Origin of the sequence: Orenia marismortui DSM 5156, assembly GCF_000379025.1 — a bacterium.
Lineage (GTDB): Bacteria > Bacillota > Halanaerobiia > Halobacteroidales > Halobacteroidaceae > Orenia > Orenia marismortui.
In genome coordinates, this window is the sequence record NZ_KB900617.1 from 533,903 (window position 1) to 586,215 (window position 52,313).

General features: G+C 31.6%; 47 protein-coding genes, 11 tRNA genes, 3 riboswitches and 1 other annotated feature (2 of these 62 running past the window's edge). All 58 genes read right to left on the reverse strand.

Annotation, left to right across the window (positions count from 1 at the left end; all coding sequences use genetic code 11):
• Nucleotides 1-390: the start of a cobyric acid synthase gene (locus OREMA_RS0102310; RefSeq protein WP_018247677.1), read on the reverse strand. The gene continues 1,137 nt to the left of window position 1, outside the view; only the first 390 of its 1,527 coding nucleotides appear in the window; the start codon lies at nt 388-390; its stop codon lies beyond the left edge, outside the window.
• Between the two features lie 313 nt (nt 391-703).
• A complete protein-coding gene (gene cobU, locus OREMA_RS0102315) occupies nt 704-1,297 on the reverse strand; it encodes a bifunctional adenosylcobinamide kinase/adenosylcobinamide-phosphate guanylyltransferase (protein WP_018247678.1) in 594 nt (197 codons plus the stop codon).
• Between the two features lie 87 nt (nt 1,298-1,384).
• Nucleotides 1,385-1,789, reverse strand: coding sequence for an ExbD/TolR family protein (locus OREMA_RS0102325; protein ID WP_018247680.1), 405 nt, complete (start codon nt 1,787-1,789; stop codon nt 1,385-1,387).
• Entirely contained in the window at nt 1,779-2,396 is a 618-nt protein-coding gene (locus OREMA_RS0102330) for a MotA/TolQ/ExbB proton channel family protein (protein ID WP_018247681.1), read from the reverse strand. The genes OREMA_RS0102325 and OREMA_RS0102330 overlap by 11 nt, the downstream gene beginning before the upstream one ends.
• 11 nt (nt 2,397-2,407) lie before the next feature.
• Nucleotides 2,408-3,388: an energy transducer TonB gene (locus OREMA_RS0102335; RefSeq protein ID WP_018247682.1), complete on the reverse strand. Its 981-nt coding sequence runs from the start codon at nt 3,386-3,388 to the stop codon at nt 2,408-2,410.
• 77 nt (nt 3,389-3,465) lie between these two features.
• Entirely contained in the window at nt 3,466-5,280 is a 1,815-nt protein-coding gene (locus OREMA_RS0102340) for a TonB-dependent receptor plug domain-containing protein (RefSeq protein WP_018247683.1), read from the reverse strand.
• A gap of 40 nt (nt 5,281-5,320) precedes the next feature.
• Nucleotides 5,321-6,049 carry an AIR synthase related protein gene (locus OREMA_RS0102345; RefSeq protein ID WP_018247684.1) on the reverse strand — a complete coding sequence of 243 codons (729 nt, stop codon included), beginning with the start codon at nt 6,047-6,049 and terminating at the stop codon, nt 5,321-5,323.
• Nucleotides 6,050-6,054: 5 nt separating this feature from the next.
• Nucleotides 6,055-6,531 carry an ECF transporter S component gene (locus tag OREMA_RS0102350; protein WP_018247685.1) on the reverse strand — a complete coding sequence of 159 codons (477 nt, stop codon included), beginning with the start codon at nt 6,529-6,531 and terminating at the stop codon, nt 6,055-6,057.
• Nucleotides 6,532-6,558: 27 nt separating this feature from the next.
• Complete coding sequence (locus OREMA_RS0102355; RefSeq protein ID WP_018247686.1) at nt 6,559-7,815, reverse strand: heme ABC transporter ATP-binding protein; 1,257 nt, start codon at nt 7,813-7,815, stop codon at nt 6,559-6,561.
• A gap of 97 nt (nt 7,816-7,912) precedes the next feature.
• Complete coding sequence (locus OREMA_RS0102360) at nt 7,913-8,956, reverse strand: FecCD family ABC transporter permease (protein WP_018247687.1); 1,044 nt, start codon at nt 8,954-8,956, stop codon at nt 7,913-7,915.
• 16 nt (nt 8,957-8,972) lie between these two features.
• Nucleotides 8,973-9,878, reverse strand: a complete 906-nt coding sequence (locus OREMA_RS0102365; RefSeq protein WP_018247688.1) for an ABC transporter substrate-binding protein — start codon at nt 9,876-9,878, stop codon at nt 8,973-8,975.
• A 117-nt stretch (nt 9,879-9,995) separates the two neighbouring features.
• Nucleotides 9,996-10,165: riboswitch (cobalamin riboswitch) on the reverse strand.
• Between the two features lie 18 nt (nt 10,166-10,183).
• On the reverse strand, nt 10,184-11,080 hold the full coding sequence (locus OREMA_RS0102370; protein WP_040657268.1) for a mechanosensitive ion channel family protein: 897 nt from the start codon (nt 11,078-11,080) through the stop codon (nt 10,184-10,186).
• 367 nt (nt 11,081-11,447) lie between these two features.
• Nucleotides 11,448-11,639, reverse strand: a riboswitch (cobalamin riboswitch).
• Nucleotides 11,640-11,965: 326 nt separating this feature from the next.
• The gene (locus tag OREMA_RS0102375; RefSeq protein WP_018247690.1) at nt 11,966-12,292 is read right to left on the reverse strand and encodes a hypothetical protein; all 327 of its coding nucleotides are present in this window, start codon (nt 12,290-12,292) and stop codon (nt 11,966-11,968) included.
• A gap of 33 nt (nt 12,293-12,325) precedes the next feature.
• A complete protein-coding gene (gene sigE, locus OREMA_RS0102380; protein ID WP_018247691.1) occupies nt 12,326-13,063 on the reverse strand; it encodes an RNA polymerase sporulation sigma factor SigE in 738 nt (245 codons plus the stop codon).
• Between the two features lie 23 nt (nt 13,064-13,086).
• Complete coding sequence (spoIIGA, locus tag OREMA_RS0102385; protein WP_018247692.1) at nt 13,087-13,986, reverse strand: sigma-E processing peptidase SpoIIGA; 900 nt, start codon at nt 13,984-13,986, stop codon at nt 13,087-13,089.
• A gap of 159 nt (nt 13,987-14,145) precedes the next feature.
• Nucleotides 14,146-15,261, reverse strand: a complete 1,116-nt coding sequence (gene ftsZ, locus OREMA_RS0102390; RefSeq protein WP_018247693.1) for a cell division protein FtsZ — start codon at nt 15,259-15,261, stop codon at nt 14,146-14,148.
• Between the two features lie 25 nt (nt 15,262-15,286).
• Nucleotides 15,287-16,576: a cell division protein FtsA gene (ftsA, locus tag OREMA_RS0102395; RefSeq protein ID WP_018247694.1), complete on the reverse strand. Its 1,290-nt coding sequence runs from the start codon at nt 16,574-16,576 to the stop codon at nt 15,287-15,289.
• Between the two features lie 129 nt (nt 16,577-16,705).
• Entirely contained in the window at nt 16,706-17,413 is a 708-nt protein-coding gene (locus OREMA_RS0102400; protein ID WP_018247695.1) for a cell division protein FtsQ/DivIB, read from the reverse strand.
• 131 nt (nt 17,414-17,544) lie between these two features.
• Complete coding sequence (locus OREMA_RS0102405) at nt 17,545-18,480, reverse strand: D-alanine--D-alanine ligase (RefSeq protein WP_018247696.1); 936 nt, start codon at nt 18,478-18,480, stop codon at nt 17,545-17,547.
• Nucleotides 18,481-18,497: 17 nt separating this feature from the next.
• Nucleotides 18,498-19,748 carry a UDP-N-acetylglucosamine 1-carboxyvinyltransferase gene (murA, locus tag OREMA_RS0102410; protein WP_018247697.1) on the reverse strand — a complete coding sequence of 417 codons (1,251 nt, stop codon included), beginning with the start codon at nt 19,746-19,748 and terminating at the stop codon, nt 18,498-18,500.
• Nucleotides 19,749-19,766: 18 nt separating this feature from the next.
• Entirely contained in the window at nt 19,767-20,672 is a 906-nt protein-coding gene (murB, locus tag OREMA_RS0102415) for a UDP-N-acetylmuramate dehydrogenase (RefSeq protein ID WP_018247698.1), read from the reverse strand.
• Between the two features lie 249 nt (nt 20,673-20,921).
• Nucleotides 20,922-22,028 (reverse strand): undecaprenyldiphospho-muramoylpentapeptide beta-N-acetylglucosaminyltransferase, encoded by a 1,107-nt coding sequence (murG, locus tag OREMA_RS0102420; RefSeq protein WP_018247699.1) that lies wholly within the window; start codon nt 22,026-22,028, stop codon nt 20,922-20,924.
• Nucleotides 22,029-22,041: 13 nt separating this feature from the next.
• Nucleotides 22,042-23,139: a stage V sporulation protein E gene (gene spoVE / locus OREMA_RS0102425; RefSeq protein ID WP_018247700.1), complete on the reverse strand. Its 1,098-nt coding sequence runs from the start codon at nt 23,137-23,139 to the stop codon at nt 22,042-22,044.
• A gap of 44 nt (nt 23,140-23,183) precedes the next feature.
• Nucleotides 23,184-24,548 (reverse strand): UDP-N-acetylmuramoyl-L-alanine--D-glutamate ligase, encoded by a 1,365-nt coding sequence (gene murD, locus OREMA_RS0102430; protein WP_018247701.1) that lies wholly within the window; start codon nt 24,546-24,548, stop codon nt 23,184-23,186.
• Between the two features lie 16 nt (nt 24,549-24,564).
• Nucleotides 24,565-25,530 (reverse strand): phospho-N-acetylmuramoyl-pentapeptide-transferase, encoded by a 966-nt coding sequence (gene mraY / locus OREMA_RS0102435; protein WP_018247702.1) that lies wholly within the window; start codon nt 25,528-25,530, stop codon nt 24,565-24,567.
• A 12-nt stretch (nt 25,531-25,542) separates the two neighbouring features.
• Nucleotides 25,543-26,919 (reverse strand): UDP-N-acetylmuramoyl-tripeptide--D-alanyl-D-alanine ligase, encoded by a 1,377-nt coding sequence (locus OREMA_RS0102440; RefSeq protein ID WP_018247703.1) that lies wholly within the window; start codon nt 26,917-26,919, stop codon nt 25,543-25,545.
• Nucleotides 26,919-28,388, reverse strand: coding sequence for a UDP-N-acetylmuramoyl-L-alanyl-D-glutamate--2,6-diaminopimelate ligase (locus tag OREMA_RS0102445; RefSeq protein ID WP_018247704.1), 1,470 nt, complete (start codon nt 28,386-28,388; stop codon nt 26,919-26,921). Before OREMA_RS0102445 ends, OREMA_RS0102440 begins: the two co-directional genes overlap by 1 nt.
• Before the next feature lie 83 nt (nt 28,389-28,471).
• Nucleotides 28,472-30,547, reverse strand: coding sequence for a stage V sporulation protein D (locus OREMA_RS0102450; protein WP_018247705.1), 2,076 nt, complete (start codon nt 30,545-30,547; stop codon nt 28,472-28,474).
• Between the two features lie 34 nt (nt 30,548-30,581).
• The gene (ftsL, locus tag OREMA_RS0102455) at nt 30,582-31,085 is read right to left on the reverse strand and encodes a cell division protein FtsL (RefSeq protein ID WP_018247706.1); all 504 of its coding nucleotides are present in this window, start codon (nt 31,083-31,085) and stop codon (nt 30,582-30,584) included.
• Nucleotides 31,086-31,102: 17 nt separating this feature from the next.
• A complete protein-coding gene (gene rsmH / locus OREMA_RS0102460; protein ID WP_018247707.1) occupies nt 31,103-32,050 on the reverse strand; it encodes a 16S rRNA (cytosine(1402)-N(4))-methyltransferase RsmH in 948 nt (315 codons plus the stop codon).
• 723 nt (nt 32,051-32,773) lie between these two features.
• A complete protein-coding gene (locus OREMA_RS0102470) occupies nt 32,774-33,373 on the reverse strand; it encodes a lysine exporter LysO family protein (RefSeq protein ID WP_018247709.1) in 600 nt (199 codons plus the stop codon).
• Between the two features lie 2 nt (nt 33,374-33,375).
• Entirely contained in the window at nt 33,376-33,651 is a 276-nt protein-coding gene (locus OREMA_RS0102475; protein WP_018247710.1) for a LysO family transporter, read from the reverse strand.
• Between the two features lie 298 nt (nt 33,652-33,949).
• Complete coding sequence (locus OREMA_RS0102480; protein ID WP_018247711.1) at nt 33,950-35,512, reverse strand: LysM peptidoglycan-binding domain-containing protein; 1,563 nt, start codon at nt 35,510-35,512, stop codon at nt 33,950-33,952.
• Nucleotides 35,481-36,068: a hypothetical protein gene (locus OREMA_RS0102485; protein ID WP_018247712.1), complete on the reverse strand. Its 588-nt coding sequence runs from the start codon at nt 36,066-36,068 to the stop codon at nt 35,481-35,483. Before OREMA_RS0102485 ends, OREMA_RS0102480 begins: the two co-directional genes overlap by 32 nt.
• On the reverse strand, nt 36,068-36,622 hold the full coding sequence (locus OREMA_RS0102490; RefSeq protein ID WP_018247713.1) for a type IV pilus inner membrane component PilO: 555 nt from the start codon (nt 36,620-36,622) through the stop codon (nt 36,068-36,070). The genes OREMA_RS0102485 and OREMA_RS0102490 overlap by 1 nt, the downstream gene beginning before the upstream one ends.
• A complete protein-coding gene (locus OREMA_RS0102495; protein ID WP_018247714.1) occupies nt 36,609-37,217 on the reverse strand; it encodes a PilN domain-containing protein in 609 nt (202 codons plus the stop codon). The genes OREMA_RS0102490 and OREMA_RS0102495 overlap by 14 nt, the downstream gene beginning before the upstream one ends.
• Nucleotides 37,214-38,263 carry a type IV pilus assembly protein PilM gene (pilM, locus tag OREMA_RS0102500; RefSeq protein ID WP_018247715.1) on the reverse strand — a complete coding sequence of 350 codons (1,050 nt, stop codon included), beginning with the start codon at nt 38,261-38,263 and terminating at the stop codon, nt 37,214-37,216. The genes OREMA_RS0102495 and pilM overlap by 4 nt, the downstream gene beginning before the upstream one ends.
• Nucleotides 38,264-38,507: 244 nt before the next feature.
• Nucleotides 38,508-40,415 (reverse strand): PilW family protein, encoded by a 1,908-nt coding sequence (locus OREMA_RS0102505; RefSeq protein ID WP_018247716.1) that lies wholly within the window; start codon nt 40,413-40,415, stop codon nt 38,508-38,510.
• 15 nt (nt 40,416-40,430) lie between these two features.
• Complete coding sequence (locus tag OREMA_RS0102510; RefSeq protein ID WP_018247717.1) at nt 40,431-42,206, reverse strand: type II secretion system protein; 1,776 nt, start codon at nt 42,204-42,206, stop codon at nt 40,431-40,433.
• A gap of 3 nt (nt 42,207-42,209) precedes the next feature.
• Complete coding sequence (locus OREMA_RS0102515; protein ID WP_018247718.1) at nt 42,210-43,736, reverse strand: hypothetical protein; 1,527 nt, start codon at nt 43,734-43,736, stop codon at nt 42,210-42,212.
• 42 nt (nt 43,737-43,778) lie between these two features.
• The gene (locus OREMA_RS0102520; RefSeq protein WP_018247719.1) at nt 43,779-44,525 is read right to left on the reverse strand and encodes a prepilin peptidase; all 747 of its coding nucleotides are present in this window, start codon (nt 44,523-44,525) and stop codon (nt 43,779-43,781) included.
• 111 nt (nt 44,526-44,636) lie between these two features.
• A complete protein-coding gene (locus OREMA_RS19295; protein WP_018247720.1) occupies nt 44,637-45,011 on the reverse strand; it encodes a type IV pilin protein in 375 nt (124 codons plus the stop codon).
• Between the two features lie 120 nt (nt 45,012-45,131).
• Complete coding sequence (locus tag OREMA_RS0102530) at nt 45,132-46,355, reverse strand: type II secretion system F family protein (RefSeq protein WP_018247721.1); 1,224 nt, start codon at nt 46,353-46,355, stop codon at nt 45,132-45,134.
• Nucleotides 46,356-46,371: 16 nt separating this feature from the next.
• Complete coding sequence (locus OREMA_RS0102535) at nt 46,372-47,430, reverse strand: type IV pilus twitching motility protein PilT (protein WP_018247722.1); 1,059 nt, start codon at nt 47,428-47,430, stop codon at nt 46,372-46,374.
• A 14-nt stretch (nt 47,431-47,444) separates the two neighbouring features.
• Nucleotides 47,445-49,163 (reverse strand): type II secretion system ATPase GspE, encoded by a 1,719-nt coding sequence (gene gspE, locus OREMA_RS0102540; RefSeq protein ID WP_018247723.1) that lies wholly within the window; start codon nt 49,161-49,163, stop codon nt 47,445-47,447.
• 296 nt (nt 49,164-49,459) lie between these two features.
• Nucleotides 49,460-49,546, reverse strand: a riboswitch (cyclic di-GMP riboswitch).
• A gap of 125 nt (nt 49,547-49,671) precedes the next feature.
• Complete coding sequence (locus tag OREMA_RS19300; protein WP_276324721.1) at nt 49,672-50,361, reverse strand: UPF0236 family transposase-like protein; 690 nt, start codon at nt 50,359-50,361, stop codon at nt 49,672-49,674.
• Nucleotides 50,310-51,062, reverse strand: coding sequence for a UPF0236 family transposase-like protein (locus OREMA_RS19305; protein WP_276324722.1), 753 nt, complete (start codon nt 51,060-51,062; stop codon nt 50,310-50,312). The genes OREMA_RS19300 and OREMA_RS19305 overlap by 52 nt, the downstream gene beginning before the upstream one ends.
• Nucleotides 51,063-51,268: 206 nt before the next feature.
• Nucleotides 51,269-51,345, reverse strand: a tRNA-His gene (locus tag OREMA_RS0102550).
• Nucleotides 51,346-51,379: 34 nt separating this feature from the next.
• Nucleotides 51,380-51,456 (reverse strand) — tRNA-Arg (locus tag OREMA_RS0102555).
• Between the two features lie 4 nt (nt 51,457-51,460).
• A tRNA-Ile gene (locus OREMA_RS0102560) sits at nt 51,461-51,537 on the reverse strand.
• Nucleotides 51,538-51,543: 6 nt separating this feature from the next.
• Nucleotides 51,544-51,620: transfer RNA gene (locus tag OREMA_RS0102565), tRNA-Gly, on the reverse strand.
• A 9-nt stretch (nt 51,621-51,629) separates the two neighbouring features.
• Nucleotides 51,630-51,714, reverse strand: a tRNA-Leu gene (locus OREMA_RS0102570).
• A gap of 5 nt (nt 51,715-51,719) precedes the next feature.
• Nucleotides 51,720-51,795 (reverse strand) — tRNA-Phe (locus OREMA_RS0102575).
• A gap of 6 nt (nt 51,796-51,801) precedes the next feature.
• Nucleotides 51,802-51,877 (reverse strand) — tRNA-Met (locus OREMA_RS0102580).
• Between the two features lie 23 nt (nt 51,878-51,900).
• A tRNA-Lys gene (locus tag OREMA_RS0102585) sits at nt 51,901-51,976 on the reverse strand.
• A gap of 18 nt (nt 51,977-51,994) precedes the next feature.
• Nucleotides 51,995-52,070, reverse strand: a tRNA-Ala gene (locus tag OREMA_RS0102590).
• 63 nt (nt 52,071-52,133) lie between these two features.
• Nucleotides 52,134-52,209 (reverse strand) — tRNA-Thr (locus OREMA_RS0102595).
• Between the two features lie 9 nt (nt 52,210-52,218).
• Nucleotides 52,219-52,296: transfer RNA gene (locus OREMA_RS0102600), tRNA-Asp, on the reverse strand.
• A 4-nt stretch (nt 52,297-52,300) separates the two neighbouring features.
• Nucleotides 52,301-52,313, reverse strand: a sequence feature (16S ribosomal RNA rRNA prediction is too short) (it continues 607 nt past the right edge of the window).

The window sequence follows — 52,313 nt, forward strand, 5'->3', positions numbered from 1 at the left end:
TAGAATTTCAAATTCATTGCTCAGCTCTGCTAAAGAATCCTTAATAATCTCTAAAGCCCATTCAATATATTCTCTACTCTTTCTATCAGCTCTAAAATCTCCTATAGCCTTCCCCTTAACTATTATCTGAGCTATTCCTTCTCCCTTAGGCTTAACTAAGATAGGTTGCATCTTCTCTTTAATCTCAATCCCTGCTGCATCAGCTTGAACTGCTTGTGCTCGACCTATCTCACCACCTGCTTTAGTAACATAAGAATTTAAAGCCATATTCCAAGACTTGAAAGGCGCTACCTGATATCCATCTTGAGCAAATATCCGACAAAAGGCAGTGGCTAATATACTTTTACCAACATTAGAGGCTGTCCCTTGTAACATAATTCCTTTACTCATTTCTTTTCCTCCAGAAGATCAATTTAGAATTTATAGTTGATAATTGATAGTTAAAATAATAGTAAATAATGACTATTTATTAGTAAAAACACAGTTAAGATTAAGTGAAAATATAAATCCGAATAGCTATTGCTTATCAAATCTTCAACTATATCATCCATAGCAATACAAAGTAGCTATGAAAATTATAAAAATACTAGCTATCTATTATTTGCTCTTCACACCTCATTACTTATCACTCGCACCTTATTATTTATGATGCTTTTCCCTTGATTTTTTCTTTAATTATCAATTCTCAATTTTCCATTAACAATTATTCTTTAAACTCTTTTCTAACTTTTTCCCCTAGTTCTTTGATCTCAATCGGTAAACTAGCATAGGTTATATAAACCTCATCTGCACTATTAGCTAGCAACTGATTAGCTCTGCCAACAATATCACGATAAACTCTACCTAATTTATAATTTGGAACTAAACCTTGACCAAGCTCATTAGAAACTATCACCAAGATTAAATCTTTCTCTTCTACTTTAGCTATAATCTCTTCTATCTCTTGGATAATCCTTTCTTCTCTACCTTGAACATTGAAGTCATATTCATCTTCTGCCAAGTCTTCACCTTGCAATAATAAATTTGAAATTAAAAGAGTTAAACAATCTAATAATACAACCGACCCTTTATTCATTCGATCTAATACTTGAGCAATACTCTTAACTTCTTCTATAGTTGTCCATTCTTGGGGACGAGATTTACGATGCTTCTCTATTCGATCTACCATCTCCTGATCCCTACTTTCAGAAGTAGCAATATAAGTTACATCTTTTCCACCAAGCTTAGTAACTATCTCTTCTGCAAAACTACTCTTACCACTTCTAGCTCCTCCTAAAACTAGAATCAACTGGCTCATTATACCCCTCCTTTATCTACTAATGATCTAAAATCTTCATAAATTCCCATCATAGTAATAATTTTTCTACATAGCTGATTATCAAAGCTACTCATTATGCTCTTCCAAAGCAAAACTCAAGTTATCAACATCAGCTTTTTTAGCAGCATCCATCACCCCTATAACCTCTTGAAAAGCAACTTGCTGATCAGCAAAAATACTAATATTTTTTTGAGAATTATCCTTTAATTTTTCCTCTAACTTCAAAGCTAAATCCTCTAATTCTACTTTATCTTTACCTAGATAGATATTAGCCTCTTTAGTAATATAGATTTTCACCTCATTACTATTCTTTTCTTCTCTAGCTTGAGTTTTAGGTAATTGAATATTCTCCTTTACCTCTCTAATATTCAAGGTAGATGCTACTATAAAGAAGATTAATAATAAAAATACTACATCTATCATTGGCGCCAAATTCAACTCTAGATCATCTTTTTTTACTTTATATTTCATCATCTCCACCTATCTCTTTAATATAATTAATCAACTCTATTTCTCTTCTTTCACTATGATTAACTATCCCTTCTAACTTAGTAATAAAGAAATAATAGGCTGCTAGAGTCGGAAGAGAAATTATTAAACCTGTAGCTGTTGTAAATAAAGCTTCTGAAATCCCCCCTGCTAATTGCTGGGCTTCTCCATTCATAGATAAGATTTGAAAGGTTTTGATCATTCCTGTTACCGTTCCTAACAACCCCAAAGAAGGAGTTATCTTTCCTATAAAATTCAACACACCTAAATATCTTTCTAACTTAGGAAACTCCATTAATTTAACCTCTTCCATCTGGTTTTCTATCTCTTCAGCCCTTTTATTCCAATGTAGAATTCCTCGCTTTAAAACTTTAGTAATTGGTCCTTTGCTCTCTTCAGCTACTTTAATTGCTGCTTCAATCTTTCCCTCTTTAATATTAGCTTTAATTCTTTTGATCAACTCATCAGAAATTTGCTTATCAACCTTAGAAAATTGATATAACCGCTCAATTATGATCGCCATTGCAATTACTGAACAGATTAATAAAGGATAAATTACTATCCCACCTTTAGCTAACAAACCTTGCATCCCTTAACCTCCTAATTCAATCTAAAATTAACTGGTATTAAGACTAATGCTTCAACCTCTTTATCTTCTTTTTTAGTTGGACTAAATTGCCACTTCCTAACTGCTTCTACTGCAGCTTGGTCTAGCTTCTGATATCCTGATGATCTTTCAACCTTAATCCTCTTTACACTTCCTTGTTGATCTAAGAGTACTTTTAAAATCACTTTACCTTCAATCTCTCTTCGTCGCATACTTGCTGGATAGATAGGTTGTTGGTAATTAGTTAACTTCGGTAATACAACCCCTTTAGTCACTTTAGCTTGAGTTAAATCAACAGGATTCTTGCTTTTTTTTGTCTTCATATTTTTTTCAGCATTTATCTTATTCTTAGTCGCTTTCTTCTCTTTAGTTTTAACTTCTTCTGCTACAGCTTTGATCTCTTCTTCTTTACTTACTTGCTCTTTTTCTACCTTTTTCTTTTTTGGAAATTCTTTCACAACTCTTTTTTTCTTCTTTATTTCTTTATTTCTATCTTGTTTTACTTTTGCTTTGCCTTCACTTTTTTCTTTTACTTTACTTACTTCTTTAAGTTCTTCTTTCTTCTCCACTTCTAAGCGACTTTTCTTTATTTTCTTACCTTCAATCTTCTCTTTCTTTACTTCTTGAACTTCATCTTCTGCCAGATCATTCTTTTCTTCTATCTTTTCTTTTGGAGATATTCTCTCTTTTTCTTCCACTACCTTTTGGGCTATCTTCTCTTGCTTCTTATTGTCTGCCACCTCTTTTACTTCTTTAACTTCACTCTCCTTTTTGATATCTTTAGATTTAGTAATATCCAAGGTAGTAGCTTTAAAACTAACTTTTGGACTAGCTTTCTTTCTGCCTGTTGCTAAATCTTTTCCTAAACTAAGTTCAGGTATTAAATTAAATAAAGCTAGATGAATTCCTAAAGCTATAATAAGGGAAAGCTTTAATGGAGTGATCTTGCCCTTGATTTTTTCTATTAACTTCATTCTAATTTCCCTCCTTATCAACAAATAAGGAAAGGACAGAAATCTAGATATCTGCCCTTATAAAGTGACTAGTATAATTAAAACTTCTTACCTACTGTTAACATATAATTACGTTCTAACATTGGATAACCTTTATTAACCTGATATTTTCTATCAAACAAATTATTAATTCCTAAGGATAATTCTAAATTCTCTTTAATTTTCTTATTCAACTTTGCATCTACTACAAAATAACTAGGCAATTCCTCAGTTCGACCTGCCACTAACTGACCATTTAAAGATCCACTAATCTTTTTACCACTATAATTTAATCCTAAATTCAAGCTATGATAATTCCTGTAATCTAATCTTTGATCTGTTTTCTTATCCCTAGCATCTAAATAGGTATAATTAAAGTCAGCAGCTAGATTATCAGTTAAATATTTAGTTAAGATTAATTCTAGTCCCGATACCTTAGCTGTATTAATGTTTGAAGGTCTATATATACCGTCATTACCTGGAGCCCAATTTATTAAATCATTCACATCTCTCGTAAATAAATTTACTTCTCCTTTGAAGTTATTATCTAAATATCTTAGTCCAGTCTCATAAGCAAGAGCAGTTTCTGGCTCTAAATCAGGATTGCCTTCTGTATAATCATCTGCTGGCCAGTACAAATCATTATAAGTTGGAGTTCTATAGGCCTCTCCTACAGATACATGTAAATTCAACTTTGAATTAATAGTATATACTGCTCCTATTCTAGAACTAGTTTCACCCCCAAAGCTTTCATGGTTATCATAGCGACTTCCTAAAGTAAGCTTTAAATCATCAATTAACCTCCACTCATCTTGAATGAATATAGCTTTACTTAAATCATTATGTTCTCCATTCTCCGTACTATCAATTCTATTCTCTACTACTTCTCCACCATAACTTAAAGTGTGTGCATCATAGTATTTAATTTGATTAAAATCTAAAGTTAACCTTTCAGTATTATGTTCACTTGGACCATCATATCCCCACTTATCAGGATTATCATAAATATTTTGATGATCATTATAATAAAGAGCTATTTTACTATCACTATTTTCTGTCTGCTGATTCCATTGTAAATTAATATTCATATCTTCATCATCCTGCTGAGCATTAGGAGTTGTAGAACTTATTGGCCCTGGTGATCCCTTAGCTGAATCAGTATATTGTAGTGAAAATAATAAATCGGAATACTTATTTAACTCATAATTAAATTTAGCAAAAATATTCTCTTGATCTAATTCACTATTTTCACGATGACCATCTGATTTTTTCTTAGCTATAGATATATTATAACCCAATTTATCAGACTCACCTTGATGAATTAATTTATAATCTTGAGTATTAAATGATCCATAGCCTACTTTCATACTTGTTTCAGCGGTTTGGCTACCACTTTTAGTTATAATATTGATTACCCCTCCTAAAGCATTCGCGCCATACAATGCTGAGGCTGGACCTCTTAAAACTTCTATTCTCTCTATCTGTTCAATAGAGAATTGACTCAAATCAACACTTCCATTTTGACTACTATTCATTGGCTGACCATCGATTAAAATTAATACCTGCTCAGTGTCTGCACCACGAACTCTAATTGTCTTTTGACCTGCAGGACCACCATAGTCAGTAAAATTTATTCCTGCCATATTTCTTAATAAATCAGCCACATTATGAGCATTTTTCTGCTTAATCTCCTCTTCATCAATTACTTCCACACTTACTGCTGCTTCTGATAATTTCTCTTCATATTTAGAAGCAGTTACCACAATTTCATCTAAAGTTAAAATTTCTCCTTCCTTATCTTTAGCAAAAGCATTTCCTCCTACTAATAAATTTAATACTACTAGACTAAATAAAATAAAATTAAACCTTTTCATTTTTTCTTCCTCCACTTTTATCAATAAGTTTTTATTTCAATTATCCTAACCTTCCAATTACATTAATAGCTTTCTGAATATCTTCTTTTAATTTAAACAAATCGCCTTCAGCTATGCTTACTAATACAACTGTAGCAGGACCAGCTGATTTATCTAAATCTAATTTAGAGTTTAACAATTCTAAACTCAATTGATTGGATTTTGCTAATACATTGGCTTCATATAAAATTCCTTTAGATCCTACTGGCAATATTTCATGAATATAATCTAATTCTAAGATTTTCAAAACTAATTCCAAATCTGCAATCTGATCTCTATCCTCTACAACCTGATATCCTACCTTAGGCAATCCTAAAGCAATTATAAGATCACCTTTTTGAGAGATAGCCAACCTTAATTGATTTAAGGTAACAATCCCAATTGTAGTTACTCCTATTCCTGTTTGGACAGTAGTTATATTCTCTTCTGTACTTCCAGTTAATAAATTTTCAATTCCTACTATAGATAGTTCATCTTTAATACCTGCAATAATCTCCTTACCTGTAGGTTCTAACTCTACACTTAAGGTATCAATAATAGATATAGGCTTAGCTCCACTAGCTAGCAACTCCATTAAAGCCACTCTAGCTGTAAATTTACCTACTATATGGTTAGAAAGCTTTATCTTATCCTCTATTTTGCTACCTATTCCACCTGCAGAATCACAAGCAATCACCAAAAATTTCTCATCATCTAACTTTAAAATAGATATATCTCTAAAGTTATTCACTAAATTTACTCCTTACTAAAGAATTTGTTTAATATAACTGCTAAGAATATATTAGCTGCTGATGCTAATGTTAACATCGTAACTATTCCTATAAAAAGCCCTTGCCCTAAGAATGGAATTAAAAGAGCAGGTAAAATAATACCATTACAAACAATAGCTATGATTGCTGCTAATATAATATTTGTCTTGGCCAAATATCCAAATATAAGACCACACACCCCCATTAACAGAGCAATGATGATATGGAAAGGACCTAATACAAAACCAGCTATTAAAGCAGAAATCAAATGGCCAAATATCAAAATAACACTCCCAAATTTACCGCCTAAGAGTAATACTCCTAAATAACCAGGGAGAGAATCAAAAGCAATACTTCCAACAGGACTAGGAAATTTCAAATAAGCACCTACCCCTGATAAGGCAATTAATAAAGCACTTTTAACTAAACTTGCTATCTTTTTATCATCTACTTTCCCCTTCATCTATACACCTCCAATATAAGCTTTACATCAAAGCATCTTTATTTCTTCTAAAGCTTCAAATTCTTCTTTAACCACAACTACTTTTTCCCTTAATAATCTTTCAAATATCTCTCTTCCTTCTCCGCCAGTATAATCTTTATTCTTTAATTTACAACTGTTTACTACTATAACTCTTTTACTATTTCTTGCTGCCCACAAAACCGCTTTCAGATTAGCTAAGTTTCCTGCACCGATAGGTATATCAGTCAAAACTATCGTATCCACCTCTTTTATTTGGGTTAAATTCTTATTATGCTTCTCATCACTAATAGGAGTAAATGGATCTTCACTAATAGTTTCAATTTCTAAAGACTTCGCCAGCTCCCAATCAGAATCAGACCGATTTAAAACCCCACAGCTTAGTTGGTAGCCTGATTCAACTAAAGCCTGCATTAAATCTCTAGCACTCCCTCCACCACAAACTAAATGTATCTTATGATCTAATCTATCTTTAGTATGGATATTTTTATTATTTAAAGTAAGGTAGGGTCTTTTACTCAAATAATCTTGCTTAATCAGCAGTTTTAAACCATACACCTCTTCTATTTTTTTAGTGGTAACTACTTCCCGCGGAGTACCAAAGCTATGAATTTGCCCATCTTTAAGTAATAGCAATTTATCACAAAACTTAGCAGCTAAATTTAGGTCATGTAGAATAACTAAAATTGTTAAACTCTCTTTTTGATTTAGTCTTCTTAATAATTCCATTATCTCTATTTGATAGTTAATATCTAGATTAGAGGTGGGCTCATCTAATAATAAAAGCTCTGGTTCCTGGGCTAAACTTCTAGCCAAAACTACCCGCTGCCTTTCACCACCACTAAGCTGATTAATATATCTATCTGACAATTTTATAATATCTGTTAACTCCATAGCCTTTCTAGCTATCTTAATATCTTTAGAACTTTCTCCTTTCCATCGACTAACATAAGGAGCTCTACCCATTAAGACTATATCTTCTACTCTAAAATCAAAGTTTATATTAGTCTCTTGCGATACTATAGCTACTTGCCGTGCTAAATCTTTATTCTTAATCTTCTTTAAATCAAAATCATCTAAATAAACTATTCCCTTATTTGGCTTTAAAATATTACTGATATTCTTTAATAAAGTAGATTTACCAGAACCATTAGGCCCTATCAAACCAATAAATTCACCTTCTTTAATAGCAAAATTAATCTTAGTTAAAATATCTATTTGATCATATTGATAACTTAAGCTATCAACCTCTAATTTTATTGTCATTTATATCACTCCATCAATTACAGCAACTTGTTACTTATTACTAGTTACTAGTTACTTGTCACTTATCACTTATCACTTGTCACTGATATATTTAAAGTCAGATAGTCTTCTTAGTCTTTAATAAATAAAGAAAGAAGGGAGCCCCAAATAAAGCAGTAATAATTCCTACTGGAATCTCTGTTGGAGCAATTACTGTTCTAGCCAAGGTATCTGTTAAAATCAAAAATATTGCTCCTACTAAAGCTGAACTAGGAATTAAGATTCTATGATCTGATCCTACTAATAATCTAACAATATGTGGAACAATCAATCCAATAAAACCAATCAAACCTCCCACAGCTACCGCTGATCCAGTTAATAAGGATCCTACTACCAATAATATTTTTTTTAATTTCTCTACTTCAACTCCTAAGCTCTGAGCTGACTCCTCACCTAATAAAATCAAATTTAAATCCTTAGCTAAGAAATAAATTATAATATAAGCAATTATAATATAAAGCCAAACCATCTGCACTTCCTTCCAACCACTTGTAGCCAAACTACCCATAGTCCAAAATACAATTTGGTGCATACTATCATCATTAAAGACCATTAATAAAGATACAATTGCTGATAAAAAAGAACCTACTGCCACACCTGCTAATAATAGTGTTGCTATAGAAATTTTATGATTATATTTAGCTAAGTTATAAACAATAAAGACAGTTAACAAAGCACCTATAAAAGCTAATAAAGGAATAGTATTTAAATAATAAAGATCAAAATTTAATTTTAATATAAATCCTAGACTAGCTCCCAAAGAAGCTCCAGAAGAGATACCTATTATATAAGGATCAGCCATAGGGTTTTTTAATAAGGATTGAAACAAAGTACCTGCTGTTGCTAAAGCAACTCCTACTAAGGCAGCTAATAACACTCGTGGCAATCTAACCTTAAAGATAATGGTCTCCATAATTTCAAAATCATTCTGATTATTAATAAGCCCTTTCACTAGTGGGATTTTACTTGCTATTAGCTTAGCTAACTTAAAAAAAGGTAACTTTACTGCACCTAAGCTCACTGCCAGCATTAATGTTAATATTAAAAAAATAACTAGTCCAACTATAATTAATCTCCATTTTATCTTCTTATCATTTATCATCTTTTCAACTCTTTTCTTAATCAAATAATTCTGGGTGAATTGCTTTAGCTATCTTTTCTAAAGCAATAATAATCCGCGGTCCAGCTCTATTAACAATATCAGGATTCAAAATATAAATTCTCCCTTGCTTAATTGCTTTGATCTTCCCGAAATTTTCTCGCTCTTTAACTGCTTCTTTGCTAAATTTACCTTCTACACCATGATTAGAAAGCAGATAAATATCAGGGTTCTTAGCCAATAATACCTCAAAATTATACTGAGGCCATACTCCCTTAGCATCATGAGCAATATTAATGCCACCGGCTAAATAAATTAAGTCATCAACATAAGTACCAGGACCTGCAGTATATAAAGGTTCTTGCCAAACTTCATAAAAAACTTTCAACCTTGGTTCATCTGCTACAATTTGGCTTATCTTTTCTATCTTATCTCTCATCTTAGTAGTTAATCTACTAGCTTCTTCAACTTGTCCAGTGGCTTTTCCAATTAAAGAGATAGAGTCAATAATCTCATCTATACTTTTAGGATTAAATCCAATAACTTTAATTCCAAATTGTTCTAATTTAAATACCAAATCTTTAGGTGTAATCCCACTTGCCAAAACTAAATCTGGTCTTAATTGTAATATCCTCTCTAAATTTATTCCCTTAATTGTACCAACTTTAGTTATTTTAGTAGCAGCTTCTGGATAATCAGCATATTGACTTACCCCAACTACCTCTTCTCCTAAACCAAGTTCAAATAAAATTTCGGTATTACTAGGTGCTAAAGAAATGATTCTAGTTGGTCTTTCTTCAATAATAACTTCACGACCTAAATCATCAATAACCCTTATAGGAAAATTAGCTGCTCTTACAAGATTGCTTCCAATCAATAAAAGAAATAAACTTATTAACACAATCACTTTAGACTTTAACTTCACTACCTTATCTCCTCCTAAAAATAAAATTCCCCAATCTTCATAAATAAGATTGGGGATAATTTAGGCATAACCTACCCTATGCACTAAATTATCTACTTATCTTGCTACCGAAGATCTAATAGATTAATTGACTAGGCAGGTCTCCTGGCTTCCAGCTTAACTATAATTAATAATCTTTAACTATATAATCTAATTGCTGGTCACAGTGGCGGGCCCGCTCAGGATTCTCCCTGATTCCCTATTCTCCCTAAGCCATAGCTAAGGGCACCTAGTAACTCTATTTCTATTTTAAATTGTCTTAATAATTATTCGTTGCTTCCTAAAAATTTACCCTCTTCAGTCCTACGATAAAGGCGACTGGTTGGATAAGCAAATTCAATATTATCTTCATCCTTGAATTTTTTTAAAATACTTTCATTAATTTGATTCTCTGAAATCCTCCTTTTGCGTACACTGGTTAAATACCTTAAAGTTACCTGTACACCACTTGACTTGATCTCTACATAAGCAATTGGTGTAAATTTACCATACTTAATCATATAATTCTTACTCATCTTAATTATTCTTCTTCTTGCCCTTTCTTCTATCTCTTCTTCACTATGTTCATAGCCTGTTTCTAATACTATTTTTTTTGCCCTTTCCCAGTCACTTTCAAAGGTAACTAAGAACTTAATCTCATTCCAAATACAACCAAAACCACGAGTATAATTAAACAATGCTGCTTTAAAGATAGTACTATTAGGTATATTCACTAAGCGTCCTGTACTTTGGTCTGCTTCCACCCAATTTCCTACTTCTAATAAAGTAGTATAAAAAACCCTGATATCAATTACATCTCCCTGAACCTGATCCCACTCAATTCTATCTCCTAACCCAAAGGGTCTACGCAAAATTATTAATAACCAACCTGCAATATTAAGTAAGACCTGGTGTAAAGCTAAAGCCAAACCAGCTGATAAAAAACCTAAATAGGTTGTTAAACTTGATGGATCCTCTAACCAAATAAATGTAATTATAATTGAATCTATAAAAAATATAATATAATAAGTAAAACGTCTTGATTGATGGCGCCTTTTAAAATCTTCTACTTTATTATTAATAAATCTAACTACCCAAAATCCTATCAGATATGTGATAACTACTATTCCAGTTGATAATATCAACTTTCTTATTAAAGGATCATCAAAGTTAAGAGCATCCATTATCAAAACTAACACTCCCTATTAATTAAATTTAAAGATAATTTTTTATTCTAATCTATATCTATGAACAATTATAAATCTCTATTGTTACTCCATATAATCTTACTCAATAGAGTTTATACTATTCCAAACTAAAAAATAATTCCACTAACTAATTAGTTATTAATAATTATTTATCTTGATTAATATCTAATTCATCTTAGCTTTTAAGACTAAGCAGCAATTACTAACCTCTCAAGCTGACTATAAAAGAAATATTCTTATTTTTCTCTTATCTCTAACTTTAATTCTTTCATAAATATAAAAACCCTTAACCATAGGCATAGTAAGGGTGTAATTATGCCTATCTTAGTACCCGAAGATAGTTAGTTATCTAATTTATTAGGCAGGTCTCCTGACTTCTAGCCTAGAATTAGACTTTCCTTCCCTAGAATATAATTTCTAAGTGGATAAAAAAATCTAATAAACTAGTTACAGTGGCGGGTCCGCTCAGGATTTTCACCTGATTCCCTATTCTCTTTTAGTCCTTACTAAAAGCACCTAATAAAGATATTTTATTGTACTTAATCATAGGGATTCTATAAAACTAATACTTTTCCTGCTTTAAAGTATAATTTTTTTAGCAGCTAAGCTTATATAACTTTAGAATCAAATTTAAATATGTCGTTATAGATAGATAAAGCGACAGTTTCGGCGATAGGAGATAGGTGATAGGTATTAGGAAAAACTAACTCCCAACTCCTAGCACCTATCACCTAAAAGTGTCGCTATATAACCATTAAATTTTATGCTTGGAGATCTATATTTTTTATAATTAATATAAAATTTTCAGGAGACCTTATCATCTTTATAAAATAGAAAAAACAACCACCTAATAGATGGTTGTTAATAGACCAAACTTAATCTACAATTAGAAATACAATGCTTCTCTGCTTTTGCTTCTTCTTGCTTTTTAATCCCTTCTATCCATTTTAGATCATTCTCACTAAAGATATTATTTGGAATTAAGTATCTTTCTCCTTTTAAATTTAATATAGTATACTTATTATCCTTCACTTCACTTAATACCTGTGCCCCATTATCCATCAAATATTTATAGATCTTTTGATATCTCATTTTTTCAGGTACATTATAAATTAATCTATCTGACATTCCAAAAAACTCTTTCATTAACTCTGTGCTAGTAAATACTTCTCCTTTAGAAACTCTCATTCATCTTCCCCCTGTTTATATGATAAAGTATGTTTATTTCATCTTATCAATTTCAATTTGAAGTTTCTCTATAATCCTCTTTTCCAACCTAGAGATATAAGATTGAGAAATACCTAATATATCTGCTACTTCTTTTTGAGTTAATTCTTGTTTGTTCTTTTGTAGACCAAAACGTAAGATCATAATCTTTTTTTCACGAGTTGTTAGATTTTCCATTGCCTCTATTAATAATTCTTTGTCTACTTCCTCTTCAATATACTTATAAATCAAATCAATTTCTGTACCTAATACATCTGACAATTTCAGCTCATTGCCATCCCAATCAACATTTAAGGGCTCATCAAAAGAAATTTCACTTCTTTTTTTATTATTCTTTCTTAAATACATTAAAATTTCATTTTCAATACAACGTGAAGCATAAGTTGCCAACTTAATATTTTTACTAACATCAAAAGTATTAACAGCTTTGATTAGCCCTATGGTTCCAATTGATACTAAATCTTCAATATCAATGCCAGTATTATCAAATTTTCTAGCAATATACACTACTAAACGAAGATTCCTTTCAATTAAAACACTTCTAACAGCTTGATCTCCCTTCTCTAATTTAGCTAATAAATACTCCTCTTCTTTATTAGATAATGGTGGTGGCAAGGCCTCACTATTTCCTACATAAAAAACACTTTTAGCATTATAAAGACCTAATATCTGTAAAATTTTAATAATATAAAGACGAATTCTTAACTTAGTTTTTATAAGTAAAGAATACATAAAAACCCCTCCTTAATTTATTATCAACGAAGAACTTCTGGATTTAACAAAGCCTGATAGTTATTCTCTTGATCTAGAATTCTATCTTGTAAAGCTATAATTACACGTTCAGTTACAAAGATTTCATCCTTAGTTACAACTGTTATCTTATCTGGTCTGAATCCAATTAACATTCCATTATGTTTTCCAATAGATGAAAAAGGAATTAATCTAAACCTACTAGACCAAGGTGTATCAGTCATTTCATTTAATAACTTACTACTGTCATCTTTGTATAAATAAAAAGCATCTTTTACTTGATCTGGAATAACATCTAACATAGCTTCAATTTCAACAACTACAACAGGTACTCTAGTTAATGGATCTTGTAACTGGTTACCTGTATCAACTAATGCTTTAACTTTTAGTAGCCTCTCATCAAATTTAATAATAATTGGTATACAAAATATATCAGGTAGTAATTTGTACTGAATAAACATCCAACCAAATTTACCTATAATGATTATTAATAAAAATCCTAAAATAATAATCCATAAATTATCTGGTGAAATATTTAATACCTGAGCCAAATTATCTAAAGGACTTCCTCCAGTCAAATTATATAGAGCAAAGATAGCACCAGCTGTAACAAAAGTTATTAAATAAAAATATCCAATAGTTTTCACAAGCTGCTTACGGGATAATGGAGCAAAAGCAATTAAGATCATAATTATTGAAATTAAAAAATGAATATAAATTCTATTTAAAAACCTGAATTGAGGTAAAATAATTATAATTGTATAAACTGTAGCCAACACAGAGGTTATTAATAATCTCCAAATACTATACTCTAAATCAGATAATTTAGCTGAAGCCCATAAAATCAAATAATTCATTATTAAGTTAATAAAAGATAAAAGATCTAAATACACAACTAGCTTCATTTAATATAATCACCTGCTTCACTCCCTTATTAACAAGTATATTATTATAATTTTAAAATATAACTAAAATTTTTAGATAAAAATACAAAATAAAATCTATTTTAGTTTTTTTATGTCGAAATAAAAAAATCTCGATACCCCTTGGTATCGAGATTTAAACTAAATTTTTCTATTTCTTCTTAAAAAAGCAGGAATATCCAAGTCATCATTGGAAAAAGGCTTTATATTCAAATCATTATTACTCACAACTTCTTGCTCTTCTTCCTCTTCTTTTTTAGCAACTGTGTTATTTGGTTGAGCCTCTTTATTATTAGTCTTATCTTCTTGATCAAATCCAGTAGCAATAACTGTTACTTTTATTTCATTTTCTAGACTTTCATCTACAACTGTACCTAAGATTATATTTGCTTCAGGGTCAGCTACTTCAGAAATTACTTTAGCTGCTTCATTAGTTTCATGTAAGCCTAAATCTTTGCCACCAGTAATATTAAGTAATACTCCTTTAGCTCCCTCAATAGAAGCTTCTAATAAAGGAGAAGCTATTGCAGCCTTAGCAGCATCTGCAGCTCTATTATCTCCTGTAGCCCTTCCTATTCCCATTAAAGCAGAGCCCGCATCAGTCATAATAGTCTTTACATCTGCAAAGTCTAAGTTAATTAAACCAGTAATAGTAATTAAATCAGAAATACCCTGTACACCTTGTCTTAGTACATCATCTGAAGTTTTAAATGCATCTATCAAAGTTGTTTGTTTCTCCACAACTTCTAATAACCTATCATTAGGAATTATAATCAAAGTATCTACTTTATCTTTTAAATTTTTAATACCTAATTGAGCCTTTTGCATTCTTTGTCGTCCTTCAACTGTAAAAGGCTTTGTAACTACTCCAACTGTTAGAGCGCCAGATTCTTTAGCAACCTCAGCAACCACTGGAGCTGCACCAGTACCAGTTCCACCACCCATACCAGCTGTAATAAATACCATATCTGATCCACTTAAAGCCTCTGCAATCATTTCACGACTCTCTTCGGCAGCTTCTTGCCCTATTTCAGGATTAGCTCCTGCTCCTAAACCATTAGTTAACTTCTCTCCTATCTTAAGTGTTACTTCTGCCCTTGAGGCAACTAAAGCCTGACCATCAGTATTTACTGCAATAAATTCAACACCTTTTAAACCAGATTCTATCATTCTATTGACAGCATTATTACCACCGCCACCAACTCCAACTACTTTTATATTGGCAAATTGCCCCATTTCAGAACCAAATTCAAACATCAATACTCCTCCCTTGCTCAGATAATTAGAATATATTTCTAAACCATTTACCTACTTTGTCAAATAGCTCTTTAATTACTTGGTCTTCCTCTATATCTCCTAGAGAACTATTTTCTTCAAAAGTTTCTGCTCCATAGTGGACTAAACCAACACCAGTAGAAAAGATAGCTCCATTATCTTCGGAAAATTGGGTATAACCTTCACCAATATCATAAATAGAACCATCTAAATATTCAAGTATACTATCTATATTAGCAGGTACACCAATTCTAACTGGTAAACCTAATTTCTTAGATGCCAACTCAGGAATTCCATTCAATAAAGATCCACCACCAGTTACAACTACTCCAGCAGGAATTAATCCTTCATACCCCGCTTTATATATCTCTTGTTTTACTAGAGTAAATATCTCATCTACTCTAGGTTCAATAATATCACACAACAGTTTACGAGAAATAGTTCTTGATTTTTTTCCACAAGTATCTAATACTTCAATCTTTTCGTTTTCATCAATCAGACTAGCACTAGCACATCCATATTGAATTTTTAACCGTTCAGCATTATGCATTGGAGTTCTCATCCCTACAGCTATATCACTAGTAACATGGTCACCACCAACAGGTAAAATAGACGTATACCAAATACTGCCTTCTTTAAAGATTGCAATATCTGTAGTCCCTCCACCCATATCTACTAATACTACACCTAAATCTTTTTCGCTAGATGACAATATGGCTTTGCTTGCAGCTAATGGTTGTAATACAATTCCTTCTACACCCAAATTAGCCTGATTAACACTTTTTACTAAATTTTGAATAGATGTTACAGAGCCAGTAACAATATGAGTTTCTGCCTCTAACCTAACCCCAGACATTCCTAACGGATACTTAATATCTTTACAGCCATCCACAATAAACTCACGAGGTAAAACATGAATTATTTCACGTTCTGGGGGAATAGAAATAATTTTAGTAGCCTCAATAACACGTTCAATATCATTTCTAGTGATCTCTTTATTTTCACCTGTTACTGCTACTACACCATGACTATTATTAGATGAGATATGTGAGCCAGCAATTCCAACAAAGACTGCTTCTAACTCTACACCAGCCATTCTCTCCGCTTTAACTACTGCTTTCTCAATAGAAGATACAGTATCATCTATATCAACAACCATACCTTTTTTTAATCCAGTAGAAGGGCTGGTACCAATACCAATTATCTCTGGATCTTTATTTTCATTAATTTCAGCAATAATTGTACAAACTTTGGTAGTTCCTACATCAATACCAGCAATTATATTTCTACGTGCCACTAAAAGCCCCCCTTTCTATAAAAATTAATATTTTTATTTGAAATCGAAATCTATATATAGTTCTTTTTAATGTTAATTTCAACAAATATATTTAATTTCCTCTTTTCAGAACTATATTTTCTTGAAAAACTATTTTTCTAATTTAACAACAGTATTATTTTTATACCTCAAATCTATATATTTTACTTTCTTTGCTTGAGATTTGAGGTCATTATAAACAGAAATAAATATCTGAGCTTTAGTTTTAGTATCAAATTTTTTCCCTAACTTTACAACTCCACCACCCAGTAAATATAGCTCAATACCCTTATCCTTAGAAATATTAAGTTCAGATACTTCTTTTAATATCTGATCTGATAACAAATCTAAGTAATCTATGGCTAATTTAAGTTCAGTAGTAAATTTAACCTTATCATCATGATTAGCAATCTTCACTCCAGTAATAAGAGGTAAATCCCATTCAGCTAAATTTTTGCTTGTAGCTATAACCCATCCTTGATTATCAATTATTTGATAAGATGACTTAAGACCTACTATAGCCACAGGACGTCTTTCATTGATTTCTAGGATTAATTTGTTAGGCAAATCCCTTTTGACAGCAACACCTTTGACCTGTTGTAAACCCAGTAATCTTTTAGCTATTTCTTGTCTATCTATCTTAAATATATTAATATCCTTCACTTTAGAAAAATTAACTATATATTCATCAGACAATAATTTGTTACCAACTATTTCTATTTCTGTCACTAGAAAATAATTAGAATTAATTAGACTCAATATAGCAATAACTGATAATACACCAATAGATATCAAATAAATAGTACGATGCTTGTCCATACTGCCACCTCATCTAAAAATATAATGGACTCTTCAACTACATTGTAACAGAAAACCCAAAAAAAGTTAAATGTTTTTTATATAAATTAAATAAAAATTAAGAGTTAGTTAATACTAACTCTTAATTTAAACTAATTTAAAGCATATTCTAATATCATAACTACTAATTTATCAAAATCAATTCCTATGGCTTCGGCTGCCTGGGGAAGAAGACTTGTTTCAGTCATTCCAGGAATAGTATTTACTTCTAATACATATGCCTCACCTTCAGAATTAACTCTTAAATCAACTCTTGCCATTCCTTTACACTTAAGAGCTTTATAAGCCTTTAGAGCCAATTCCTCTGATTGCCTATATACAGCTTCATCCAATTTAGCTGGTATAATAAACTCTGTCATACCTTTAGTATATTTAGCCTGAAAATCATAGATTCCTTCTTTTGGCTTAATTTCGATAATAGGTAAAACTTGAGGTTCTTCATTTCCTAATAGAGCAATAGTTATTTCCCTACCTGCTATATATTCTTCCACTAAAACTTCTTTATCATACTTTAAAGCCTCTTGAAAAGCATCTATTAATCTATCTTTCTGATCGACTATTGATAAACCAATACTTGACCCTTCCAAAGAAGGCTTTATAACTACAGGTAAGCCTAAATCTGATATTAATTTATCTTTGCTTTCTTCTAAATCATCCATACTATCAGAATTTAAAATTAAAAATTTGGGAGTACTGATATTTAAATGTTCAAAGATTCTTTTGGACATAATCTTATCCATAGCTAGAGCACTTGATAACACTCCAGATCCAGTATAATCAATTTCTTCCAATTCGAGTAATCCTTGAATAGTACCATCCTCACCATAACGACCATGTAAAGCAATAAACGCTATATCTATATCATTTTCTATTAGTGTGTTATGAAAATTATTCTTTGGATCAATATCAATTGTGTTATATCCTTGTCGATTCAGTGAATCTAATATAGCTTTACCGGTTTTTAAAGAAATTTCTCTTTCAGCAGATTTTCCACCTCTAATAACAGCAATTTTTTTATCCTTCAACATTTATGTATCACCTCTCATCACTCTTTTCGAGATATATTAGCACCTAAATCACTTAACTTCTCAGTCAAAAACTCATAACCTCGATCAATATGATAAATATTTTCAACCTGTGTCTTACCTTCTGAAGCTAATCCTGCTAAAACCAAAGCAGCTCCAGCTCTTAAATCAGTTGCTTCTACGGTGGTTCCGGATAACTTTTCTACACCTGTAATAATTGCTGAGTTACCTTCAATCTTAACTTCAGCTCCCATTCTACGCAATTCATCAGCATGTTTTAATCTATTTTCAAAAATAGTTTCAGTAATTACACTAGTTCCTTTAGCTATTGATAAAAAAGTCATAAACTGAGCTTGCATATCAGTAGCAAATCCAGGGTAAGGTAAAGTTTTTACATTTACCCCCTTCCAATTATCTTGGCCAATTACTCTAATTTGGTCTCCATCTACTTTAAGATTTATTCCCGCTTCAGTTAATTTAGCTATAACTGCCTCTATATGTTCAGGAATAACATCCTTAACTAAAACATCCCCTCTAGTAATAGCCGCAGCTACTAAGAAAGTTCCTGCTTCAATTCTATCAGGAATAACTTGATACTCTACAGGATGTAACTTCTTAACTCCTTTTATTTTAATAACATCTGTTCCAGCACCTCGAACGTTAGCTCCTAACTGATTTAAGAAGTTTTGCAAATCTACAATTTCCGGTTCTCTTGCTGCATTATAAATTAAGGTCTTCCCTTCGGCTCTAGTTGCAGCCATCATAATATTTTCTGTAGCACCTACGCTAGGAAAATCCAAGTGTATCTCTGCTCCTGTTAATTTTTTAGCTTTTCCTTCTAAAAAACCATGTCCTTGTTTAAATTCCACACCTAACGCTTTTAGTCCTTTTAAATGTAGATCAATCGGTCTTGTTCCAATACTACACCCGCCTGGTTGTGAAATCTTAAACTGACCAAAGCGAGCTACAAGTGGACCCATTAAAAAAACTGTAGCTCTCATTTTTCTCATTAGAGATTCAGGTATCTCATAAGAACTCAGTCCTTTATTATCAATAATTAATTTATCTTCTTCTTCCTTTACTTTAGCACCCAAAGTGGTTAAAACTTCTTGCATTACTTTAACATCACGTAAATGCGGTACTCTTCCTATAGTACATTCTCCTTCAGCCAACACAGTCCCAGCTAAAATTGGTAAAACTGCATTCTTAGCTCCACTGATTTGGACTTCACCTTGAAGATGTTGCCCTCCATTAATTATAAATTTCCCCAATTTTTTCACCTCCCCTTTCTAACCTAAATAAATAATTTCTGGTATCAAATTAACACCAAATTTATCAAAAACTATTTTTTTAACTTGTTCAATTAACTCTAAAACATTTCTTGCAGTAGCATTTCCTAAATTTATAATAAAGTTAGCATGTTTAGTAGAGACTTGGGCATCGCCAACTCTTAAACCTTTACAACCAGCTTTATCAATCAGTCTTCCTGCTGAATCATTGACAGGATTTTTAAAGATACAACCTGCATTAGGATGTGACAGAGGTTGTGTAGTCTTTCGCTTTTTTAAAAGCTTTAATGTTTCTGCTTTTATATCTTCAGCATCTCTGGGAATTAAATCTAATTCTGCTTGAATTATAATCTCTTTACTATCTTGAAATCTGCTTTTTCTATAAGCAAATAATAGTTCATCTCTATTATAATCTTTTATTTCTCCAGTTGGAAGTAATGATTTTAGATTGACAATTAAATCACCTATTGACCTTAAATCACCTATACCTGCATTCATAACAATTGCCCCACCCAAAGTAGCTGGTAATCCAGCTGCAAACTCTAAACCACTCAAACCCATCTTAGATGCTTTATTAGCTAACAACGGGAGACTAACACTGGCATCAGATATTAGTCTATTACCAACAAAATCTATCCTAGAATCTTTTTTGGGTAATCTAATAACAATATTTGAAATACCTTTATCACTAATTAACAGATTACTTCCATTTCCAATACAGTAGTACGAAAGTTTATTTTTATAAAGATATGTAAGTAATTTTTGTAATTCTTTATAATTCTCAGGAATAACCAATATTTCAGCAGGGCCGCCAATTTTAAATGAAGTATATTTCTTTAATGGTTCATTAAATAATACCTGTCCTTTTATGAATTCTGATATCTCTTCTTTATATTCTATTCTCATATATAACCACCCCAATTTCACTAACACATCTATCTGCTTTGCTAAAACTACTTCTCTAAATCGATACTAAATAAGATTCTCTGATCTAATTATTATGAATACACCTTATAATATGCAATTAAAAATAAATCTGTTAATAATAAAAATAGAAGTCTAATAATTAAATTATTGGACAAATAAGCACAAAAAAGAACTTGTCCTATTTAAAAATAAATTTATATACTTAATATTAATAAGCAAAATTATTATTTACATTGTCAAATTTCTAATAATCTTAACTAAATTATCAAGAGCTTCTGGCTTCCCTAGATTTTTACTAGCCCTAGACATAATTAATAACTTATTTTCATCTTGGAATAAAGTACTCACTAGATCATATAACTTCTTTCCTGTTAATTCATTATCTAAAATAACTTTGGCAGCACCGTTATTTTCTAAAGAACGCGCATTATACTCTTGATGATTCTCAGATGCATAAGGATAAGGAATTAAAATTGCCGGAATACCACAAGCCGTTATTTCAGCTAACCCTGTTGCTCCAGCGCGTGATATAACAAGATCAGCAACAGCCAAAGCAGCAGACATGTTGTATAAATAGGGTTTAATTATAATATCCCCAACTTCCACACCCTTTATTCCCATACTTTCTGCTTTTTGTATAACACTTTCATAGCCTTTTTTGCCTGTAATATGCAATAATTGCAAGTCTAGATCCTTAATTTTATCATACAATTCTATAACAGATCGATTAATACTTTCAGCACCTCTACTACCCCCAAAAACTAAAATTAATTTCTTATCTCCGTTAATTCCCAATTCCTTAAGAGCTTCTTTTTTAGTTTTTTTCAAAATCTCTAATCTAACTGGATTACCAGTTAAAATAGTCTTTTCCTCACTATGAAAATACTTTTTAGCATCACCATTACTCAAAGCAACCTTATCTACAAATCTTGCCAATAATCTATTAGTTATACCAGGGTAAGCATTCTGTTCATGAATCAAAGTAGGAATTTTTCTAAGAGAAGCTGTTAAAACAACAGGTCCACAAACATATCCACCAGTACCAATTACAATATCAGGTTTAAAACTCTTAATTATACTTCTAGATTCTAATATTCCTAATCCAGTCTTTAAAAATGATTTGAATAATTTTAAAGATATTTTTCTAGGAAGACCTTCTACAGTTATAGTCTTTAAATCATAACCCTCTTTAGGAATAATATCAGACTCTAATCCTTTCTCTGTTCCTACAAATAAAATATCAGTATTATCAAACTTATCTTCCAGTCCTTTAGCTATCGCTAATCCAGGATATATATGTCCTCCTGTTCCCCCACCAGAAATTAATACTTTCATATATTAGTCACTCCTAATCTGTAGTAAATCTAGATACATTCAATAAGATACCTACACCAGCTAACATAAATACTAAGGAAGAACCACCATAACTAATAAAAGGTAAGGTTATTCCTGTAACAGGCATTGATCCACTCACTACAGCCATATTAATAATAGCCTGTAAGGTAATCATAGTTGTAATACCTATCGCTAACATGCACCCAAATAAATCTTCTGATTTTAAAGCAATCTGTAATCCTCTCCATGCAAATAAAAAGTAAAGAGCTATAACAGTAAATGTACCTACAAAACCAAGTTCCTCACCTAAAACTGAAAAGATAAAATCTGTTCCTGGTTCAGGAAGGTAAAAGAATTTCTGTCTACTTCTTCCTAAGCCTGCTCCAAATAATCCCCCTGACCCTAATGCATATAAAGATTGTATAATATGAAAACCAGAACCTAAAGGGTCTTTCCAAGGATCTAAAAATGATAATAATCTTTTTAAACGATAAGGTTCAGTAATAATCATAAAAAATATCCCAGGAATACTCAATGAACCCAAACCTATTAAATGTCTCCATTTCGCTCCAGCAGCAACAAACATTACCATAACCGTTGCACCTATAGTTACTGCTGTTCCCAAATCAGGCTCAGCTAAAATCAAAGCAAACACAACTCCCAATATAAGTAAAGGAGGAAATAATCCCTTCCAAAAACTTTTAATCCGTTTATTCTTTAAAGACAAATACCGAGACATATAAATAACCATTGATACTTTAGCTATCTCAGATACTTGTAATGGAGGTAAAGGCCCTAAATCAATCCATCTAGTAGATCCTTTTACATTTTTCCCTACTCCGGGAACTAAAACCAAAATCAATAATAACATACTCCCCATTAAAATTTTAGGAGACCATTTGATATATCTATGATAATCAAACTTCATAAAAAATATCATTACACCTATCCCAATAATTGACCAAAGCAACTGCCGCTTTAAGAAATAAAAACTATCATCATACCTTTGATAAGCTGAAATTGAAGTAGAACTAAAGACCATTACTACTCCAATACCTAATAAAGTTACTATTACAAAAAAAATTATAAAATCAGGAGCTTTACGATACATAGTATTTCCTCCTTATAAAATAGAACCTTAAACCAAGCCATTAATTATAAACTATGAATTTCTCTTACTGCTTCTTTAAATTTCTCTCCTCTTTCTTCATAATTATTAAACATATCCCAGCTTGCACAAGCAGGTGATAATAATACAATTCCTTCTCCAGCTGCTAAATCAGAGGATACTTTAACTGCTTCTTGAATAGTTTCTACAGGATATATATTATTATAAGCTAATTTAGTAAGACTATTTTTTATACTTTCCGCAGTTTCTCCCAGTAGTACTACCGCTTCAACCTTGTCAACTATAACCTCAGCCAAATCAGAAAAATCAGATCCTTTATCTTTCCCACCTGCTATTAAAGTTATAGGCGGTTCAAAAGTCTCTATTGCTTTAATTGCAGCTATAGGATTTGTTCCTTTAGAGTCATTAATATATTTTACTCCTTCAATAACAGCAACCTCTTCAATCCTATGCTCTACTCCAGTAAACTCTTTTAATATCTTTATTAACATTTCTTTTTCTATATTCATTAATAAGGATACCGCTACTGCTCCTAAAGCATTTTCTAAATTGTGGGGACCTTTTATACCTAACTGCTTAATATCAATAATTTCTTCTTTAACCCCTCTTAGATCAGCAATGATCTTATCAGCTTCTAAATAAATTCCGCTTTCTAATTTTTCTTGCTGGCTGAAAAAAATAACCTTTGCATCTGTATTATCAGCAAAACCTCTAACTATAGGATCATCATAATTCAAAATTATATAATCTCCTTTATTTTGATTCATAAGTAGTTTTCTTTTGGCTTTAATATACTCTTTAAAGCTACCATGCCTATCTAGATGATCTGGTGTAATATTTAAGAATAGACTAATCTTTGGTCTAAAATCTCTAATCCCCTCTAATTGAAAAGAACTAATCTCTGCTATTACTGTAGCATCCTCATTTAAATATGGAAGATCTCGAATTAAAGCTCTACCTATATTCCCACCAACCACTGTTTTCCTACCAGTAGACTTGAATATTTCACCAATCAAAGTTGTAGTTGTAGTCTTACCATTAGTACCGGTAATAGCTATAATAGGAGCCTTACAAAATTTATAAGCCAATTCTATTTCACTAATTATTTCTATTCCCTTATCTCTAGCTTGGCATAAAATAGGAATATCTATGGGAACTCCAGGGCTTATAATAATCAAATCAGATTCTAGAATTAAATCTACAGTATGTCCTCCTAAATCAAATTTCACTTTATAGTTCTGCAATAATTTGATTTCTTCTTCTAACTCTAATTTAGATTTTGTATCACTAACTATAACTTTAGCTCCTTGTTTATCTAAAAATTTAACTGTTTCTACTCCAGTTCTTTTACCTAAGCCTATAACTGTAACCAACTTACCTTCTAATTCCATAATATCTTCCTTTCTCTTAACTTAACTTAGCAAAGCCTAACAAGCCAATTAAAGATAACATAATTGCTATAATCCAAAACCTAATAACTATTTTAGATTCACTCCACCCACTCTTTTCAAAATGGTGGTGAATTGGAGTCATTTTAAATATTCTTTTACCCCCTGTTAGTTTAAAATAACTAACTTGCATCATTACTGATATAGCTTCTATAACATATACTCCACCAATAATAAATAAAAAAAGTTCTGTTTTTGTTATTACTGCAAGGCTAGCCAAAGCTCCACCTAATGCCAAAGAACCCGTATCTCCCATAAAAACTTGTGCAGGATAACTGTTAAACCAGGCAAATCCTAAACAAGCCCCAGCAATAGCTATAGTAAAAATAGCTAGATTCAAATAAGCAAATTGATACAAGATATAAGTATAAGTAATAGCTACAATAATTGTAACTCCTGAAGCTAATCCATCTAATCCATCAGTTAAATTAACTGCATTAGAAGTTCCAACTACAACAGTAACTATAAAAGGTATAAATAACACTCCCAAATCAATGCTTGTATGTAAATAAGGAATTAAAATAGCAGTTCCTATCTCTAACTTTTTTAATGCTACAAATGCCAAAACAACAGCAATTATAATCTGTCCAAACAATTTCTGTTTAGGATTTAACCCTTCATTCTTATTGGTAATTATATTAATTGCATCATCCAATAATCCCAAAAATCCATATCCTAGCATTACAAACAAAGCTAAAATAACCCTAGAGTTCAACTTACTAATGGTTAATGTAGCAACTACTACAGACAAAAGAATAATAATCCCACCCATAGTAGGAGTACCAGCTTTTTTCAAATGACTTTTTGGTCCAACTTCTCTAATATTTTGGCCAAATTTCAATCTTCTAAACCAATTAATTAATATTGGACCAGTTAATAAACTAATAACCAAAGATATGGAAGCTGCAAATATTAAGTCAACCACTACTATCACTCCTTAATTGTCAGATAATACTTGTGAAACCTCTTCAAGCTTCATGCCTCGTGAACCCTTTACTAAAATTGTATCACCATTACTTACAATCTCCAATAATTTTCTAATCAATTTATCTTTATCTTCATAAATAAATATCCTAGATTTATCCATTCCATTTTGCTTAGCCCCTTTGGCAACTTTTCTTGCTAACTTACCAAAAGAAAACAAATATTCAATATTCATTTCTGCAACTAGTTCACCTAATTTAATATGCTCTTCTATAGCTAAATCTCCTAACTCTAACATATCTCCCAAAACCGCTATTTTATTTTCCTTAGCTATATCCTTTAAAGTGTTTAACGCAGCTTTCATTGAGGTGGGGTTAGCATTGTAAGTATCATTTATAATTTTATATCCTGACTCACTAACTATAATTTGGTTACGCATTTTACTCAAATTAAGATTAGATAGTCCAGTTTTTATATCTGCCAAAGGAATATCTAAACTAATAGCTACAGTAATAGCAGCTAAAGAATTATATACATTATATTCACCTGGAACTGCTAAATTAATAATATCTTTATATCCTTTTTCTTCTATAATTAGTTCAAAAGAGATACTATCATCTGATTTCTTAATCTTTCCTGCTTTCACATCGTTATCTTTGTCTAAACCATACTTAATCACCTTAGACTGAGTTAACTCTTCCATCTTTCTAACCCTATTATCATCACCGTTCAAAATAGCTATGCCATCTTTATTAAGAGCAATAATTAATTCCGATTTAGCCTGAGCTATATTGTCCACTGTCCCTAAAAGTTCAATATGAGTAAGCCCAACATTGGTAATAACCCCTAGGTTGGGAAGAGCAATCTCTGCTAGCTCTGATATCTGCCCTAAACCTCTCATACCCATTTCAACAACTACTGCTTCATAACTATTATCTAGTCTAAATAATGTCAGTGGTAAACCTATTTCATTATTAAAATTACCTTCTGTCTTTAAAGTCTTATACTTTGTCTGTAATACAGAAGCAATCATATCCTTTGTAGTTGTCTTTCCTGTACTTCCTGTAACAGCTACTACGGGAATATCAAATTTACTGCGATAATAACAGGCCAAATCTTGTAAGGCTTTAGTTGTATCATATACCTTAACTAAAGGAATATCTAAATCTAATTTCTGATTTTGAGAAACTATTGCTGCAATAGCACCTTTACTAATCGCAGCTTCTAGAAAATTATGTCCATCAAAATTATCACCTTCTATAGCAATAAATAAAGAAGCTTCCTCTATAGTTCTACTATCAATAGATATCTTATCTACTTTAAGCTTTCGATTATTTATTACCTCACCAGAAACAGCCTTAGATATCTCAGCTAAAGTTAATGGTTCCATTAACTTTCACCTCTTGCCCTAATAGCATCTCTAGCTACTTCTCTGTCATCAAAATCAATTGTTTTATCTTTAAGAATCTGATAAGTTTCATGTCCTTTTCCTACAATAATAACTATATCTTCTGGATTAGCCAAATCAATTGCCTTCTTAATAGCAGTGGCTCTATCTTCAATAATTATATAATCTTTACCCTCTTCTTTACCTTCATTCTTAATTCCAACCTCAATCTCATTAATAATCTCCATCGGTTTTTCACTACGTGGATTGTCAGAAGTAACAATAGCAAAATCACCCAAAGTCCCCCCTATACGTCCCATAATAGGTCTTTTCTTTCTATCACGGTCTCCTCCACAACCAAAAACTACTATTTTACGACCTTTAGTGAATTCTGCAGCAGTATTTAAAACATTTTCCATACCATCTGGTGTATGGGCATAATCAACTATAACCCCAAATTGTTGGCCTTCATCTATAATCTGAAACCTTCCAGGCACACCTTCAATCTCTTCTAACCCTGCAGCAATCTCTTTTAAGCCATATCCTAAGCTATAAACTGTTCCTATTGCTGCTAAAGAATTATAAACATTAAAACGTCCTGTTAAATTCAATTTAGTATCTATACTTTTGTCTCCTAGTTTTAATTTATAACTTACACCCTTTTGAGTTACTTGAATATTCTCTGCCATAATATCTGCTTTATTATTAAGTCCATAACTTAAAACCTCTCCTAAAGATTCTTGAATAATATATTCACTTCTTTTATCATCAATATTAATAATAGAAGGATTCTCATTCAACTGAAATAGCTTCGTCTTAGCTTTTAAGTAATCTTCAAAAGATTGATGAAAATCTAAATGATCTTGGCTTAAATTAGTAAATACCTGCCTATCGAAATCCACTTCTAAAACCCTATCTAATTCTAAAGCATGTGAAGATACTTCCATTACTACATGGGTAACCTCTGACTCTAACATTTCAGAAAAAATTCGTTGCAAATCCAAAGATTCAGGGGTTGTTCGACTAGCATTCTCTTCTTTATCTCCTATTTTATTCTTAATAGTACCAATTAACCCTGTATTAATACCCAATTTTTTTAATATAGAATCAATCAAATAAGTTGTAGTCGTCTTACCATTAGTACCTGTTACTCCAATCACTGTTAAATCTTTAGAAGGATAATTATAAAATTTAGCACTTAGTTTAGCTAATGCCTTTCTAGAATCATCTACTTTTATTACAGGTATGCTAGACACCTTAACATCCTTCTCAACAATAATAGCACTGGCACCATTATTAATAGCCGATTCTATAAACCTATGTCCATCCTCTTTAAAACCAGTTATTGCTACAAACAAACAACCCTTTTGCACCTTTCTAGAATCATAAGCTATACCAGAAATATCTATATCAAAATTTTTTTCATCTCTTTCAATTCCTAATACTTTAACTAGATCTCCTAATTTAATCATTCTAACCCCCCTAACTATAATTCCACTATAAAAATATAGCATTTTTAAATTGATATTTATAATTTATATTAGTTATCAAATTTTTATTTGAGCCAAACTGTAATATACTTTCCTGAGTCAACTAAATTACCGGCTTTAGGTCTTTGATTTACCACTTTACCACTACCATGCCATCTCAATCTCAAACCTAAATCACTTAATAAGTTAGCTGCTTCTTTTACTCTAACTCCAGTTAAATCTGGAATAGTTACTCTATATCTACTCTTACTCTCTTCAGCACCTTTAAAAAATAAAATAACTGTACTACCTTCATTAACAACAACTTCTGGATTAGGAACTTGATCTACAATAACATCGCCTTCACCTTCTAATTTTACTTTCAATCCGGATGAAACCAATATTTCTTCCGCATCACTTAAAGAAAGATTTTTTACATTAGGTATTTTGACTCTCTTTATTCTTTCTTCTTCCTCAGTTTTAATCTCTTCTTGTGGAGGAATTTCTAAATATCTTAAAGAATCTTCAACTACATTGTGAAAGATAGGAGCTGCTACCTGTGAACCATAATAGGGATAACTACTTACTCCTGACAATACCACTAGAACAACTAAATGAGGATCATCAGAAGGTACCATGCCTATAAATGAAGAGTCATATAACTGCTTACCATAATGCTTTGCTGTACCTGTCTTACCACCTATTTCATATCCTTTTACTGCCGCTTTCTTACCTGAACCTTCTTTTACTACTCCAGACAAAAGCTCTCTCACAGTTTTAGCCGTCTTCTTAGATATTACTCTTCTTATTGGTTCCGGGGATACATCTTTAATTGTCTTTCCTGCAGAATTTCTAATTTCTTTAACCAAATGAGGCCTTAATAATTGACCATCATTAGCAACAGCAGATACAGCAGTAATTAATTGAATTGGAGTCACCGAAATACCATGGCCAAAAGATATAGTAGCCAGTTCCACAGGACCTATCTCTGGTAAATCATACATTAATCCTTTAGCTTCACCAGGTAGCTGAATATTTGTTTTGTCACTGAAACCAAAAGCTTCTATATATTTATAAAAGGTTTCTTTTCCAATTCTTTGACCAACTTGAACAAATCCAGGGTTACAAGAATTCTGTACAACCTCTGCAAAAGTCTGGCTACCATGTCCACCACTCTTCCAACAGTGAATAGTCTGACCAGCTACTTCTATATATCCAGGATCAAAAAATCTATCATTTGGATGTACAACTCCTTCTTCTAGACCAGCAGCAGTTGTAATAATTTTAAAGGTAGAACCTGGTTCATAAGTATCTGATACAGCACGATCCCTCCAAAGTCCTGGGCTATATTTAGCAAAATTATTAGGGTCATAAGTAGGTCGATTTGCTAATGCTAAAATTTGACCTGTCTTAGGATCCATCATAATTATTGTTGCAGCCTTAGCTGTATGCTCTGTTAACGCTTTATCTAACTCTCGTTCTGCTATGTATTGAAGAACATTATCTATGGTCAAATAAATATTATTCCCATCATCTGGAGCTTTATAATCCTTAATTCCCTCAGGAATCTTTCGACCAACAGCATCACTTTCAATAGAAATTCTCCCTGGGTTCCCTCTTAATTCATAATCATAAGACAATTCAATTCCTTGTAATCCCTGATTATCAACACCAGAAAAACCTAATAAATGAGATGCAAGAACACCTTTAGGATAAAATCGCTTAGTTTCATCGGTAAAAGTTATTCCCGAAAGATTTAATTTTCTAATTTTTTTAGCTTGTTCTTCACTTACTTTACGAGCAATATATACAGCAGCAGCCTTTTTAGTTATTCTTTCATAAATATCATCCTGACTTTGGTCTAATATCTTAGATAACTTCTTAGCCGTTTCCTTAGCATTTTTGACCTCTTTGGGTATAGCTACAACTGTATCGGCACTAGCACTAACCGCTAACTCTACTCCATTTCGATCATAAATGATTCCACGCTTAGGCTCTACTTTTAACTCTCTTAGTCTTTGTCCTAAAGCTTTTTGTTGATATTTATTATTACTTATAATTTGTATCCATAAGAACCGAGCTGATAAAGATAGCATAAACAAAATTACAAATAAAAATAATATACTAATCCTCTTTCTAATTTCTAATCTTAGCTTTTTCATTTAACTACCCCCTCATTTAATTTTAGGAGGATTATCATTCTAAAGTTCCTGCTTGAACTTTAGACATAGTAGAAAACCAAACTAATAGTCTATCTTTAATACTTTTATCAAAATTAGTCTTGTTTCTGCTATTTTCTTTATGCTTTGAAGTCTCCAATTTATCTTTCTGTAATGGTTTTGATGATACAATATATTTAACTTTATTGGGTTCTATCATTCCTAACTTATTTTTAGCAATCTTCTCAATTCTAGATAAAGATTTCAACTCGGAAATATCCAACTGTAAATGCGCCTGCTCTGTTTTTAATTTATCCCTTTTTTCTTCTAATTTTTCCACCTCAAAATTCATTCTAGAAATCTGAACATATTGGTTAATATATAAAATAACTAAAATTCCAATTAAAAATATTAAGAAACCATATAATAGCATCAATTTAAATGTAGCATTACTACGAGACTTTTTGACCTTAGTTCTAACATTTTGACGTATTCGACTTTGGTGATGGTCTAAATATTCTCTTCTAGGTCTCTTTACCAACTTTATTCACCAACCTTTTATTTTAGAACCTTTATCTTCTCCGCTACCCTTAATTTAGCGCTTCTAGATCTAGAGTTTAGATCAATCTCTTCTTCGCTAGGTAAAATAGGACTTCTTGTTATAATTTTAACTTTCTGCTGAACATCACAAGTACATACCGGAAATTTAGGTGGGCAAATACATTTCCTAGCTAAATCTTTAAAAGTATGCTTTACAATTCTATCCTCTAAAGAATGAAAAGTTATTACACAAACTCTCCCCTTAGGATTTAACCTATCTACAGCATCTTTTATTGTTGATTCAATAATATCTAACTCATTATTAACAGCTATTCTTAAAGCTTGAAAAGTCCTACGAGCTGGATGAGGACCTTCTCTTCTGGCTCCCACTGGAATAGCAGCTTTAATTATATCCACTAGTTGAGTAGTAGTTTCTATCTCTTCTTTATTTCTATAATCAACTATAAACTCAGCAATTCTACTTGCCCACCTTTCCTCTCCATATTCTTCAATAATATCATTTAGCTCCTGGTGGGATAAATTATTAACTAAATCTGCCGCTGTTCTACCCTTCTTTTGATTCATTCTCATATCTAAGGGTGCATCATATTTATAGCTAAAACCCCGTTCTGGAGTATCTAATTGATAAGAAGATACTCCTAAATCAAACAAAACTCCATCTACCTTATCTATACCTAATTCATCTAAAATTAATTTTAAATTTTGATAATTATCTTGAACCAGCTCTATTTGAGCATCGAAAGCTTCTAATTTTTTTTGAGCGGCTTTAATTGCTGCTTTATCTTGGTCAATACCTATTAATTTACCTTTAGAACCAATCAATTTAGCTATCTCTGATGAGTGACCAGCTCCCCCCAAAGTACAATCAACATAAATCCCGCCCTCTTTACAATTTAAATGTTCGATACTTTCCTTTAATAATACAGAAATATGATTAAAATCCATGAATTTATCACCTTATCCTTTAATATCTTATTTACTTATTATGCAATTAACTTAACTATAGATCTAATATCATAGTTATCTAATTTTAGAATAAAATCTAAATATATCTCTATAGAAAGAGATTGCGACAGTTTTTATTAGCTGCTAGCTACTGGCTTCTAGCCTTTAGCTTTATAAGTTCTTAGCTAATAGCCAGAGGCTAGAAGCTAGTAGCTAAATTGTCGTAATATCCCTATTAAGTCTCACTTATGTCTTAAATATCTATAGAATTACTGAAAAAAAGCAATCTATTTTCACTATATGATTTCCAAATAATAACTAAATTAATATAAATATTTTATAAATTTGATTACAATCATCTAGTATATGTTTTGTTTTTTTAAGATTTAATATTTGCTATAAAATTCAATACTTATGTGTTTCTATAAATCTCAATAAATTCCTCTAATTTAGCCATGATAAAAAGATTTTAATTACAATAAAATGAAATAAATGGTTTACAGTTTGAAGGAAATATATTTTACAAATTATTGTAACGATTTTTTTAGTAGATACATAATCTAAATAATAAATTAAAACTACATATAAAAGGAGGTCATAATATGAAGATTGATTTTCTATATGCATGGTCAAAAAATGAACATGATGATTTAAAATCTGTTGGTGGTGGCTTTAAGCTACCTGCCCCTTTAAAATGGTTTAAATCTTTATTTAAAAAGTAAATTATATGTTAATCAATAAAGGTACTAAAACAGGTACCATTGCAGATAAGATTACTCCACTAATAAAAGCTACTATTGTAATTTCAGCTTGATTAATACTCCTAGTAATTAGAGGTAACGTAGTATCCATTGTTGTAGCACCTCCAGGAGCAATAATTGCTATCTTACTACCTAGTTTAGCCATAATAGGTATTAATATGATGGCAATTACTTCTCTAAAAACATTCGTTAAAAATGCTAAAGTCCCTATATCTGCACTATAAATCTTAGAAAGTATAATACCAGATAAACTATACCAACCAAATCCAGCACCTATTGCACTAGCCTCATTCACAGGTATATCTAATAACTTACCAAATAAAATTGCTCCTGCTATACTTCCTACTCCTACTAAAATAGGAACCAACAATACCTTTAGTCCTAATCTTTTTAGATCATTAATTATTTTTTTGTTTTTTCCTATATCTATACCTACTCCTAATAATAAAAATGATAGCGAAAGAGTAGAAATCAAATCTAACTCTCCAATAAAAGTAGGAGGTATAATTTCATATCCTAAGTAAATACCTATCACAATCATAACTATGATAATTAATAACATTTTTAATCCCCCTTACTACTACGAGCAACTTCAACAAATAACAATAATAAAATACTTCCTAAAATAGATCCAATAGATAAAATTATAGCTTTTAACCCTAATGAATCTAAATTATTTATTATCTCCTTACTTATACCAATCTTAATCCCCATCACTAATAACAATATCATTAATCCAACTAAAGTTAATTTATCACTTAATTTATTAAGTCTATTTGGCAATATATCTATGTAGCCAATTAAAATCCCCATTAATAAAGATAATATAATTACCCACATAATAATCCTCCTCTAAAAATATAATAAAGATTTCGATATAATTATAACATACTTATAAGCTTGCTACCAATAAATCTATTTTACTAACTAAATATATCTAAAGAATAAATATACAATATTATTAAAATGGTAAAATCTAACTACTATTAATAAATAAAAGATATTAAATTAAGCTTATATAAAGCACAAAGATCCACCTCTTAAATTTTCTCACACTACAAATTACATATTAAATATTAGATTAGTTTAAATAACAAAAGCTTTCTACATTAATGTAGAAAGCTTTTGTTATTTATTCTTATTTAACCGCTACAGGAAGAACTATATATTCCCCAGCTTTACCTTCTAAAGTTTCAAGATTATTTATTTTCTTTATATCTTGTATATCTATATCATATCTTTCTGCTAATGACCTTAAATCATCATCCTTAGCTACTGTATAATAACGATTAGCAGGAACAGGAATTTTTAATATTTGTCCTAATTCTAACATCTGTGGACTTTCTATATCATTATAATCCATGATCTTAGCAAAAGAAATATTAAAGGCTTTTCCTATACTCCATAAAGTATCATACTTTCTAACTAAATATTTAGCAGTTCTTAGGTTAGTAGTTTCTTGATCTTCTTTAGCTTCTTTGCTAATATCAATTATTTTAGGGGTAATAAAGATAACCAACTCTCTTTTATCATTTTTGACTTTTCTTTCTCTAAATAATTTACCTAACAGAGGTACATCTCCTAATAATGGTACCTTAGACAATTCTTCAATTTGCTCATCAGAGACTAGACCTCCTATCGCTATTGTCTTACCATCATTAACCATAACATTGGTAGTTACATTCTTAGTATTAATTTTAGGCATATTATCAATATATCCATCTAAACTACTTGTCTCTTGACTAATAGATAAACTAACAGCTCCATTTGTGATTCTTGGAGTTAATTTTAAAATAGTACCTACAGTTCTAAATTCAACCTCTCTTGTTGTTTCATCATCACTCTTGGTCTCTCTAATAATAGGTATCTCTTGTCCTATATTAATAACTGCTTCTTTTCCATCAATAGTTGATAAATGAGGATTAGCTAAAGTAACACTATCGCCATTTTTTTTCAAAAGTCCTAGAACACTTTTGTAATCCATAGTTACATCTCCAACTTCTACTACATTTGCTTCTTTAGTAGCATTAACATTATCCCAAATAATTGAAGCACCATTTGAAACTGTCTCTTTAGCAAAATTCCAATTTATTCCCATACTATCTAATTCATCACGGGATATATCTTCTATTCTAGCTTCAATCATCACCTGTTTTTTAGCTTCATCTAATTGAAAAATTACTTTCTCTACATCCTTCATCTCTTTTTTATAAGCACTAACAATAAGACTATTTGTTCTAGTATCAATTTCTATACTATCTTTTCCTACCAACAGCTCTAAACTTTTCTGTATATCTTTGGGAATTGCATTTTCTAATTTAAATACTCTAGTTTCTCTTTTATCAAAACTATTTTTTAACTTTTCGGGGCTACCAATTAAAACTGTATTCCCCACAATTCTATAATCTAGTCCATTTGTCTTAGCCAATAATTCTATAGCTTCTAAAGCGGGTATATTTTTCAAATCAACAGTGACTGGCCCTGCTACAGATTTATCAGTGATAATATTCATACCAGAGATATCTGCTATAGCCCTAAAAGCATCCTTTAAATCTACCCCTCTAAAATTCATCTCAATATTATTTTCTTCTCCAAATGCACTCAAATTCATCGAAAACAAACTAAGCACCAACATCATCAATACTAATTTTTTAATTGAATTCTTATATTTAATTGCTCTCACCTCCAAAGATATATACAAAATACTCTCCATGTCTTTCAATTACTATTCCATCATACCTTATTTCTTTAAGAGTACAGCCAGCAAAACTTTCACCTATTTTCATAATTTGAACTGCAGAATTTGAAGTCCCAAATTTAACAATAGCTACTTTAGAAGGTCCATTATTGACAACACCCAAAACCTTAATATTATCAGTTATATTCTCTGTTCCGCTTATTTTACCTTTTTTTCTATTTTTACCTATATTTTTAGAAGCTTTCTTTAATACAACTTGAAAAGGATCTTTAGTAGAATATTTTCTATTCTTTAATCTATCTTCTACATTACTAGACATTAATTTGACAACTTCATTTTTATCAACTTTACTCTCGGCAGAGTTATCATTCTTAGCCTTATAAGCTTTTAAAATATTATTAACTTTTCTTTCAAACCTTCTAACCTCTAGTGTATTTTTAAAACTCAATATTTTATAAGTTAACAATGTTGAACTAGATAGAAACATAATTACCACAATAAATAAAATCACTAATTTGTTTTCAAAAATCTTGGGTTTATAATCACTATTTAATTGCATCAATTAACCTCCTTCCTATCTAGCGAATAACTTCTTAAACTGATTTTTGCCTCTAACTCATTATTTGACCCTGCAACTGATGAAATATTAAACTTATTTATTCTAGTTATATATTTTAATGACTTTACTTCTTCTATAAATTTTATAATATTTCCATAAGCCCCTTTTAAAGTTATATCTACAGGAAATTCTAAATAAATATCTTGCTGACTAATATGGCCTGGCTTCATATTTGTCAAACTTACATTTGTATTTAATGCCAAATCATTTAAATCTAATAAAAAATCTACTTCTTGATTTTGCTCTAAAAAATCTTTTTGCTTTGCATTTAATTTTTTTAATAAGATTTGATATTTTTTTTCTAAAACGGAACTTTTCTTTAATTTAGCACTTTCTATTTTAACTTTATTTAATGTATTATCTATTTGCAATTCTTTTTGATTTAAAGATTTTTTCTGCCAACTATAAAAATAACTAAAACCACCTATTAATAATACGGCAATAAAACCTATTAGCAACTTCTTTTCTCGGGGTTGCAATTTATTGAGCACCATTATTATCCCCCTTATCTATTAATTTCTTCTCTATTACATCTTTTTTATTTATTTTACCTACCAAACTATAATAGAAACCTTCACTCTCTTTATAATTAGGATAAGTAATCTTTTCTTGTCTGGCTACTTCTATATTAATATTTGAAAAGAAAATTGAATTTCGCAAGTTATCAATAATAAACTTTAGTTCCTTTTTATTAGTAGTATATCCTAAAATTTTCAATTCTCTATCTTTAGAAACACTAACTTCTCTTACCCAACTACTCTTAGTTAATATATCTCTAAATTCATTTAAAATAGCAGGCCAATAAATACTCTCACCCAGCACATCATCTCTACTAGCTAAACTATTTTCTAATTTATCTTTCTTTGCTTTTAAACTCTTTAAATTCTTAGTTTTTGAATTTAATCTAGATAATTCTCTTTGCACAATAATAAGCTTCTGACTTGCTATTTTATCAGCATAATATACATCAGAATAAAATATAGCCATAGTTATTATTATAGTAGCAATAAGAGTTATACTTATAAAAAATGTTACTGGTTGTGTTAAACCACTAGATTCTTGATATTCTGGAGGTAATAAGTTTATCATCTGTCATCCTCCTTTCTCGATGCTAGTCCAATACTTACTCCTAATAATTGAGCTACTTCTGATAAATAGTCTTCACTTGCTAATTCTGACCTCAATCGATTAGATAAATTTAATTTTTCTACTCTTACTCCAAACTCTTTAGTCAAATGGCGATCAAAATTAATTAAATTTCCACCTCCACCAGTTAACACTATCCTGTCAATATCAAAACTTTTATACTTAACTTGAAAGTAATCTAAAGAACGATAAATTGCAGTAGTTAAGTTTCTAACAATCAGATTACTTTCTTCTTTCTTAAATAAATCATTATCTTTCTTATATTCTTCTGCTTTCTCCAAAGAAATTCCACTTGTTTCTGAAATATCTTGAGTTATATTTTCTCCTCCCATACCTACTGTTCTGGTAAATAATAATCTTCCCCTATTAATAATTGATATGTCAGTAGTCTTAGTTCCTATATCTATTACTCCAATAGTATCATCCATATAAAGCTTATCTACTGTTCTAGCAATAGCTACAGGCTCTATCTCTATTGCTACTGGAATTAATTCCAAAGCCTCAAAGAGTTTTAAATACTTATCTATTAAATCTTTTTTTACAGCTATAATTAATATTTGATATCCTCCGTCATCTTTTTTATTCAAAATTTCATAATCTACTATAGATTCTTCTACATCAATAGGTAGTTTGTCTCTAGCCTCCCATTTAATAGCTTCATCTAAATCATCCTCTGGCATAGCGGGAATATCAACCATTCTACTAATTACCTGCTCTCCACTAACTGCAGTAATCACTCTATTGGCTTCAAATTCATTCTCATCTAATGCTTCGTTTATTTTCTCTTCTAATAAACTCAAATTTTTAATATCACCTTCAATCACTGCATCCTCTGGAGTTGGAATTAAAGCCAAACTATTTAAAACTATCCGTCCCCAGACAGTCTGTACTTCTGTGATTTTAATACTTTCTTCTCCAATATCAAGTCCAATTACATTTTTGTTATTCAATAAATTAATCTTCTTCTTTAAACTTGAAAATATCCCCATAGTTTCACCTCTCTTATTAAATTTTATTTTAGCTCAAACAATTGTACTATAGATAAACAACTCTAAAATTAATTTAAATATCTTCTTATAGATTAATATTTCAATATTTTAGGCATTAGGATATAGGCTCTAGGAACTAGGTAAATCCTAATGCCTAAACCTTAACCACCAAATATAAAAATATCCTCATTAACTTTCAATTTAAAGTTTGATATCTATATAATTATTAAAATTTAGAATGAATTTAAAAATCTCTTCTAAAACCTTCAACAAGATTACCCTGATAATCAGATAAGATTCCTAGATTTTCATCAGCTAATTCTGGTGAATAAATTATTTCTCCACCCCAAATATTACTTTCAAGAATTAATTTTAAAACAATTGGCTCTCCTTCATCATTATCTAATTCTACATTTTCAATTTGAATATTACTACCAATAGTAAAGTCTTCATTAAATTTATCTATTATCTTCTTCTTAATTGGATTATCTTTAGACTTATCCATTATTTCTTCTAAGAGTTCAAAGTTCAAAGAGCTTTCAGTATAATAGTCACTTCCTGCAACTAAATCTTCAAACTCTTCACCTAATAATAATGTGATCTCTTCATCAAAAATCAATCTAATCACTTTAGGACTAGAATTATTGTGTTCAACTTCTTTTACCGCTGGTTCTGCGCCAGCAACAATAACTTCATAAAATTTTACATTATAGGCTGTATCGCCACTACCAGTCCAACTGCGCAATGCAAAATACCTACCAGGTAAATCCAAATCAGATGGCAATGGTTGATGACCATTATCCCAATAATCAAAATAATCCCAATCCAAGCCTTTATTGGCATCAAAATGACCTCCACTATTAATATTTCCCCCAGTAAAGGTTTTATTGTGGGCCAATTCAACATTGCCAAAATTACCAAACCACATCTCTTCAGATACAGCATGTGGCTTTACAGTCTTATCTTCTAACCTTACTCTAATGATCAAATCATCATTAGGTTGAGTTTGTACCTTAATAATAGTATTATACCTTTTATGCCAATCTTCATTGCCCTTCCATTTGAAATCATCATTTTCCAAATCTGTTGGCTTATATATAGCATTGTAAGACCCTATTGTCTGACCGTCATCCCTTTTAGCTCCAACATAAGCAGGATTTCTATGCCATCCTCCCTGAATTCTCCTTAATACAAATCCTTTAGCTCCAGGATCAAACTGAAACATATAGCCCCAATCTATTCCTTTATCAGGATCATAAGCTCCTCTCAACAAAACTCCATAACCCCAACCACCAGAAAGTGCTGCATCTACTATTAAAGAATAACTATCTATATTACCAGTAGTACCTTCAAAATATCTATCTATTAATTGAGTGAAGATCAAACCACCACTAGCACTTGTATTACCTCCGTCATCAGTTAACTGAGCAGATAATTCTTCTCCACTTCCTGACATATTGAAAGTATATCCATCAGCCATTTCTATAGCACCGGTTACAGCACCAGTTACGAAATCTCTCCAAAACAGATTCAACTGACCTTCTTCTTGTCTCTGAGTAATTGCTTCTATTCCAGGTAAATATCTGATAATCATTCCTCTATTACCGATGATACCGTTATCATTATTCCCCAGTCCACTATTTTCAGCAAAGACTCCTGTGGAAATATTGATATCTTGAGTTGTAGTTCCTGCATTATCTATAATAGTATTTGTTGCAATCCTCACATCTACTGATTTTTCTCCAGCTCTTTTAAATTCCAAATCATATCCATAATCTCCTTTTTGGCTTCCACCTTTACTGTGAGCAATAACTCTAGGAACACTTAAGCTTCTTGGATAAAATACAATATCACCATTAGCATTCAAATAGATATAATCAAAGTTTTGATGATCAATATTTTCGGGAGTAACTAGATTAGGGTCATTTAATATTTCAATATTGGTAGCATAAGATAAGGTATTAGAAATCATCTGTTCAACCCTTCTAGCATCCTCCTGTTTTTGAGCTTGATCTTCTCCTCTTCTAAAGAAAACACTAGAATTAAACATAATATTATATATAACTACTATAATTACACTAAAGATAGAGATTGCTACCATAAGTTCTGTCAGAGTAAACCCTTCTTCTGAATCTTTTTTCAACCTATACACTATCTTACCTCCTTTTTAACGCCTTAGAACCATCACATTAAAAGAATTTTGATTTAACGATAAAGATTTATCTTTTATATCTGCAACTTGCCATTGCTCTCCTATTAAATAGAAAATCTGAAATTCATCATCACTAGCTCTACCACTTAAGATACTAATATTATCCCCCCATAAGATCTGTTGTAGATCTGCCATTGCTATAGGAAGATCAGTAGATAATGCTGTTCTTCTTTGCCAATTATTCTCTTCTGTAAATTCATAATAAATTGCTTCTTCCTCTATTATACCTCCAGTTGTTTCACTCTCATTCCCCACTGTTACATAAGTTTCTTGTCCAACAATAATATCATTAAAATTACTATTCTTTTCACCTTCTGATAAAGTTAATTCATTATTGCTTCCAGTTGCATAATTAATCTCAATTTTATTATCTAAATCTATATCTAGGGTAAAAGGAGTTATTATAGCCTTATTTTCAGAACTATGACCAGCTAACATAAACATTGAATTTGCCAAATCATTTTCTGCAAATTCTATATCATTAAATCTTGATCCTGCCAAAATAGAATTGCTAACTGACTTCCAATTCCCTTCAAAATTATGAATTAAGATATTGCTTGAACCATCATTTATATTTCCTGTAGTTACAAATCCTTTAATCTCTTGATCATCAACCTCTGTTTCAATATACTTAACAGTTCTCAGATCTAGACCTATTGTAAAACCAGCTTGTAAATCATCACTCCAGCTACCATAATCACTACTACTCTCATCAAAACTTGAAGAAATAATTGTTCCCTCACTACCAACTGCAACAAAACGACTACCCCCCCAAGCTATCCCTTCTAATTCTATATCATCTAATACAACACTAACATCATTCTCTTTCTCCCAATTCACTCCATCATCAGAAGTCATTATGATACCACTAAAAGTACCAGTAGATGACTCTTCTTCTCCTACAGCTACAAAAATTTTTTCACCTAAAGGTCCTCCATAAATAATATCATTCAAATCAATATCTTCATCTAATACACTTTGCTGTTTCCATTCTTGCCCGTTATTAGAAGTAATTAGAGTACCACTATCACCAACTAATACATAATTTACTGGTTTTACAATATAATCAACTGGAAAAGGTTGATTTACTCCTTCTACTTCAACTCTAATCTGATATGTTCCTGGATCTAGAGCTGATATGTTTGTTGCAGAAGGTATTGTTAAAGTTATATTTTCAGCTTTATTATCTTGGATTGTGACTTCGTTACTTTCTATCAAGACATCTTCTACATCTGTACTACTTACTAATTTAGCCTTGACTCTGGCACCATCTTGAATTCTTCTAGTTTCTACTGTTAAATTAATACTATCTGGTTCATCTCCAAAGACATGACTATCTCTATCGGATTCTACATTTACAATCACAGGGATATTAGGTAAAAAAGTTTCTATCCTTCTAGGATTTAAATTGTTACCTGCTCTAGCAATAGCCATTCCACCATCTACTGTTATATCTAATTGATTTTTATCATTCTCAGTGCCAGGCGCATTAACTGCTGGAAAGGTTATAGTCAAACTCTCACCAAAATTTCCTTGATCAGCAGAAATTTGGCCCACTACATTTTTTTGTGCCGAATTAATATCTGCTGTTAAATTCTGCGTCTCTCTTAAGGCAGAAAAACCATCACCAAAAAGATTCATCATACTAATTAAAGCAACTGATAAGATGCTAACCGCTAAAAGAATCTCAATTAAAGTATACGCTTCTTCCCTTTTTATTAGACTGTTCATAACTTAATTCCCCTCTTCCCATAGAGGATTTTGATAAACTCTACCACCTTGAAAGTCTGCTTCTCCACCTAAGATTTCATAGGTATTTGTTCTAAATAAATCTACATTAAAATGCGGCCCTACTCTTACCTCTTGACCTACAATTACTCCTAAATGAGTCTGAGGCCGAATGTTTCCTACTGTAGATAAGTTTATAATAGATTTAGGAGCATAGATTGCTCTACTTAATGCTGAAGGATCAACTACTACAGCACACTCTAATGTAATATTATCTCCTCCACTAACAATATCTCCAAAAATACTATGGATGCTATTTAGGAATATATTTGCCTGCTGAACATAGACATGAGCATTAATTCTCTGTCTACCACTTACCCTTAACGTCTGTAACCCATTATGATAAATAATTAGATTATCACTATTAGCCCCTATACCTGAATTAATAGTTGAATCATCATTAGCAGGATCTTCATTAACAAATTGTAAATTATTGACATATAGATTCACCTTGGCATCAGACCCATCTGCCTTGTTAATAACTATATTTCCATCTTCTATGATAAGATTATCTACTCTAATAATTCTATCTTGATTAGCTACTTCTATTGTTAATGTCTCACCATCAGCTATAGTAATATTGTCATACTCCCCATCTACATCTATAGTTAGCGCTGAGGTAGGTGTATCATTATCAATTTCTAAATCTCCCCTATTATCAAGGTCTGTAGGATAAACAGGGAACGCAGGTAAAGTATACGGATTTATCACCTCTAATGTTTCTCTTTTTACATCTACACTATCAATCATTGCATCAATATCATCTCTTACATTTTGATCTATATTATCTTCAGCTAAACCCATTAGAATATCAGTTCTTCCTGTTAGACTAACACTATTTCTGATACTACTATTATATCTACCATCTGTTTCTCCTAATTGGAAATTATCCCCTTCCAAAACAGAAGATTGATTGATTAGAAAACCACCATTAACAGTTATATCTCCAGGAATCATTACATCTCCATCAAATACAAGGCGATCCATAGCAAAAATACTTCTATCCAAATCAGCTACCCCTGACGTCCCCGTCGGCTGACCATAGGAAACTCTAATAGTCTCTCTAGCCAGAGTATTGAAGTCACTAGCATCATTTATTCTTCCCACTCTACCTTCCGATGTTATATCAATGCTATTATTATCATCATTCATCGTTACATTAACTCTATATTGCTTGCTTAGATTGGAGTTAGATTCAAAATCAGTCCAAGCAGTAGTTCTGCCATCAGCTAATCCCCCAAAATTTCCTATCATATCTGCCAGATTATGATCCTCTATCCAAGCTACCATTGCCGCTGCTCCTGAACGGGCTACATAACGCGCCTCTTTGACATTACTATCTACATCAACACTTTTGATTTCAGAAGCAACAAATGTAGATAAAGCAAATCCTATAATCCCAACGAAAAACATAACTATTATTGCTACTAAAAGTGCAGATCCTTGTTGATATTTTAGAAATTTACTAAGCATCTTGACTTCACCTCCTATATTTTAATCATATACTTCTATTCTTTAAAAAAGACCAAAATACCAATTAATAATCTCATTTCCCCAGAAGATCATTACTACTGTTCCTATAGCAATAAAGGGACCAAAAGGAATTCTATCCCTTCTACTCTTAATCCCAGCATAAATTAAAAACAATGAAATAATTGAACCAATTAAAGAGCCTAAAAAGATTCCTAATAATGCAAATTTAGCCCCAAGCACACTACCATTTAATGCTGCTAATTTAACATCACCAATTCCCATGCCCCCTTTAGTTAAGATAGCAATCACTAGTAAGAATCCTCCTGCTAATATTATTCCTAACACAGAATTCAGAATAGAAATATGGTCAAAAAAACAGCTAGTTAATAAAGCTATAACTACTCCAGGATAAGTAATCTTATTGGGAATAATTTGATATTTAAGATCAACAAAACTAGAAATTATTAAAAGAAAAATCAGAATATTATAAATAAAAAAATGAGTGCTAAATCCATATTTCAAATATACTCCCAAAGAAAAAATAGCTGTTATTAGTTCAACTAATGGATATTGATATGAAATTTTTGTCTGACAATAACGACACTTCCCTTTAGAGAAGACAAAGCTAAAGACTGGAATCAAATCAATTGCTTTCAAATCTTCTTGACACTTAGGACAATGAGATCCTGGCCAAACTATTGATTGATTTTTGGGCAAACGATAGATTACTACATTTAAAAAACTACCTATCAATAATCCTAATGAAAATATTATAATCTCTGCTATCATTTGATTTCACCTATTTCCTGAAGATATTATTGTAAGCAAAGTTAAAACAAAGCATTAAATTTTATAATACTTGACACTGTCAAAAAACAGTGTCAAGTATTATTTAAATAATTATGGAGTAACTAGGAAATCTCCATTACTATTAATCTGAATAGTTCCGCTAGTATCAGGATCAGAATAATCTAAAACATAACTAGCACTAGTAAGAGTAGTCTGGGTTAGATTATTTACTACACGGTTAGATGCATTATCATTTAATATATTTGTGAAAGTTGTACCAGTAGGATATTGTTGCTGAGTAGCCATTTCCATTTCTAATGCAGTTTGTAAGTTCTTCATTTCTGCTCTTGCTCTAGCAAATTCAGCTGTTGCTCTAGTATCAGCAAATCTAGGTAAAGCTATACCAGCTAATATACCTATAATAGCAATTACAATCATTAATTCAATTAAAGTAAAACCTTCTTCTCTTCTCAATAAGTTCATCATTTTCTCCACTCCTTTTTATTCTTTTTCTTTAATTATAGTAAATCAAAAAGCAACTTAATCCTTTTCTCCTATAACCACCCCCTCATATAAGTATAATAATCTAATCTATAAAGTAAAAGATTAAATTCCTTGTACCATATCAAACATCGGTAACATCATTGCTGCTACAATCCCTCCAACTACTACCCCCATAACAACAATCATAAGTGGTTCAATTAATGAGACTGCAGCTTCTACTGTATGTTCAACTTCCTTTTCGTAAAAGTCAGATATCTTTAGTAACATCTCATCCAATTTACCAGTCTCTTCCCCTACTTTAATCATCTGTAAAACCATCATCGGAAAGACACCATTTTTTCGCAAAGGAATAGCGATACTCTCACCTTCACTAATGCTCTTTCTAGCCTCTCTAATACTATCAGCAATAACTTGATTACTAATGATATTGGCGACTATATCTAGGCCTTCCAAAATAGAAACACCACTATTGACCAAAATTCCTAAGGTTCTAGTAAATCTAGCCACAGCAATTTTGGTTAATAACTTTCCGAAAACAGGAACCTTTAATTTGAAAGCATCTATCTTCTTTCTTCCTGACTCCCGCTGATAATATAGATAAATTGATATAATTGGAGCAAATATAACAAGAGGAACTACATACCAATGAATTGTCAGAAATTTACTTAACCCCAATAAGGCTCTAGTGATTAGCGGCAATTGCTGACCCATATTTTCAAACATCTCAACAAAGGTTGGTAAGACCCCCATTATTAAGAAAATCACTATACCTACTGCAACTACAGATATGATTAAAGGATAAGCCATGGCAGACTTAATCTTTTGTGATAGTTCATTTTCACTTTCGAAGTGATCTGCCATCTCTTCTAAAGTGCTATCTAACAAACCACCTATCTCTGCTGCTTCAATCATACTAATTAGTAATTTAGGAAAAATCTTCTTTTCCTCTTTCATTGCTGTAGATAGTGCCATTCCACCTTCCACTTTTTCCTTAATATTGCCTACAGCTTCCCTTAATTTAGAATTCTCAGTCTGCTCTGTTAAGATATCTAGTGACTTGACCAATGAAAGACCAGAATTAATCATAGTAGAAAACTGACGACAAAATAGAGCTAAATCACTTAATTTGACCCTATTCAAGAAAGGAAGTTTTATATTAGAGCTCTTTTTTTCTTGCTCTTCCTTCTCAATAGAGGTTATATAAAACCCTCTATCCCTTAACCTCCTTGCTACGATCTCTTCATTTTCTGCTTCTATCAAACCTTCAGTCAATGAACCTTGCGAATCTCTAGCTTTGTATAAGAATACCTGTGCAATAACTGCCACCCCCCTTAATATAATTTTAAATTAAATTCTTTAGAAGCTTAGTATCATTAGCTCTACTTAGAGCTTGATCCCAACTTATTTCACCCCTAGCATATAAATCTTTTAATGAAGAATCCATAGTATGCATTCCTATATCTTTATTGGTTTGCATAATCGTTTCCAATTGATGAATTTTACCTTCCCTGATTAAATTTCTAACTGCAGAATTAGAAATTAATAATTCAGTAGCTGCTATTCTATCCAAAGCATCAATTCCAGGCATTAGTTGTTGAGAGAAAACTCCTACTAAACTAAGAGCTAACTGTGTTCTAACTTGTTGTTGCTGGTGTGGGGGAAATACATTAATGACCCTTTCAATACTTTCTGCAGCTCCATTAGTATGTAGAGTAGCTAAAACTAAATGACCAGTTTCTGCTGCAGTAATTGCTGTAGAAATAGTATCTAAATCTCTCATCTCACCCACCAAAATAATATCTGGATCTTGACGCAATGAAGAACGTAAGCCATTAGCAAAACTTTGAGTATCAGACCCTATCTCCCTTTGATTAATTATAGATTTTTTATGATGGTGAACATATTCAATTGGGTCTTCTAAAGTTATAATATGCCTGTCTAACTTTTCATTAATTAAATCTATTATAGAAGCTAAAGTAGTAGATTTACCACTACCTGTAGGGCCAGTAACTAAAAATAATCCTCTAGGCTTTAATGCAATCTCTTCAAGAACTGAAGGCAAACCTAATTCCTCTAATCTAGGAATTTCATGGGGAATAATTCTTAAAACAGCTCCTGCACTTCCTCTTTGATGAAAGGCATTAACTCTAAAACGGTGATCAAACTCACCTGAATCTAAATGAAAAGCAAAGTCAACTTCCCCTTTTTCTTGAAAGATCTTTTTTTGAGGTTCTTGCATCATCATTGAAACTAAATTAAGCATCTTTTCGGGAGTTAATATTTCTTCTCCAATAGCCTCCAACTTACTTTTAACTCTAACCATAGGAGATGCACCTACAGTCAAATGAATATCAGAAGCTTCTATTTTAATCGCTTTTTTTAATATTTCGTCTAATCTCATAAGTCTACCCCCTGTCATTCAACAAATTCTGGTTTTCCTAACTGTACTCTAGTAACTCGCATTACTTCCTCTAAAGTAGTAACACCACTATTAACCTTATGTAAACCTGAAGCCTCAAGAGTAATCATTCCCTTTTCTATTGCTCTTTCAGCTATATCACCAGTGGATGCACCTTTAACTATCATTCGTTTAAGCTCATTATCTATTTCTAATATTTCATGTACAGCAGCCCTCCCACGATAGCCAGTATCATTACACCTTCTACATCCTCTACCATGATAAAAATCAATAGTATAATTTCCCTCTCCTAGATACTTCTCTAAATCTTTATCTATTAACTTTTCCCTAGATTTCACTTTACAATCAGGACATATTCTTCTTACTAAACGCTGAGCTACGACGCCTACTATTGAAGAAGAAACCAGAAAAGGTTCTACTCCCATATCTATCATCCTTGATAGCGCACCTGCTGCTTCATTAGTATGTAGAGTACTTAATACTAAATGACCAGTCAAGGCAGCATTAATTCCAATCTCAGCTGTCTCTCTATCACGAATCTCACCAATTAAAACTATATCTGGATCTTGTCTTAAAATTGAACGTAATGCACTTGCAAAAGTTAAACCTGCTTTATCATTAGTTTGAACCTGATTAATACCATCTAACCTATATTCCACTGGATTTTCAACAGTAATTATATTTTCTTTTTCATTATCTAAAGAACTTAATGCAGAATATAAAGTAGTTGTCTTACCACTACCAGTAGGCCCAGTAATCAATATCATCCCATGAGGGTGAGAAATCATCTGTTTGAAAGTTTCTAAATGTTCTGGTAAAAAACCCAAATCATCTAGATTTAACATCAAATTACTTTTATCCAAAATCCTCATAACAACCTTTTCACCCTTTACAGTAGGTAAGGTAGATACACGCAAATCTATCTCTTTGCCATTTATAATCATTTGAATTCTACCATCTTGTGGTATTCTTCTTTCCGCAATATCTAAATCTGACATTATTTTTATTCTAGAAACTAATGCTGCGTGAACATTCTTAGGAATATTCATCTCTGTATGTAATATTCCATCAACCCTGTACCTTACTTGAATATCTTCTTCATGAGCCTCAATATGAATATCACTTGCTCTCAATTTCACTCCATCAGCAATTATATTATTCACTAGCCTTACAATCGGAGCATCATCTACCATTTCACGTAAAGCATCAACCTGTACCTCTTCACTCTCTTCATTAGAATCCTTTACTTCCACCATATCTTCTAAAAACTCATTCAATATTTCATTGTTACTAAAGTATCTTTCTAAGGCAAGCTTTATCTCCGTTTTAGTTGCAATTACAGGAACAACTTCACAATGTGTTTTGAGTCTAATATCATCGATAGCCAATACATCTAAAGGATCTTCCATGGCTACAGTTAGGATATTCCCTTTTTTCTTAATAGGGATAGCATGGTGTCTATGAGCTAAAGCTGGAGGAATCATACTTATAACATCACTCTCAATTATAAATTTTTCTAAATCAACCTGAGGAATTCCTAATTGAAATTCTAATGCTTCAACCAAATCCTGTTCAGTAACTAATTCTAATTCTTGTAAAATCGATCCAAGCCTTTGGTCGCTCCCTCTTTGAATTTTTAAAGCCTTTTGTAAGTCAGATTCTGTAATAAAATCTGCATCAACTAAAATATCTCCTAATCTTTTTTTCTTAATCATATATATCCCCCGTTTGTACTATAAATACCAAAATACCTACAAGCAATAAACATATAAACCTATTTACAAGTATTTTCTATACAATCTCATATATTTTATTACCTTATTATGTAATATAGTATTTATTTTACTATAATCCATCTAATAATTTACCTATGATCTATATTATGGTATATTATAATATATTCTGCCTTATTTAATAATTTCCTTCTTAATTAATAATTTATTTAATTAAAACCATAAAATTTAAGGTCTTAATTTGATATACAAAATAACAAGACCCTAAATCCTCAAATTAGAATTTAGGGCGGTTTCACCATTTGCTCTATATAATCCATAAGGTGACCAAATTTAGATTATATTTCATCGCTTCCTGAAGTAAATATTTTTATTATAAAGTTAATATAAGGTAATTATATATCATTTTTCCTTATAATTCAAGATATAATTACTTGTTTGATAGTGTCAAGTTTCTGTAGGTAAAAGTTTAAAACTCCTCTTTTGATAATTAAAGCAATGACTTTACTGCTTTAAACAGTCTAGTTCTTACTCCTTTATTTATACTTGGGATATTATTGCTTGGTTCAGCAAATTTCTTTTTCAAATTATTTTTCACTACTTTTGATTCTATTTCCACTATTTTTTCTTCTTTTTGCTCTTTTCTTGCTTTCTCTAGAATAATTTCTTTTAATTCGTATTCTGTTCCTCCATTAAATTTAAAAGACCTTAATCTTGCCATCTGATCTACTCCTACTTCAGACCAACCCATTGGTCTTGAACTTAATCTATCTGATAATATATGACTAACATGACCTTCAGCACTACAACCAATAGCATTTTCATCTTTATAATAGTTTACTATTCCAGCCCAGTTATTATAAATATAGCTTCTACTTTGTCTTATCGCTTTCTTCTTAGATTCCTTTTCAGCTTGAGATATCAATTCACTAAATATCTCTTTTATCTGTACTTTATCTAAATTATTTATTCCTTGCCAAAGATCAAATCTAAGCTTTTGGGCATGTCCTGTAGCCTTTAAAACATACTTATTTAAATGATATCTATCTAGTATCTGCTTACTTTTAGGCAACCACTTTAAACCCTCTTTAATCCAAAGTGCCCCATCTCCTGCAATATAAATCTGCTTTATGCTATCAAAGTCGTAATATCCTCTATATAGTCCATAATTTCTAGCCACAAGTCTTCCGACTTGTTATACATACCTGAAAAGGAATAACTGTTCTTTAACTTATTTCTACCATTTTCTTTAATAATTCCTTCATGAACATAAACTAATCTTGGTACAGCATTCTTCCCGTTTTGCAAAGAAACATGGTCTTCATCAGCTTCTATATATAAATAATCAATCTTTCTTTTTGCTTTCGGATTACTTAATTTATCGTTTTCTATTTTACCTAATTTTCTTATTTTATTCATAACTGTTTGACCTGTTATAGTTAAATTATTCACTACTTCCTCTCCTACTTTGGCGTAAGATTTATCAATTGATAAATCTACTATCTTTGCTTCTAAGCCAGTATCTATCCTTTGATACTTATCTATACCTAATTTTTTATCTGCTAAATGTTCATACTCTTTATTGAACTTAGATTTATAATACCTTCTCTCAAATTCAACTTCACCAAACTCTGTTATCAATTTTCTCTTCTTTTTTCTTACTATCTTCCAATTCTTTTTACGCTCAGGACTTTCCTTAATTACTTCATCTATTACTTCTATAATATACTTACACAANTCTTTACCTAATTCATCAAAGTCTTTTCTTAGAGTATTTATAAAGTCTGAAATATCTTCTTTATCACTCAATAGAATATTTTTTAAAAATTCTTCTGAATTATCCTTAATTTTTTCTCCAAACTGCTGTATAATTGTATCCATAGGGACTCCTCCTTGATGTGTTTTGATTAGGTACTTAACACTTTATCAAAAGAGGAGTCCTTTTTCTAATTTTTTGATTAAATTTACCTACACTTATTTTACACTAAGTTACTTGTTTATAAAATAAATAACATATAAAATCTTTAATATTAAAAAATAGTACCCAAAAAATAAAAAAATACCTCAAAAAGGTATTTTAAATAAAATGGGGTGGATAATGGGATTTGAACCCACGGCCTCAGGAGCCACAATCCTGCGCTCTAACCAACTGAGCTACATCCACCATAGTATTTGATTTTCTATTTCAAAAATTCAAATGGCATGCCTGGGAGGATTCGAACCTCCGACCCACGGCTTAGAAGGCCGTTGCTCTGTCCAGCTGAGCTACAGGCACATAATGGTGGGTCTAAGTGGATTTGAACCACTGACCTCACGCTTATCAGGCGTGCGCTCTGACCAACTGAGCTATAGACCCATGTAATGGAGCGGGAAACCGGACTCGAACCGGCGACACCCAGCTTGGAAGGCTGGTGCTCTAGCCAACTGAGCTACTCCCGCTTAACTTATTGGTACGAAGGGTGGGAGTCGAACCCACACGCCTTGCGGCACTAGATCCTAAGTCTAGCGTGTCTGCCAATTCCACCACCTTCGCATAAATGGTGGCAAGACCCGGACTTGAACCGGGGACACGAGGATTTTCAATCCTCTGCTCTACCGACTGAGCTATCTCGCCATATTTTGGTTGCGGGGGATGGATTCGAACCAACGACCTTCGGGTTATGAGCCCGACGAGCTACCAACTGCTCCACCCCGCGACATTAAGTTATTTAATTTAAATTGGTGAGCCATGGAGGATTTGAACCTCCGACACCCTGATTAAAAGTCAGATGCTCTACCAACTGAGCTAATGGCCCATAATATAGGTCAAATTTTGGTGGAGATAACCGGGATCGAACCGGTGACCTCCGCCTTGCAAGGGCGGCGCTCTCCCAGCTGAGCTATATCCCCAAAATTCAAATATAATACAGTTGAAAATCTAACGATAAAATTAAACCTTTATATAATTTTTAATGGAGCTAACTGTCGGAGTCGAACCGACGACCTGCTGATTACAAGTCAGCTGCTCTACCAGCTGAGCTAAGTTAGCTCGTATAAATGGCGAGGATGACGAGACTCGAACTCGCGACCTCCGGCGTGACAGGCCGGCGTGGTAAACCAACTCCACCACATCCCCGTATTGTTAGCTTTTGG

What these genes read in the sequence shown, in the direction of transcription:
- OREMA_RS19295 (WP_018247720.1), bottom strand. Translation starts at nt 45,011, where the DNA reads ATGATGAACTTATTGAGAAGAGAAGAAGGTTTTACTTTAATTGAATTA.
- OREMA_RS0102510 (WP_018247717.1), bottom strand. Translation starts at nt 42,206, where the DNA reads ATGAACAGTCTAATAAAAAGGGAAGAAGCGTATACTTTAATTGAGATT.
- OREMA_RS0102440 (WP_018247703.1), bottom strand. Translation starts at nt 26,919, where the DNA reads ATGGAACCATTAACTTTAGCTGAGATATCTAAGGCTGTTTCTGGTGAG.
- pilM (WP_018247715.1), bottom strand. Translation starts at nt 38,263, where the DNA reads ATGGGGATATTTTCAAGTTTAAAGAAGAAGATTAATTTATTGAATAAC.
- murG (WP_018247699.1), bottom strand. Translation starts at nt 22,028, where the DNA reads ATGAAAGTATTAATTTCTGGTGGGGGAACAGGAGGACATATATATCCT.
- OREMA_RS0102360 (WP_018247687.1), bottom strand. Translation starts at nt 8,956, where the DNA reads ATGATAAATGATAAGAAGATAAAATGGAGATTAATTATAGTTGGACTA.
- OREMA_RS0102350 (WP_018247685.1), bottom strand. Translation starts at nt 6,531, where the DNA reads ATGAAGGGGAAAGTAGATGATAAAAAGATAGCAAGTTTAGTTAAAAGT.
- OREMA_RS0102490 (WP_018247713.1), bottom strand. Translation starts at nt 36,622, where the DNA reads ATGGTGCTCAATAAATTGCAACCCCGAGAAAAGAAGTTGCTAATAGGT.
- murB (WP_018247698.1), bottom strand. Translation starts at nt 20,672, where the DNA reads ATGAGAATAGAATATAAAGAAGAGATATCAGAATTCATAAAAGGACAG.
- OREMA_RS0102370 (WP_040657268.1), bottom strand. Translation starts at nt 11,080, where the DNA reads ATGGATGCTCTTAACTTTGATGATCCTTTAATAAGAAAGTTGATATTA.
- OREMA_RS0102400 (WP_018247695.1), bottom strand. Translation starts at nt 17,413, where the DNA reads ATGGACAAGCATCGTACTATTTATTTGATATCTATTGGTGTATTATCA.
- spoVE (WP_018247700.1), bottom strand. Translation starts at nt 23,139, where the DNA reads ATGTATCGTAAAGCTCCTGATTTTATAATTTTTTTTGTAATAGTAACT.
- spoIIGA (WP_018247692.1), bottom strand. Translation starts at nt 13,986, where the DNA reads ATGAAGCTAGTTGTGTATTTAGATCTTTTATCTTTTATTAACTTAATA.
- OREMA_RS0102495 (WP_018247714.1), bottom strand. Translation starts at nt 37,217, where the DNA reads ATGATAAACTTATTACCTCCAGAATATCAAGAATCTAGTGGTTTAACA.
- ftsZ (WP_018247693.1), bottom strand. Translation starts at nt 15,261, where the DNA reads ATGTTTGAATTTGGTTCTGAAATGGGGCAATTTGCCAATATAAAAGTA.
- OREMA_RS0102450 (WP_018247705.1), bottom strand. Translation starts at nt 30,547, where the DNA reads ATGAAAAAGCTAAGATTAGAAATTAGAAAGAGGATTAGTATATTATTT.
- gspE (WP_018247723.1), bottom strand. Translation starts at nt 49,163, where the DNA reads ATGATTAAGAAAAAAAGATTAGGAGATATTTTAGTTGATGCAGATTTT.
- murD (WP_018247701.1), bottom strand. Translation starts at nt 24,548, where the DNA reads ATGGAATTAGAAGGTAAGTTGGTTACAGTTATAGGCTTAGGTAAAAGA.
- OREMA_RS0102515 (WP_018247718.1), bottom strand. Translation starts at nt 43,736, where the DNA reads ATGCTTAGTAAATTTCTAAAATATCAACAAGGATCTGCACTTTTAGTA.
- OREMA_RS0102475 (WP_018247710.1), bottom strand. Translation starts at nt 33,651, where the DNA reads ATGTGGGTAATTATATTATCTTTATTAATGGGGATTTTAATTGGCTAC.
- sigE (WP_018247691.1), bottom strand. Translation starts at nt 13,063, where the DNA reads ATGTATTCTTTACTTATAAAAACTAAGTTAAGAATTCGTCTTTATATT.
- OREMA_RS0102340 (WP_018247683.1), bottom strand. Translation starts at nt 5,280, where the DNA reads ATGAAAAGGTTTAATTTTATTTTATTTAGTCTAGTAGTATTAAATTTA.
- OREMA_RS0102485 (WP_018247712.1), bottom strand. Translation starts at nt 36,068, where the DNA reads ATGCAATTAAATAGTGATTATAAACCCAAGATTTTTGAAAACAAATTA.
- OREMA_RS0102535 (WP_018247722.1), bottom strand. Translation starts at nt 47,430, where the DNA reads ATGAGATTAGACGAAATATTAAAAAAAGCGATTAAAATAGAAGCTTCT.
- OREMA_RS0102520 (WP_018247719.1), bottom strand. Translation starts at nt 44,525, where the DNA reads ATGATAGCAGAGATTATAATATTTTCATTAGGATTATTGATAGGTAGT.
- cobU (WP_018247678.1), bottom strand. Translation starts at nt 1,297, where the DNA reads ATGAGCCAGTTGATTCTAGTTTTAGGAGGAGCTAGAAGTGGTAAGAGT.
- OREMA_RS0102355 (WP_018247686.1), bottom strand. Translation starts at nt 7,815, where the DNA reads ATGACAATAAAATTAGAGGTTGATAGCTTAAGTTATCAATATGATCAA.
- OREMA_RS0102470 (WP_018247709.1), bottom strand. Translation starts at nt 33,373, where the DNA reads ATGTTATTAATTATCATAGTTATGATTGTGATAGGTATTTACTTAGGA.
- OREMA_RS0102325 (WP_018247680.1), bottom strand. Translation starts at nt 1,789, where the DNA reads ATGAAATATAAAGTAAAAAAAGATGATCTAGAGTTGAATTTGGCGCCA.
- OREMA_RS0102330 (WP_018247681.1), bottom strand. Translation starts at nt 2,396, where the DNA reads ATGCAAGGTTTGTTAGCTAAAGGTGGGATAGTAATTTATCCTTTATTA.
- rsmH (WP_018247707.1), bottom strand. Translation starts at nt 32,050, where the DNA reads ATGGATTTTAATCATATTTCTGTATTATTAAAGGAAAGTATCGAACAT.
- OREMA_RS0102405 (WP_018247696.1), bottom strand. Translation starts at nt 18,480, where the DNA reads ATGTTGAAGGATAAAAAAATTGCTGTTATTAGAGGTGGAAAATCTGCT.
- OREMA_RS0102335 (WP_018247682.1), bottom strand. Translation starts at nt 3,388, where the DNA reads ATGAAGTTAATAGAAAAAATCAAGGGCAAGATCACTCCATTAAAGCTT.
- OREMA_RS0102445 (WP_018247704.1), bottom strand. Translation starts at nt 28,388, where the DNA reads ATGATTAAATTAGGAGATCTAGTTAAAGTATTAGGAATTGAAAGAGAT.
- OREMA_RS0102375 (WP_018247690.1), bottom strand. Translation starts at nt 12,292, where the DNA reads ATGAGAGTTTCTAAAGGAGAAGTATTTACTAGCACAGAGTTAATGAAA.